Raw genomic sequence first — 48,683 nt, 5'->3', positions numbered from 1 at the left:
GCACAGCGCGGTGCGTCAGGCGAACAACGGCCGGCGGTCCCAGCGCATGGACGCACGTCCGCTCGCCCGCCACGCCCGTGCCACGACGTCGGTGTCCTCGTCGGTCACCAGGTTTCCCATCACGCGCACAGCGACATTCATCAGCGCCCGTGACCGCATCGCGACCGGTCCGGTCGTCGGGAGGAACTTCGGCACGGTGAGCAGGCCGGCCAGCCTCCGTGCGGTCGAGAACGCGGCTCCGTAATGCGCGCGCAGCAACGCGGGCCACTCGCCGGTCAGATCGTCCCGGTCGAGGATCTCTGCGAGCAGGCGCCCGCCCTCGAGTCCGTAATCGATGCCTTCACCGTTGAGGGGATTGACGCAGGCGGCCGCGTCGCCGACAAGCGCCCAGTTGACGCCGGCCACTCCGGACACCGCACCACCCATGGGAAGTAGCGCCGACGCGACCCTGGTCACCGGGCCCAGTCCCCACTCCGCGCGACGCTTGTCCGCATACAGGTCGATCAACGGCCGCAACGATCCTTGCGCGGGCCGCGCGGCCGTGGCAAGCGTGCCGACGCCGATGTTGACCTCGCCGGTTCCGAGCGGGAACACCCAGCCGTAACCCGGTTGCAGGGTTCCCGCATCGTCACGCAACTCGAGGTGCGAGGTGATCCACGGATCGTCGCTCCGCGTGGACGTCGCATAGGCGCGGGCGGCTACGCCGTACGCGGTGTCGCGGTGCCAGCGGCGTCCGAGGACCTTGCCCAGCGGCGAGCGCACTCCGTCTGCGACGACGAGCCGCCGGCACGACACGGTGCGCGGGCCGTCCTCGGTGCGGAGGAGGACGGAGGTCACCCGGTCGCTGTCACGCTCGACGTCGACGGCCTTGGCTCCTTCGACCATCCGGGCACCGGAATCGAGGGCGACCCGGCGGATACGGTCGTCCAACTCGGTGCGGGGCACGGCGCTTCCCATCGAGGGGAACGAGGACTCCGGCCACGGCAACTCGAATCGGCCACCGAACCCCTCGAGGCGCAAGCCGCGGTTGACGGTGTGGGTACGCAACCAATCGCCCAGGCCGAGGCGGTCCAGTTCCGCGACCGCGCGCGGGGTGAGCCCGTCGCCGCAGGTTTTGTCGCGCGGGAAGGTCGCGGCGTCGACCAACAGCACGTCGTGCCCGGCGCGGGCCGCCCATGCCGCAGCCGACGAACCGGCGGGACCGGCACCGACGACGAGAACATCGGTACTGTCGGGAACGCAGGACCGGGATTGCCGCGGCTCTCTTGCGGAGTTTTCGCCCACCACGCGTCCATCCTCTCAGGCACGACTTTCTCGCCTCGACGAGGTGGTGTGGTGGTGGAGCGGCTAGGTTCACTACCGTGAGGCCGAGGCGACAGAGAAGGATGGGTACGTCATCGTGAGCACTGAGGGGGCGGCTCGGACCGCCGGTCCGGCCGACGGGGTATCGAGCACCGTCGTTGCCGGTGTGGAACTCGGCGACCCGGGTCTCGCGACCAGCGTGCGCGACGGACTCGCGAGCGTCGAGGCACTGCTCGTCCAGGAGTTGTCGGACGGTGAAGACTTCCTGACGGAAGCGGCACTGCACCTCGCGAAGGCGGGCGGCAAGCGATTCCGGCCGCTGTTCACGATCCTGACCGCGCAACTCGGCCCCAACCCCGCCGATCCGTCGGTCGTGACGGCGGCGACGGTGGTCGAACTCGTCCACCTCGCGACCCTCTACCACGACGACGTGATGGACGAGGCGACGATGCGGCGGGGCGCTCCGAGCGCGAACGTGCGCTGGAACAACAGCGTCGCCATCCTCGCCGGCGACTACCTGTTCGCCCACGCGTCCCGGCTGGTGTCCACGCTCGGCCCGTCCGCGGTGCAGATCATCGCCGAGACGTTCGCCGAACTCGTGACCGGGCAGATGCGCGAAACCATCGGTGCCCGGGAGCAGCAGGACCCGGTCGAGCACTACCTGCGGGTGGTGTGGGAGAAGACCGGTTCGCTGATCGCGGCGAGCGGCCGATTCGGTGGCACCTTCTCCGGTGGTGACGAAGAGCACGTCGCACGGCTCGAGCGGCTCGGTGACGCCGTCGGTACCGCGTTCCAGATCGTCGACGACATCATCGACATCGCGTCGGTCACGTCCGAATCGGGCAAGACACCCGGAACCGATCTTCGGGAGGGCGTACACACGTTGCCGGTGCTCTACGCGCTGCGCGAGACCGGACCCGACGCGGATCGGTTGCGGGAGCTGCTCGTCGGGCCGATCGACGACGAGGCACACGTCGAGGAGGCCCTCGAACTTCTCGTCCGGTCGCCCGGCATGGAGGCGGCCAAGCAGACCCTCGACACGTATGCCCGGCGGGCGCACGCCGAACTCGAGGCACTGCCTCAGGGGCCCGCCAACGAGGCGTTGCGGCACCTCGTCGACTTCACGATCGCCCGGGTGGGCTGACCTCATCCGACCCGTCCCGGTGGAACCGGGAAGCCCCGCCGTTCGTTGACACGACGTATGGACCACCACCGTGCGAACCACAGACGCGGGGTGGGGGAGGAGCGCGACGTGCACGGGTATGCGAACCGTCTCAAGACGGTCGGGTTGCTGGTGGGAATGTCGGCGCTGATCGTCTTCGTCGGCGCCTTGTTCCAGAACTCGACGATCCTGGTGATCTCGGTGGTGCTGGCGGTCGGTGTGAACGGGTACGCGTACTTCAACAGCGACAAGCTCGCGTTGCGGTCGATGCACGCGCAGCCGATCACCGAGGTCCAGGCACCGGTGATCTACCGGATCGTGCGTGAGCTGGCGACGGCGGCACATCAACCGATGCCGCGGTTGTACGTCAGTCCCACCAACGCGCCCAACGCGTTCGCCACCGGCCGCAATCCACGTAATGCCGCGGTGTGCTGCACCAGCGGGATCCTCGAGATTCTCAACGAGCGCGAACTACGCGCGGTCCTCGGACACGAGTTGTCGCACGTCTACAACCGCGACATCCTGATCTCGTCCGTCGCCGGCGCCATGGCCGCGGTCATCTCCGGTCTCGCCAACTTCGCGTTCTTCGCGGGCGCGTTCGGTGGCAATCGGGGGGGCGGCGCCAATCCGATCGCGCTGTTGCTCGTCTCGTTGCTCGGCCCCATTGCCGCGTCGGTGGTCAAGCTGGCGGTCTCGCGCTCACGTGAGTACCAGGCAGACCAGTCCGGCGCCGAGCTGACGGGTGATCCCCTGGCGCTGGCCTCTGCGCTACGCAAGCTCGAGCGCGGCACCCAGGCCGCGCCGTTGCCGCCGGAGCCGCAACTCGCGGCACAGTCGCACCTGATGATCGCCAACCCGTTCCGGGCCGGCGACAAGATGAGCAGGCTGTTCTCCACCCATCCGCCCATGGAGGAGCGCATCGCGCGGCTGGAGCGCATGGCGGGGTTGCGGTGAGGCAACCCCCGGGTAGATCAGGGGAAGCGCTCGCAGAGGCCCCAGGAGCCCGAAGCCGCAGGAACGACACCGCCCGCGCGTGGAAGCGCGGGGCGGGTGTCGGTGCGGCCGCGTCGCTCTAGCGGTAGTTGACGAACTGAAGCGCGACGTCGAGGTCGGCGTTCTTGAGCAGCGCGATGATGGCCTGCAGATCGTCGCGCTTCTTGCTGCTCACACGCAGCTCTTCACCCTGGATCTGTGCCTTCACGCCCTTGGGGCCTTCGTCACGGATCAGCTTCGTGATCTTCTTCGCATTCTCCTGGCTGATGCCTTGGACGAGGGTGCCGGTGAGCTTGTAGACCTTGCCCGACTGGGTCGGTTCTCCGGTCTCGAGCGACTTGAGGGACAGGTCCCGCCGGATCAGCTTCTCCTTGAACACGTCGAGCGCAGCCTTGACGCGGTCCTCGGTGTCGGCGGTGATCACGATGCTCTCTTCGCCGGACCATTCGATGCTCGCGCCGGTATTGCGGAAGTCGAAGCGGTTCGCGATCTCCTTCGCCGCCTGGTTCAGGGCGTTGTCCACTTCCTGACGGTCGACCTTGCTCACCACATCGAACGACGAATCAGCCACGTCTGTCTCCACTTCGGTCGGTCTGTACGGGGTTGTCATGCCGACGCTATCCGGTCGATCGGCGCCCGTAACCACCCGGTTTGCATTTCGGGGGGGTATGCGTTGTATTCTTCCAACGCATCAGGGACACGGTCCCGAGAGCACCCGGCAGGTTGCCCGAGCGGCCAATGGGAGCGGACTGTAAATCCGTCGGCTTATGCCTACGTAGGTTCGAATCCTACACCTGCCACCACACAGCCCCGGTTCTTCGGAACCGGGGCTGTCGTGTTTTCCGGGGTGGTTTTCCGGGGGTGCCGCGGCGCACGGTCCGCCAGTGGCCGACCACGCGTTGCCGCCGACCGGAGCGTGCGGCGACCGACACGGGTGCGCGACGCTCGAGCGTCGCTTTTGATGCCACTACCTGCTGATTTTGTGCTGACGGCGAGTGTGTGTAATCTTTTGGAGGCCGCAGCGAGCAGAGATGCTCCACGTGGCCGCGCCCCCTTAGCTCAGTCGGCAGAGCGTTTCCATGGTAAGGAAAAGGTCGACGGTTCGATTCCGTCAGGGGGCTCGCTGGATTGTGTGCCTTGATTCCGCGCGGCACATGACACCGAGGCGGTGTAGCTCAGTTGGTAGAGCAAACGACTCATAATCGTTGTGTCGCCGGTTCAAGTCCGGCCATCGCTACCAGAGTTGAATGAACCACCTGATCGATCATGATCAGATTTAACCGAAAGAAGGCATCCCGTGGCCTCCTCTACAGACGTCCGGCCGAAGATCACCTTGGCCTGCGAGGTGTGCAAGCACCGCAACTACATCACCAAGAAGAACCGTCGCAACGACCCCGATCGGCTCGAACTGAAGAAGTTCTGCCCGAACTGCGGTACGCACCAGTCGCACCGCGAGTCGAAGTAGCCTATCTGATCGACGTCGACGCGTAAGGTCTCCGCAATACCGACCGCGCCTGTTGGCGTCCTGGGCGGAATTGCGGAGGTTTTTGCGTATGACAGACGCACTCGTATCCGAAGACTCTGTGGACGTGACCGAACAGGCCGGGATCCAGTTCGATGTCGCCGCGCATGCGAAGTCCATGGTCGGACACCATTACCGTGTGGACGATTTCTACGAAGTCGGTCGCGAGAAGATTCGTGAGTACGCCCGTGCGGTGCTCGACGGACATCCCGCGCACCACGACGAGGACGCAGCCAAGGGCCTCGGATACGACGGCCTGATCGCTCCGCTCACCTTCATCTCGATCGTCGGCATGATCGCGCAGCGCAAGCTGTTCGAGGAAGTCGTCACGGGTTACGACCTGAGTCAGATCATGCAGACCGATCAGCGCCTCGTGTTCCACCGGCCGATCCAGGCAGGCGATCGTCTGTTCTGTGACGTGTACCTGGAGGAATTCCGACAGGCAGCCGGCAGCGACATCATCACCACGAAGAACCTCATCACGGATCAGTTCGACAATCTCGTGCTGACCTCGTGGACCACCTTGGTGGGCCGTACCGGCGGCGAGGTCGACGCCAACATCGCGCACGCGGTCAAGGATGTGATGATGCATGAGCCTTCGTAGCTTCGAAGACGTCGTGGTCGGGGACGAGCTCCCCACCAAGACGGTGACGCTCACGCGCGGCAATCTCGTCAACTATGCCGGTGTGTCGGGTGATCCCAACCCGATTCACTGGAGCGACAAGGTCGCCGAACTTGCCGGCTTGCGCGGCGTCGTCGGTCACGGCATGCTCTCCATGGGCATCGGGGCCGGCTATGTCACGGAGTGGCTGGGAGACCCCGGTGCGGTGAAGGAATACAACGTTCGCTTCACCAGCCCGGTATATGTGGAGGCCGATGAGGCCGCCGCAATCGAGTTCAACGGCAAGATCAAGTCGTTGGACGCGGAAAGCAAGACAGCAGTGGTCGCGATCGTGGCGAAGTCGGAAGGTCGTAAGATCTTCGGGCGGGCCACGGCAACGGTTCGCTTGGCCTGACGGCCGGGCGGATTGGGTTTGTCCCGGGGCAATGCAGTACACTAAAGCTTCTGGGATCGTATAGCGCAGCGCGCTGCTCTTCGGTGCTCGTTCAAAGCCGATGGGGTAGCGCGCGTGTCATGTGATCGCAGACGGGTCGATCGACAAGGTGCTCGTTCGAGACACCGATGATCGACCAAAGGGGCGTAGCTCAATTGGCAGAGCAGCGGTCTCCAAAACCGCAGGTTGCAGGTTCAAGTCCTGTCGCCCCTGCCCCCGGACTGCCAGCGACCGAGAGGAACGATGTGAGCGAGGAGCGCGGTAAGCGCCTCAGCGACACCGGAGGGTTCACCCCCCGCGACGCTGGACCGGCAACCGGCGCAACCCCCGACGATTCCTCTGCGGTAACGAGGCCGAGCGGCAAGCGAGTCGCTCGCTCGTCCGATGGTGGACGAGTTTCCGTCGCCAAGGATTCCGATCCGGCAGGTTCGCGCCGTGCCAGGTCTGCCGTCGCGACCGGTGACATCTCCGGGGACAAGAAGCCCGAGAACATCTTCAAGCGCCTGCGTCGCTACTTCCGTGAGGTCATCGCCGAGCTCCGCAAGGTGATCTGGCCGAATCGCAAGCAGCTGACCACCTACACGATCGTCGTGGTGGTCTTTGTGGCTGTGATGACGGCGTTCATCTTCGGCTTGGATCTGGCGTTCGTGCAGGGCGTCAGCTGGTTGTTCGGCTAGCGCACGCGCGCCTGCAAATTTGATCGACGAGAGGAAAAGTGCCGGTGAGCACCCCCGAGAACGACTCCTACGAGGCTTCGGCCGAAGAGCACGTTTCGGACGAGGTTTTCGTTGACGACGCGGCGTCCGCCGAGGCCGTCGATGCCGACGCGACGCCCGAGAACGTCGATGACCTTGCCCCTGCCGGTGAGGATGCCGACGCATCCACCGAAGGTGGCGAGCCCGAGGTCGAGGTCGAGGTCGATCCTGCCGAGGCTCTGGAGAAGCAGCTTCGCCTCGAAGCCGGTGACTGGTATGTGATCCACTCGTACGCCGGTTACGAGAACAAGGTGAAGGCCAACCTCGAGACCCGCGTGCAGAACCTGGACCTGGGTGAGTACATCTTCCAGGTCGAGGTGCCCACGGAAGAGGTCACCGAGATCAAGAACGGGCAGCGCAAGCTGGTCAACCGCAAGGTTCTGCCCGGTTACATCCTGGTTCGCATGGAGCTGAACGACGAGTCGTGGGGCGCCGTGCGCAACACGCCCGGCGTGACCGGCTTCGTCGGTGCGACCTCCCGTCCGTCGCCGCTGACGATCAAGGAGGTCGTGAAGTTCCTCCTCCCGCAGCAGGCGAAGAAGAAGCCCGCGGCCGGAACGTCGGCCGCCGGCGAGCAGTCGGCCGCCGCGTCGTCGAAGCCCACCATCGAGGTGGACTTCGAGGTCGGGGAGTCCGTGACCGTGATGGACGGTCCGTTCGCTACGCTGCCCGCGTCCATCAGCGAAGTAAATGCCGAGCAGCAGAAGCTCAAGGTCCTGGTGTCGATCTTCGGTCGTGAGACCCCCGTGGAGTTGTCCTTCACGCAGGTTTCGAAGATCTGACGCACGAAAGCTTGCAGTAGCAATACGCAAGAACCACACCGAGCAAGAAACTTAGGAATAGAGATGCCCCCCAAGAAGAAGAAGATCGCCGGGCTCATCAAGCTCCAGATCCAGGCCGGCGCGGCCAATCCGGCGCCTCCGGTCGGCCCCGCGCTGGGTCAGCACGGCGTCAACATCATGGAGTTCTGCAAGGCGTACAACGCAGCGACCGAGTCGCAGCGCGGCAACGTCGTGCCGGTCGAGATCACGGTCTACGAAGACCGCTCGTTCGACTTCAAGCTGAAGACGCCTCCGGCTGCCAAGCTGCTGCTCAAGGCAGCGGGCGTGCAGAAGGGCTCCGGCGAGCCGCACAAGACCAAGGTCGCCACGGTGACCATGGATCAGGTGCGCGAGATCGCCAAGACCAAGCAGGAAGACCTGAACGCCAACGACGTCGAGGCCGCCGCGAAGATCATCGCCGGCACCGCGCGTTCGATGGGCATCACGGTCGAGGGCTGAGAATCCCTCACCGGTCGGAAGGGACGGGTTCCCCTCCGGCTGCAGCACCACCACGTGGGAGGGCCGGCCAGGTCCGCAACCACTCCCGAACCATTCACCGCAAGGTGAGAAGTTAGGAAAGAACATGGCAAAGCGCAGCAAGGCATACCTCGCCGCCGCCGAGAAGATCGACTCCGACGCTCTCTACAGCCCCCTCGCAGCCGCAAAGCTCGCGCAGGAGACGGCCTCGAAGAACACCGACAGCACGGTCGAGGTCGCAATGCGCCTCGGCGTCGACCCCCGTAAGGCCGACCAGATGGTCCGCGGCACGGTCAACCTGCCCCACGGCACGGGTAAGACCGCTCGCGTCATCGTCTTCGCCGTCGGCGAGAAGGCTGCCGAGGCAGAGGCCGCAGGCGCCGACGTCGTCGGTGCAGAGGACCTGATCGAGCGGATTCAGGGCGGCTGGCTGGACTTCGACGCCGCGATCGCGACGCCGGACCAGATGGCCAAGGTCGGTCGTATCGCACGCGTCCTCGGCCCGCGTGGCCTCATGCCGAACCCGAAGACCGGCACCGTCACGCCGGACGTCGCGAAGGCTGTCACGGATATCAAGGGCGGCAAGATCAACTTCCGCGTCGACAAGAACGCCAACCTTCACTTCGTGATCGGTAAGGCATCCTTCGGCGACACCAAGCTGGTCGAGAACTACGCGGCTGCCCTCGACGAGGTGCTCCGTGCGAAGCCCTCGAGCGCGAAGGGCCGCTACATCAAGAAGATCACGATCGCTACGACCACCGGACCGGGCATCCCGGTGGATCCGCAGCGCACGCGTAACCTTCTCGAGGTTGCAGAGTAGATCGCTCGTTCACGCGAGTACGCACTCCGAACGGCCGGCACAGGATCCCTGTGCCGGCCGTTTTGCGTTCTGCCAGCGTGGTCCGCTACAGTAGGCGGGTAGTTCGGCATTGTGTCGATCTCCACCCCGATCATGTTCTACCAAAGACCGTTGGTCACCGAGGTTGCTTGCAGCATCGGTTGAAGGTCCGGATTCATCCGGCGGCCCACGCAGGAGGACGAGGTTAGGGGAGTTGCGAAATGATCGCCTCCGTGCGGTTCTGATCCCTCTCTCACGCCCCGTGTGCCCTGCGCCGGGGCGTTTGTCGTTCCCGGCCCGACGGTTCCCGGTGGGACGTCCCATTCGGGACACCGGGAAAACGACTGTTACTGAGAGGAGGCGAAGTATGGCAAAGCCCGAGAAGGTTTCCGCAGTTGCGGAGATCACCGAGCAGTTCAAGAGCTCGACGGCCGCCGTGATCACGGAATACCGTGGTCTTTCGGTGGGAAGTCTGACTGAGCTGCGTCGCGCTCTCGGAGAGGGTGCTACCTACTCCGTCGCCAAGAACACCCTGGTCAAGCGCGCCGCCGCAGAGGCGGGCGTCGAGGGTCTCGACGATCTGTTCGTCGGTCCGACCGCCATCGCGTTCGTCAAGGGCGAGCCGGTGGACGCAGCGAAGGCCCTCAAGGCCTTCGCGAAGGACAACAAGGCACTCGTCATCAAGGGCGGGTACATGGACGGCGGCATGCTGTCTGTGGACCAGGTCAACCAGATCGCGGACCTCGAGTCCCGCGAGGTGCTGTTGGCCAAGCTCGCCGGCGCGATGAAGGGCAACTTGGCAAAGGCCGCGAGCCTGTTCAATGCTCCCGCTTCGCAGGTGGCTCGCCTTGCGGCCGCCCTGCAGGAGAAGAAGGAAGCCGAAGAGGCAGCCTGACGCTGATCCGCATCACCGCGTATCGCTGAACAAATCCACGCACGCTCCGGCGTGCACCATCCCATCCGGTCGCGGATCAGCGACATGGGACTTACAGGAAGGACCGCCATCATGGCGAAGCTCACCACCGAAGAGCTGCTCGACGCGTTCAAGGAACTGACCCTGCTCGAGCTCTCGGAGTTCGTGAAGGCATTCGAGGAGACCTTCGAGGTCACCGCTGCTGCTCCGGTCGCCGTTGCCGCTGCCGGCGCTCCGGCCGCTGCTGCCGAGGCTGCTGAAGAGCAGGACGAGTTCGACGTCATCCTCGAAGGTGCCGGCGAGAAGAAGATCCAGGTCATCAAGGTCGTTCGCGAGATCGTCTCCGGCCTGGGCCTGAAGGAAGCCAAGGACCTCGTCGAGGGTGCTCCGAAGCCGATCCTCGAGAAGGTTGCCAAGGACGCTGCCGAGGCTGCCAAGGCGAAGCTCGAGGACGCCGGCGCCAAGGTCTCCGTCAAGTAAGACGGTTTCCCCTCGCGCGGGCGGGACGGTCTCCGTCCCTCTCGTGCGGCGTTGCTCCGAAGACCGCCCCCACGGATTTGTTCCGTGGGGGCGGTCTTTTCGGTATTACGGGACTCGCGGTGTCGTCGCCCACTCGAACGGCACCCTGCGGCCCGGCGACTTCGGGTGTTGTGCGGCATCGACGCAGGTCAGAGCATAAGTCGACCTATGTTGCTCCTTGGGAATCCCTTTACTTACTTTGGAGTAGGGTCACTTGTCACGGGCACCACCTCGATGCGATAGAGTGGCGCAACCCACATCGGGAACGGGATCGAAGAGCGCGGAGGTAATCGTGGGCGTCGAGGTGTCCGTCGAGGGACTGACCAAGTCCTTCGGCTCGCAGCGGATCTGGCAGGACGTGACTCTGACCCTCCCCCCCGGCGAGGTGAGCGTGCTGCTCGGACCTTCGGGTACGGGTAAATCGGTATTCCTGAAGTCGCTGATCGGCCTGCTGCGCCCGGAGCAGGGCTCGATCATCATCGATGGCACCGACATCCTGCAGTGCTCGAGCAAAGAACTCTACGAGATCCGCAAACTGTTCGGCGTGCTGTTCCAGGACGGCGCGTTGTTCGGCTCGATGAACCTGTACGACAACGTTGCCTTCCCCCTGCGGGAGCACACCAAGAAGTCCGAGTCCGACGTTCGCAAGATCGTGATGAGCAAGCTCGAACTGGTCGGTCTGCTCGGCGCGGAAGACAAGCTGCCCGGTGAGATCTCCGGTGGTATGCGCAAGCGCGCGGGCCTGGCCCGTGCGCTGGTGCTCGACCCCGAGATCATCCTGGTCGACGAGCCGGACTCCGGCCTCGACCCGGTCCGGACCACCTATATCTCGCAGACCCTGATCGACATCAATGCCGAGATCGACGCGACTATCCTCATCGTGTCGCACAACATCAATCTCGCTCGCACGGTGCCCGACAACATCGGCATGCTGTTCCGCCGCCAGTTGGTGATGTTCGGTCCGCGTGAGGTGCTGCTGACCTCGGACGAACCGGTGGTCAAGCAGTTCCTCAACGGCACGATGATCGGTCCGATCGGCATGTCGGAGGAGAAGGACGAAGCGCAGATGGCTCACGAGCAGGCGCTCGTGGACGCCGGTCACCACGCCGGCGGCGTCGAAGATGTCGAAGGCATCGTGCCGCAGATGAAAGCCACTCCCGGTATGCCGTTCCGTCAGGCCGTCGCGCGCCGGAAGGACCGTGTGCGGCAGATCCTGCACACGCTTCCGTCCGTTGCCCAGAGTGCGATTCTCGAATCGCTCGACGAAGACGACACGCCCATGGCCGCACCGGGACAGCACGGGCAGGCATCGGGATACCACGATGATCTCGACGCCGACACGCAGGTAATTCCCGTGTACTCCCCAGAGCAGCACGGTCAGCCGCAGGGCCAGAAGTAGGAGATTAGATGGGGGCTGGTAGCTCGCTGTTGCGTCCCGCGCACGGCGCACTCACCCAAGCCGGAAATATCGTCGAGCTTTTCGTCGACGTCGTGAGAAACACGTTCCGCCGACCGTTCCAGTTTCGCGAGTTCATCGAGCAGGCGTGGTTCATCGCCAGTGTGACGATCCTGCCGACCGCGCTCGTGGCGATTCCGTTCGGTGCGGTCGTGTCGCTTCAGACCGGTTCGTTGATCAAGCAGCTCGGGGCCGAATCGTTCACCGGCGCAGCCAGTGTGCTTGCGGTCATCCAGCAGGGCAGCCCGATCGTGACAGCTCTGCTGATCGCCGGGGCAGCGGGCTCGGCGGTCACAGCCGACCTCGGGTCACGGACGATCCGCGAGGAGATCGACGCGATGGAAGTGCTGGGTATCAACCCGGTGCAACGTCTCGTCGTACCCCGCGTACTGGCCATGGTGCTCGTGGCGCTGCTGCTCAACGGACTCGTCTCCGTCGTGGGCATCGCAGGCGGGTACTTCTTCAACGTCGTCCTGCAGGGCGGTACACCCGGTGCGTATCTCGCGTCCTTCTCGGCGCTCGCCCAGCTACCCGATCTGTACGTCGCCGAACTCAAGGCAGCGATCTTCGGTCTCATCGCCGGCGTGGTCGCCTGCTACAAGGGCTTGCACCCCGGCCCCGGGCCGAAGGGCGTGGGGGAGGCAGTGAACCAGACCGTGGTCATCACGTTCCTGTTGCTCTTCTTCGCCAACCTGATCTTGACGATGGTGTATCTGCAGGTTGTACCTGCGAAGGGATCTTGACGCCATGACAATCTCGAAAGGCCGCGGAGATCTCGTTCTTCTCCGGGGTCGCAAAGTGCTGCGCGCTCCTCTCAACGTGCTCGATCGCGCCGGCGAGCAGATGTCCTTCTACGCGCGTGCCGTCGCGTGGACACCGCGCACCATCACCCACTACCGCAAGGAAGTGCTCCGGCTGCTCGCCGAGGTCACCTTCGGAAGCGGAGCGCTCGCAGTCATCGGCGGCACGATCGGCGTCATCGCCATGATGTCGGGCTTCACCGGCGTCGTCGTCGGGCTCCAGGGCTTCGCGGCGCTCGAGCAGCTCGGCTCCTCGGTGCTCACAGGCTTCCTGTCCGCGTACGTCAACACCCGCGAACTGGCACCGGTGGTTGCGGCGCTCGCGTTGTCGGCCACCGTCGGATGTGGTTTCACCGCCCAACTCGGGGCGATGCGCATCAGCGAAGAGATCGATGCGCTCGAAGTGATGGCTGTGCCGTCCGTCCCGTTTCTCGTGACGTCGCGCATGATCGCCGGTTTCGTGGCGGTCATCCCGCTCTACATCATCGGCCTGCTCGCGGCATATCTCGCGACGCGCGTGATCAGCACACTGTTCAACGGCCAGTCCAGCGGGTCGTACGACCACTATTTCTACTTGTTCCTGCCACCTGCGGACGTACTCTATTCGTTCGGAAAAGTGCTGGTCTTCGCGTTCGTGCTCATCCTGATCCACTGCTACTACGGCTTCCACGCCAGCGGTGGCCCGGCAGGTGTCGGTGTAGCGGTAGGGCGGGCGGTCCGCACCGCGATCGTCACGATCGCCGTGCTCGACTTCTTCCTGAGCCTCGCGATCTGGGGCACGACGACGACGGTGAGGATTGCCGGATGAGCGAACCCACTTCGGTGCTGCGACGGCGCGTTCTCGGCCTGGTGTTCTTCCTCGTCGTGGGCTTGTTCCTGTATTTCACCATCGCGATCTACAACAAGACGTTCACCAAGATCGTGGAAGTCGACGTGCTCACCGACAGCATCGGAAACGCGCTTCCCCAGAACGCCGACGTCAAGGTTCGAGGCGTGAACGTGGGAGAGGTCCGCGGCACGAGCGCAGAAGAAGGCCGGGTCACGGCGCATCTGGCACTGAATCCGGACATGGTGGAGAAGATTCCGTCCAATGCCACAGCCCAGTTGCTTCCCAAGACGCTTTTCGGCGAGCGGTACATCTCGCTGATCATCCCGGACGAGCCGGCCGACCCCGTGCAGCCCGGTGACGTGCTGATGCAGGACACCAGCCAGCGCACCGCTGAACTGAGCGAAGTGCTCGACGGGCTCCTTCCGTTGCTCGAGGCGATTCCCCCGCAGGATCTCGCGAACACTCTCGGTGCCCTCGCGCAGGGTCTGAGCGGACGCGGCGAAACACTCGGCCGTACGGTCGACCAGCTCGAGCAGGTGTTCCGTGAAGTCAATGTCGAACTACCCACGTTGCAGGAGGACCTGCAAGGGCTCGCCGACTTCTCCCAGACCTACGCGGACGCTGCGCCGGACCTCGTCGACGCACTGAACAACTTTCGGACCACGGGCGGCACGGTGGTCGAGCAGCAGAACCAGATCCGGACACTGCTCGCCAGTGCCACCGGCGCGTCGTCGGTCACCGCGGATTTCGTCGACACGAACGCGAACTCGATCATCAGCCTGTCGGCCGATTCGAAGGAGGCGCTGCAACTGCTCGCCCGATACTCCCCGTCCTTCCCGTGCACGTTCAAGGGCTTCGCCGATGCGCTGCCCGCGGCTGCCGGAGTGCTCGCTGCGGACGACCCGTTCCCCGGTGTGCGCGCCAATATCCAGTTCACCAATCCCAAGGGGCGGTACCTCCCCAATCAGGACGAACCCCGGCTGCTCGACGACCGTGGTCCGGCCTGCTACCTCGACGTCACCGCGCCCGGACGGAAGTTCCCCCAGTACCCGGGCGGCTCGGTCAACGACGGGTCCTACCAGGTCCCCTCGCGTAATCCCGGGCCCGCGAACATCCCGATATTCCCGGCACCCGAGGGCTCGGGTGTGCCGGACGCGGTGAGCGAGATCATCGGTACCTCGCCCGACACGACGTCGACGGTGTCCTACACCGGTTCGAACGCGGAGCAGGACACACTCGACGTGATCTACGGCCAGGCCGCCGGTATGGCACCGGAAGACGTACCCACCTGGACCACCCGGCTGGGTGCACCGGCGATGCGAGGGACGGAGGTGAGCATCGGATGAAAAGCCTTGTCGCTCCTTTGACCAAGCTCATCGTCTTCGCCCTCGTCACGATCGTCGCGACAGGTATTCTCGCGGCCACGATCGCCAGTGTCGGCGGTGGCGGTGGTACGAAGTTCCACGCGATCTTCTCCGACGTCACCTCGCTCAACGAGGGCGACGACGTGCGCATCGCAGGCGTGCGGGTCGGGCAGGTGGACAAGATCGCGATCGTCAACGACCGCGAAGCCCGCGTCACCTTCTCGCTCGAACAGCGCGACTGGATCCCCGCCGGGGCCACAGCGACGATCAGGTTCCGGAACCTGGTGGGTCAGCGCTACATCGCGCTCGCCGAGGGCGAGAGCAAACAGGGAATGAAAATGACGGCGGGAGAGACCATCCCGCTCGAACGGACCCGCCCGGCCGTCAACCTCACCACGCTCTTCGACGGGTTCAGACCGCTGTTCCAGACACTCAGCGCCGATGACGTGAACAAGTTGTCGTACCAGATCATCCAGGTCTTCCAAGGGGAGGCCGGTACCGTCAGCGACCTCGTGCGCAGCACCGCGAGCCTCACCAACACCATCGCGGACAAGGACAGGGTGATCGGTGCCGTGATCGACAATCTCAACACCGTCCTGGCGACGGTCGACGAGCGCGATCGGCAACTCGACTCGCTGCTCGTCAACACGCAGGCACTGGTCAGCGGCCTCGCCGCCGACCGCGACACGGTGGGTTCGGCGGTCCAGTCGCTCGCAGGTCTGACCGACGCGGTCTCGGACGTACTCGAACCGACACGTCCGTCGATCTCGCAGTCGATCACCGCCCTCGAACAGGTCTCCTCCACGCTCAACGCGAACCGTGACGATCTCGACAAGGTGCTCGAGACCCTCCCGGTCAAGTTGGAGAAGCTGGGCAGGGTTGCGAGCTACGGCTCGTGGTTCCAGTTCTATCTGTGCGGTATCGACATCGTGGCCGGCCCCGGATCGATTCCCTACCTGAACCTGCCGACGGGTCTCCCCACCGTGAACCAACCCATCTACACGAATGCGGCGCAGCGATGCACGCAGGAGGGGATGCAGGAGTTGCAGGGACGATGAGCAAACGCCGCAGTCCGGCCGCAGCCGGTGCCCTGGGCATCGTCGTAATTCTGCTGGCCACAGTGTCCGCCTTCTTTCTCGGTTCGCTGCCGATCATCGGAGCGGGCGTCACCTACGAAGCCGAATTCAGCGAAGCCGCCGGTCTCAAGCCCAGCAACGAAGTACGCATTGCCGGGGTCAAGGTCGGCCAGGTCACCGGTGTCGAACTCGAGGGCGACCGCGTCGTCGTCTCCTTCAAGGTTCAGGACGCGTGGGTCGGCAACGACACGTCCGCCTCGATCCAGATCAAGACGATCCTGGGCCAGAAGTATCTCGCCCTGGACCCGCGCGGCACCGAGGTCCTCCGCGCCGACACACGCATCCCGATGGAACGCACGGTCGCGCCGTACGACGTGATCGAGGCGTTCTCGTCGGCCGCCACGACTCTCGGCGAGATCGATACCGACCAGCTCGCCACGGGTTTCCAGGCACTTTCCGAGGCGTTCTCCGAAACCCCCGACGACTTCCGGGCGTCGCTCGACGGTGTGAGCCGCTTGTCGGAGACCGTGGCCAGCCGCGATCAGGAGCTGAAGAAACTGCTCGGCGCGACGAGCAACGTCTCGAAGGTGCTCGCGGACCGGAACGCCGAATTCAACCGGCTCCTGAGCGACGGCGCCTTGCTTGTCGCCGAATTGAACAACCGTCAGCAGGCGATATCCCAGCTCCTCGACGGAACCAAACGGCTCTCCACCGAACTGTCCGGTCTGGTGCAGGAGAACGAGGAATCCATCGGGCCGGCCTTGCAGCAGCTACGCGGAGTCGTGCAGATCTTGCAGGAGAACAACGACAATCTTGCCCGCGCGGTGGAGTTGTACGAGCCGTTCGTTCGCGTCTACTCCAACGTCGTCGGTAACGGTCGCTGGTTCGATCAGGTCATCGTCAACCTCACACCGCCGGGGCTGCCCGAGATTCCGGGCTATCGCGATCCCGCCCGCCAGATGGAAGGAGTGAACTGATGGCGCACTCCGAAGACCGCGACACCCCGTCGGGTCGCAACCGCATCGCGATCATCGCGCTCGTGGTGGCTGTGGTGGTCGCGGCCGGTGCGGGCGGCTGGTGGCTGTGGACCCGGGCCGGAACGACGAACATCACGGCCTATTTCGACAACAGCGTCGGCATCTACCAAGGTTCCGGTGTGCGTGTGCTGGGTGTCGAGGTCGGTACGGTGACCTCTGTCGAACCCCAGGGCGACGTCGTGAAAGTCGGTATCCGTGTCGACCGGGGCGTCGACATCCCCGCCGACGCGCAGGCCGTGCAGATCAGCCCCTCCGTGGTGGCCGACCGCTACGTCCAGCTCACGCCTGCCTACTCCGGCGGCGACAAGATGGAGAACGGTGCGGTGATCGAACGTGAGCGCACCGCCACTCCGGTGGAAGTCGATCAGCTCTATGCGAGCATCGACGACCTGTCGCGTGCTCTCGGGCCCGAAGGCGCCAACCGCGACGGGGCTCTGACCGAGTTCGTCGAGGTGGGTGCGGAAAACCTGGCGGGCAACGGTGCCGCACTCGGACAGAGCATCGATCAGCTGTCCGCGGCCGCACGGACCCTCAACGAATCGCGTGGCGATCTGTTCGGCACGATCGAGAACCTGCAGGTCTTCGTCAGCGCACTGGCCGCCAACGACCAGCAGGTCCGCCAATTCAACACCCAGCTCGCGGACCTGTCGGGGTTCCTCGCCGGCGAACGCGAGAATCTCGGACAGGCGGTGAACCAGCTGTCGGTGACGCTGGGGGAGGTCGCGACCTTCGTGCGCGACAACCAGACCGCACTTCAGGACAACGTCGACGCTCTCGTGCCGGTCACCACCACCCTCGCGGAGCGTCGGGAGTCGCTGGTGAACTCGCTCACGCTGCTCCCGCTCGCCGTGAGCAACCTCGTCAATTCGTATGATGCGGAAGCCGGCGTTCTGGCGTCGCGTCTCGTCCTGACCGACCTGCAGGACCCTGCCGGTGCGGTGTGCAATCTCATCGACGTGGGCCGACTCGTGCCGGGTGACCCACGCTTCGAACAACTCGGCAGGCAGATGCAACCGCTCATCGACCGGTGCGACGTCATCGCGGGACAGGTGACCGCGGCCCAGAAGACCCCGGACCTGATCCTCCCGTTCGGAATTCTCAGCGGCGAGAACATTCAGCGTCAGGTCGTTCCGGGCACGGTGCCGGGTGTCGAATCACCCCGGCTCGATCTCGAAGGTCAAGGGGGTACCCGGTGAGCGGCACGGTCAGGTCGGCGCGGGCCACCGTTCTCGGCGCGGGCGCATGCGTGGTCGCGCTCGCGGTCTCGGGCTGCGGTGGACTCTCCGGCGTTCCGCTCCCCGGCGGCGCGGATGTCGGTAGTTCGCCGATCCGGGTGGCGATCCAGTTCGAGGACGTCCTCGACCTCGTCCCGCAGTCGACGGTAAAGGTCGACGGCGTGCCTGTGGGCCGTGTGGAGTCGATCGGGGTGGCACCGAACGACGGCTGGACCGCGGACGTGGAGATCGTGCTCGATTCCGCGGTGGATCTCCCGCAGAACTCGTTCGCCTCCGTCGAGCAGACCAGTTTGCTCGGTGAGAAGTTCGTCCAGCTCACCAGACCCGAGGACGAGCCCCCGGTCGGCAGGCTCTCCGACGGAGATGTCATTCCGCTCGATCGCACCCGTCACGCCACCGAGATCGAACCTGTTCTGGGTGCTCTGTCGCTGTTGCTCAACGGTGGTGGTGTCGGTCAGATCGCACCGGTGGTGAAGGAACTCTCCAGCGCGTTCGACGGCAGGGAAGGCACGACGCGGAGCCTGCTCGAGCAGGCCGAAACCCTCATCACCGGACTCGACGAGCAACGCAACGACATCACGCGTGCGCTGGACGGGCTCGATGCACTCACCGTGCGGGTCGCCGAGCAGAACGACAAGATCGCCGCGGTACTCGACGAGTTGCCCGTGGCCACGGAAGTGCTCGAACAACAACGTCCCGAGCTGACCGAACTGCTCGCCCAACTGGACAGGCTGGGCGTCGCCGGTGTCGGCGTGCTCGAACAGTCGAAGGAAGACCTCATCGCGGATCTGCTGGCACTTCGCCCGACCCTGCAGCAATTGGCCGCGTCGGGAGACGACCTCGTCGAGGCTCTGCCGTTCATTCCCACGGTGCCGTTCCCGGACGGTGTGGAACGGATCGCGCTCGGTGGCTCGGTGAACCTGTTCCTGGCCGTCGATCTGCAGATCGGTGACGCACTGGCGGCGCTCGGTGTGGGTCAGGGCGAGCCGGAATACCGACAGCCCAAATTCGGCAACCCGAAGCCGGTCGTCGATCCCTCGAACCCCTACTACAACGGCAACGGCCCGGCAGTCGGCTGGCCGACCGTCTCGCTGGTCCCTGAACTTCCCCTGCCGACACTGCCCGGGCTGGCGCTGCCGGAAGGGGTGTCGCTGCCGGACGGTATCGACATCCCTGGCCTCGGCGAGGCCGCGGCCGGTACCGGGGAAGGTCCCCCCGGTGGCGAAGGGGCAGCACCCGCGCCCTCGAACCCGCTGGAGGGATTGTTGAACGGTCTCGGATTCGGGGGTGGACAGTGAGATCACGTCTCGTGCAGTTCCAGTTGGTGGCCTTCGTGGTGATCGCCGTCCTCGGCCTGCTGTACGTCGGTGCCCGCTACGTGCGGCTCGACAACCTGATGGGTTTCGGGCAGTACACCGTGAACGCACGGTTCCCCGACTCCGGCGGTGTCTTCGAGAACGCCGAGGTCACCTATCTGGGTGTGCCCGTAGGCCGGGTCGGTCCACTGACCCTCACCTCCGACGGCATCGACGTCGAGTTGCGCCTCGACAACGGCGGCCCTTCGATTCCCGCGGCGACCCGTGCCGTGGTGGCGAACCGGTCGGCGATCGGCGAGCAGTACGTGGACCTCCGGCCCACGAGTGCCGACGGCCCGTATCTCGTCGAAGGCTCGGTGGTGGAGTCCACCGCCGAGGATCTCCCGACACCGGTCGAAGATCTGCTCGTCAGCACGAGCGAACTCGTGAACTCCGTGCCGGTCGAGCCGTTGCGCACCGTGGTCACCGAACTCGGTGCCGCTCTCGACGGGCGAGGAGGCGACCTCCAGTTGCTGGTCGATTCGCTCGCGGGCCTCAGTGAGTCCGGGGTGCAGTACCTCCCGCAGACACTCGCGTTGATCCGTGACAGTCAGACGGTGCTCGACACCCAGTCCGAGCAGTCGTCGTCGATCCGGCAGTTCAGTTCCGACCTCGAACTCGTCACGGCGCAGTTGCGCGACAGCGACCCGGATATCCGGCGGTTGATCGAGACCGGAACCGACGCGAGCGACCAGCTGTCGCAGCTCATCGCCGGTTCCGGACCGGGCCTCACCGCGAATCTGACCAATCTCGCCTCGCTCGGGGAAGCCCTCGCCCCGCAGGCGATCGCCCTGCAGCCGCTGCTTGCGTTCCTGCCCGCGGTCGCGGGCAGTGCGGGCACCGTCGCGCCCGGCGACGGCACGGTCAAACAGGGAATCGTCCTGGAGACGAACAACCCGCCGTCGTGCACCATCGGGTACGAAGGAACGCAGGAGATCCTTGCCCGGATGAGAGCCGAGGATCCGAACTTCGACGACACCCAGCAGGACTTCCCGTTCAACACCGAGGCGTCGTGCGAGGTGCCGCAGGGGAGCGTCACCGGTGTGCGCAGCGCCAACCGGATCGTGTTCGCCGATCCGGCGACGATCCAGCCCTGGGACTTCACGCCGAAGAAGGACCCGGACCGTCTGAATCTGAACCCGGTGGCGACGCAGCTGGCGCCGTTGCTCGGAGTCACCCCCAAGTGAGCAGTGAGTAGGTTGTTGGAGTGAGTGCATCAGAAACCTCCGTCGTCGCGCCCGACGAGCGGACGTCTTCGGAGAAGGAGCCCAACCGGACCGGCCGCAGTTCGTCGCGCACATGGGCACTGCCCATGGTGAGTGTGCTGGCCGTGATCGCCCTCGGCGCCGCAGCGTGGTTCGGGTACGGCTGGGGCAGGGCCCTTTTCGTCGATCGGCCGGTGGCCGATGCGCGGGATGCCGCCCTCTCGGGTGCGTACCAGGCGGCGATCAACCTCAACAGTGTCGATGCGGAGAACGTCGATGCGTCGATCGAGAACATGCGGTCGTCGATCACCGGTGAGGCGCTCGAAAACGATTTGGCCGCCACCGAGCAGCAGATCCGCGATCAGGTCGCCCAGACCGGGACGAGCATGTCCGGCGAAGTGCTGTTCGGGACGCTCACCGAGCTGAACACCGACGACGATGTCGCGAAGGCGCTGGTCGTGCTCGCGGTGCGCACCACGACGCCGCAGAACTTCGTGACCAACAAGGTGTCGGTCAACGTCTCTCTCCGGGAGGACGGCGGCGTGTGGAAGGCCGAGACGATCGAGCCTCTCGGCTCTGTGCAGATGGAGGCCGGCCCCGTCCCGGGTGCGGCGCAGCCGGAAGCAGGCGACGCCGCCCCGGCCGAACCTGCCCCGGTCGAGCCCGCCCCCGAGGGGACCGAGGGACCGTGAGAGCCGGCGAGCGCTTCCGGCGCATGAGTCTGCTCGAACCGATGAAGGAGTGTGTGTAGTGCCACCGCAGCGACGGAATCCCGGACAGTTCGGACCGCCGCGTCGGCGCCCGAAGATCGCGGGATCCACTCGTGCGCGCTCGTCCGACGCCTCGAACGACCGCCCCATCGGCGAGGGTGCTGCCGCCGAGACACCTGCTGTCGAGACGCCGGGGGTCGAGACCCCTGCTGTCGAGACACCGGCCGAATCATCTGCGGGAGACACGCCGGTCCGTGAGGCGCCCGCCGTCGAGACGTCCGCGCCGGAGTCGCCTGCGGCCGAGCCCTCCGATACCGACGGGGTGTCGGTGGTCGAGTCCGGCGAGCGCGCAGAAGCGACACCCGGCGATGCTGCGCCAGACGACGTGACACCCGGCGAGGCGAAGACGGACGAGGCGAAGACGGACGGCAAGACGCCGCCTGCCCGCGCGTCCGGCATCGCGTCAGCGGCGGAACCGGCACGCAGAAACCGGAGCATGCGTCCGGTGCTGGCGATAGGCGTGGTCGCGCTCGTACTCGCCGCTGTGGCCGTCGTTGCGGCCTTCCGTCCGGGGACCAGCGTGTCGAACGAGGCGTGGGTCGACGCCGCGGCCACCCGCGAGGTCACCGACGCCGCCAAGCACGCGATCGAGGCCATGCACGGTTACAACTACGAGACCATCGACGAGGACTTCGCGGAGATCCGTGGGTTGCTGACCCCGGAGCGCCTCGAGGAATTCGATGCGACGGCCGAGGTGACCAAGCAGGCGGCGATCCAGACGCGCACCGTGACGGAGGTGAACGTCCTGCACATCGGAACATCTGTGCTCGACGAGACACAGGCCGAGGTCGCCGCTTACATCAACGTCAGCGCGACCGGCGACGGAATCGCGCAGGGGAGTGCGCAGGCGCCCGTGCTGGTGCGGATGGAGAAGACCGGCGGGCAGTGGCTGGTGTCGGAGATCCGGGACCGGTGACGGCCCACACGGTGCCGGCCCGGATTCGCACGATCTCGGTCCCACGCAAGGCTTGACGCGGAGCGCGTGAACGGTCACTCTATCGGTACGCCTGTGCGGTTCGTTCCTTCCAGCCGCTTGCCAGGTTTCTTTGAGGCACCCCTGTGGACATCTGCATTTTCTTGGTGTAGGCTCGTTCTTTGCGCTGGCTGCCTCCTGTCCACTCCTCGTTTGCCGAGTTGGATTTCACCCCGAGGGTGAGATCGTCCCGGTTCTTCGGTGGAGTTCTCGTTCGGGTTGTAACCAGCGAAAACGCCCCACATGAAGAAGCAGGTACAGCGGCGGTCGCACCGGTTGGAGCGTCCCGCGTGAGGTGCTGGAAGGACGCATCTTGGCAGTCTCTAGCCAGACCAAGGTAGTAGCCGGAATCCCCGGAGCCCCGAAGAGGGTGTCGTTCGCGAAAATTCGCGAGCCTCTCGAAGTCCCAGGACTCCTCGATATACAAACAGATTCCTTCGAATGGTTGATCGGATCCGAGCGCTGGCGCGCAAAGGCTGCCGAACGCCTCAACGGCAGTGCCGTCGGCGGTCTCGAAGAGATCCTCCACGAGCTCTCGCCCATCGAGGACTTCTCGGGCTCGATGTCTCTCTCCTTCTCCGATCCACGCTTCGACGAGGTCAAGGCCTCTGTCGAGGAGTGCAAGGACAAGGACATGACGTACGCAGCTCCGCTGTTCGTCACGGCGGAGTTCATCAACAACAACACCGGCGAAATCAAGAGCCAGACGGTCTTCATGGGTGATTTCCCGATGATGACCGACAAGGGCACGTTCGTCATCAACGGCACTGAGCGCGTCGTCGTGTCGCAGCTCGTACGTTCTCCGGGCGTGTACTTCGACAAGTCCGTCGACAAGAGCACCGAGAAGGACCTGCACAGCGTCAAGGTCATCCCGGGTCGCGGTGCATGGCTCGAATTCGACGTCGACAAGCGCGACACCGTCGGTGTGCGCATCGACCGCAAGCGTCGTCAGCCCGTCACGGTGCTGCTCAAGGCGCTCGGCTGGTCCACCGAGCAGATCGTCGAGCGTTTCGGGTTCTCCGAGATCATGATGTCCACGCTCGAGAAGGACAACACGGCCGGCACCGATGAGGCGCTGCTCGATATCTACCGCAAGCTCCGCCCGGGTGAGCCGCCGACCAAGGAGAGCGCGCAGACCCTGCTGGAAAACCTCTTCTTCAAGGACAAGCGCTACGACCTCGCTCGCGTGGGTCGCTACAAGATCAACAAGAAGCTGGGCCTGAACACCGGCCAGCCGATCGAGGCGTCCACCCTCACCGAGGAAGACATCGTCGCCACGATCGAGTACCTCGTGCGTCTGCACGCGGGTGAGACCAAGATGACCGTCCCCGGCGGCGTCGAGGTTCCCGTCGAGGTCGACGACATCGACCACTTCGGTAACCGTCGCCTGCGCACCGTCGGTGAGCTCATCCAGAACCAGATCCGCGTGGGCCTGTCCCGCATGGAGCGTGTGGTTCGCGAGCGGATGACCACTCAGGACGTCGAGGCCATCACCCCGCAGTCCCTGATCAACATCCGTCCCGTCGTGGCCGCGATCAAGGAGTTCTTCGGAACCTCCCAGCTGTCGCAGTTCATGGACCAGAACAACCCGTTGTCGGGCCTGACGCACAAGCGTCGTCTGTCCGCTCTGGGCCCCGGTGGTCTTTCGCGTGAGCGCGCCGGCCTCGAGGTCCGCGACGTCCACCCGTCGCACTACGGCCGCATGTGCCCGATCGAGACCCCTGAGGGCCCGAACATCGGCCTGATCGGTTCGCTGTCGGTGTACGCACGGGTCAACCCGTTCGGTTTCATCGAGACCCCCTACCGCAAGGTCGAGGGTGGCGTCGTCACCGATGAGGTTGCCTACCTGACCGCGGACGAAGAGGACCGTTACCTCATCGCGCAGGCGAACTCGCCGATCGCAGCGGACGGAACGTTCGCCGAAGATCGCGTGCTCGTCCGTAAGAAGGGCGCGGAGATCGAGTACGTCGCCGCCGACACCGTCGAGTACATGGACGTGTCGCCCCGGCAGATGGTCTCGGTCGCCACCGCGATGATTCCGTTCCTCGAGCACGACGATGCCAACCGTGCCCTGATGGGCGCGAACATGCAGCGTCAGGCTGTCCCGCTCGTGCGCAGCGAATCGCCGATCGTCGGTACCGGCATGGAACTCCGTGCCGCCGTCGACGCCGGCGACGTCATCGTCAACGAGAAGGGTGGTGTGGTCGAGGAGGTTTCCGCCGACTTCATCACCGTCATGGCCGACGACGGAACGCGCAAGACGTACCGTCTGCGCAAGTTCGATCGCTCCAACCAGGGCACCTGCTCCAACCAGCGTCCGATCGTGGACGAGGGTCAGCGCGTGGAGTCCGGCCAGGTCCTCGCCGACGGCCCCTGCACCCAGAACGGTGAGATGGCGCTCGGCAAGAACCTGCTCGTGGCGATCATGCCGTGGGAAGGCCATAACTACGAGGACGCGATCATCCTGTCGCAGCGCCTCGTGGAGGAGGACGTGCTCACCTCGATCCACATCGAGGAGCACGAGATCGACGCCCGCGACACCAAGCTCGGTGCCGAAGAGATCACCCGGGACATCCCGAACGTCTCCGACGAGGTCCTCGCGGACCTCGACGAGCGCGGCATCGTCCGCATCGGTGCCGAAGTTCGCGACGGCGACATCCTCGTCGGCAAGGTCACGCCGAAGGGCGAGACCGAGCTGACCCCCGAGGAGCGCCTGCTCCGCGCGATCTTCGGTGAGAAGGCGCGCGAGGTTCGCGACACGTCGCTGAAGGTTCCGCACGGCGAGACCGGCAAGGTCATCGGCGTCCGCGTGTTCTCGCGCGAGGACGACGACGATCTTCCTCCCGGCGTCAACGAACTCGTCCGCGTGTACGTGGCACAGAAGCGCAAGATCCAGGACGGCGACAAGCTCGCCGGCCGCCACGGAAACAAGGGCGTCATCGGCAAGATCCTTCCGCAGGAAGACATGCCGTTCCTGTCCGACGGCACGCCGGTCGACATCATCCTGAACACGCACGGTGTTCCGCGTCGTATGAACATCGGCCAGATCCTCGAGACGCATCTCGGCTGGATCGGCAAGGCGGGCTGGAACATCCAGGTCGCCGATGACGGCAGCCGTCCCGAGTGGGCACAGAACCTCGCCGAGGAGATGGTGTCGGCAGATCCCGACACCAATATCGCCACCCCGGTGTTCGACGGTGCCCGCGAAGAGGAACTGACCGGTCTGCTCTCGTCGACGCTGCCCAACCGTGACGGTGAAGTCATGGTCGGACCCGACGGCAAGGCAACCTTGTTCGACGGTCGTTCCGGCGAGCCGTTCCCGTACCCCGTGTCGGTCGGCTACATGTACATCATCAAGCTGCACCACTTGGTCGACGACAAGATCCACGCTCGTTCGACCGGTCCGTACTCGATGATCACCCAGCAGCCGCTCGGCGGTAAGGCCCAGTTCGGTGGCCAGCGCTTCGGTGAGATGGAGTGCTGGGCCATGCAGGCCTACGGTGCCGCGTACACGCTCCAGGAGCTTCTCACCATCAAGTCCGACGACGTCGTGGGCCGCGTGAAGGTCTACGAGGCGATCGTCAAGGGCGAGAACATCCCGGAGCCGGGTATCCCGGAGTCCTTCAAGGTGCTCCTCAAGGAACTCCAGTCGCTGTGCCTGAACGTCGAGGTGCTCTCCAGCGACGGCGCGGCCATCACGATGGCCGACGGCGACGACGAGGATCTCGAACGGGCTGCCGCCAATCTGGGCATCAACCTTTCCCGCAACGAGTCGGCCACCGTCGACGACCTCGCGAACTAGGAGCCGAGCCGATGCGGTACGCAACCGGACAACCGGACGCGTACCGCATCGGGCCCCGGCAGCGATAGCGACAACTAGCAGCAACAAAGCCCGCACAGGGGAAAGGAAGTTACGTGCTCGACGTCAACTTCTTCGATGAACTCCGGATCGGCCTGGCCACCGCCGAGGACATCCGTAACTGGTCGTACGGCGAGGTCAAAAAGCCGGAGACCATCAACTACCGCACGCTCAAGCCCGAGAAGGACGGCCTCTTCTGCGAGAAGATCTTCGGCCCCACCCGGGACTGGGAGTGCTACTGCGGTAAGTACAAGCGCGTCCGCTTCAAGGGCATCATCTGTGAGCGCTGCGGCGTCGAGGTGACTCGCGCCAAGGTGCGTCGTGAGCGGATGGGCCACATCGAACTGGCCGCACCCGTCACCCACATCTGGTACTTCAAGGGTGTGCCGAGCCGTCTCGGTTACCTGCTCGACCTCGCTCCGAAGGATCTCGAAAAGATCATCTACTTCGCTGCGTACGTCATCACCGCAGTCGACGACGACCTGCGTCACAACGAACTCTCGACCCTCGAGGCCGAGATCGAGGTCGAGAAGAAGGCTGTCGCAGATCAGCGCGACGCCGACCTCGAGGCCCGTGCGCAGAAGCTCGAAGCAGACCTGGCCGAGCTCGAAGCCGAGGGTGCCAAGTCCGACGTCCGCCGCAAGGTGAAGGACGGCGGCGAGCGCGAGATGCGTCAGCTCCGCGACCGCTCGCAGCGCGAACTCGATCGCCTGGACGAGATCTGGAGCACCTTCACGAAGCTGAAGCCGAAGGATCTCATCGTCGACGAGATGCTCTACCGCGAGCTGCAGGATCGCTACGGTGAGTACTTCACCGGTGCCATGGGTGCCGAGGCGATCCAGAAGCTCATCGAGAACTTCGACATCAATGCCGAGGCAGAGTCGCTGCGCGAGACCATCCGCAGCGGCAAGGGCCAGAAGAAGCTGCGTGCGCTCAAGCGGCTCAAGGTCGTCGCGGCGTTCCAGCAGTCCGGCAACTCGCCCATGGGCATGGTGCTCGACGCCGTTCCGGTGATCCCGCCGGAACTGCGCCCGATGGTTCAGCTCGACGGTGGCCGTTTCGCGACGTCCGACCTCAACGATCTGTACCGCCGCGTGATCAACCGCAACAACCGCCTCAAGCGACTGATCGATCTCGGTGCTCCCGAGATCATCGTCAACAACGAGAAGCGGATGCTGCAGGAGTCCGTGGACGCGCTGTTCGACAACGGTCGTCGTGGCCGGCCCGTCACGGGTCCGGGCAACCGCCCGCTCAAGTCGCTGTCCGATCTGCTCAAGGGCAAGCAGGGTCGCTTCCGTCAGAACCTGCTCGGTAAGCGCGTCGACTACTCGGGCCGTTCGGTCATCGTCGTCGGTCCTCAGCTCAAGCTGCACCAGTGTGGTCTGCCGAAGCTGATGGCGCTCGAGCTGTTCAAGCCGTTCGTCATGAAGCGTCTCGTCGACCTCAACCACGCGCAGAACATCAAGTCCGCCAAGCGCATGGTCGAGCGTCAGCGCGCTCAGGTGTGGGATGTCCTCGAAGAGGTCATCAGCGAGCATCCGGTTCTGCTGAACCGTGCTCCCACGCTGCACCGTCTGGGCATCCAGGCGTTCGAGCCGCAGCTCGTCGAGGGCAAGGCCATTCAGCTCCACCCGCTGGTGTGTGAGGCCTTCAACGCCGACTTCGACGGTGACCAGATGGCCGTGCACCTTCCGCTCTCCGCGGAGGCGCAGGCCGAGGCCCGCATCCTGATGCTGTCCTCGAACAACATCCTGTCGCCGGCGTCGGGTCGTCCGCTCGCCATGCCGCGTCTGGACATGGTGACCGGTCTGTACCACCTGACCCGTCTGCGTGAAGACGCTCCGGGTGCGTACCAGCCGGCCGCCGTCGATCAGCCGGAGCAGGGTGCGTACTCGTCCCCGGCCGAGGCTCAGATGGCTGTCGACCGTGGCGTGCTCTCGGTTCAGGCACCGATCAAGGTGCGGCTCACGCACCAGCGTCCGCCGCGTGAACTCGAGTCCGAGCTGTTCCCCGAGGGCTGGAAGTACGGGCAGGCATGGACGGCGGAGACGACCCTCGGTCGCGTGCTGTTCAACGAACTCCTGCCGGTCAACTACGGCTTCGTCAACGACATCATGCCGAAGAAGCGTCAGGCCGCGATCATCAACGATCTCGCCGAGCGCTACCCGATGATCGTCGTCGCGCAGACCGTCGACAAGCTCAAGGACACGGGCTTCTACTGGGCCACTCGTTCGGGTGTCACCATCTCGATGGCGGACGTGCTCGTTCCGCCGGAGAAGAAGGAGATCCTCGAGCGTTACGAGGGTCAGGCCGACGCGATCCAGCGGCAGTACGACCGAGGAAAGCTCTCCGAGGACGAGCGTCGCGATTCGCTCGTCAAGCTGTGGCAGGAAGCGACCGAAGAGGTCGGTCAGGCCATGGAGGCGCACTACCCGGACGACAACCCGATCCCCACGATCGTCAAGTCCGGTGCTGCGGGCAACATGACCCAGATCCGCTCCCTGGCGGGTATGAAGGGCCTGGTGACGAACCCGAAGGGCGAGTTCATTCCTCGCCCGATCAAGTCCTCCTTCCGTGAGGGCCTGACCGTCGCCGAGTACTTCATCAACACGCACGGTGCGCGTAAGGGTCTGGCCGATACCGCTCTGCGTACCGCCGACTCGGGTTACCTGACCCGTCGTCTGGTGGACGTGTCGCAGGACGTCATCGTCCGCGAGGTCGACTGTGGCACGCCGCGTGGCATCGAGATGGTCATCGCCGAGCCCGAGCGCGATGCCGAGGGCAACGAGACCGGCAAGCTGGTCCGCGATGCCCATATCGAGACGAGCACGTACGCCCGTACGCTCGCCACCGATGCGGTCGACAAGGACGGCAACGTCGTCGTCGAGCGTGGTTCCGATCTCGGCGACCCCGCGATCGAGGCACTGCTCGAGGCCGGTATCCGCAAGGTGAAGGTCCGCTCGGTCCTGACCTGCGACACCGGCACCGGCGTGTGTGCCACGTGCTACGGCCGTTCGATGGCCACCGGCAAGCTCGTCGACATCGGCGAGGCTGTCGGTATCGTCGCCGCACAGTCGATCGGTGAGCCCGGTACGCAGCTGACCATGCGTACGTTCCACCAGGGTGGCGTCGGTGAGGACATCACCGGCGGTCTGCCCCGCGTCCAGGAACTGTTCGAGGCCCGTGTCCCCAAGGGCAAGGCTCCGATCGCCGACGTGTCCGGCCGTGTCCGCCTCGAGGACGACGATCGTTTCTACAAGATCACGATCATCCCCGACGACGGTGGCGAGGAGGTCGTGTACGACAAGCTGTCCAAGCGTCAGCGTCTGCACGTCATCCGTAAGGCCAACGGCACCGAGGGTGTCCTCGCGGACGGCGACCACGTGGAAGTCGGCCAGCAGCTGCTCGAAGGTGCTGCCGATCCGCACGAGGTGCTGCGCGTGATGGGTCCCCGTCAGGTCCAGGTCCACCTGGTCCACGAGGTCCAGGAGGTGTACCGGAGCCAGGGTGTGTCGATCCACGACAAGCACATCGAGGTCATCGTGCGCCAGATGCTGCGTCGCGTGACGATCATCGACTCGGGCGCGACGGAGTTCCTGCCCGGTTCACTCGTCGAGCGCAGTGAGTTCGAGGCTGCGAACCGTCGTGTGGTCCAGGAAGGCGGCGAGCCGGCTGCCGGACGTCCGGTCCTCATGGGCATCACGAAGGCCTCGCTGGCCACCGATTCGTGGCTGTCGGCAGCATCGTTCCAGGAGACCACTCGTGTGCTCACCGACGCGGCGATCAACTGCCGCTCGGACAAGCTGATCGGTCTCAAGGAGAACGTGATCATCGGCAAGCTGATCCCGGCCGGTACAGGTATCAACAAGTACCGGAACATCCAGGTGCAGCCCACCGAGGAAGCACGTGCGGCCGCCTACGCCATCCCGGCGTACGACGACCAGTACTACTCGCCGGACGGCTTCGGCCAGAACACCGGTGCTGCGGTTCCGCTGGACGACTACGGTTACTCCAACGACTACCGGTAGCAGTCGCCTGTCCTAGGACAGGGATGCTGCAGTAGAACGACAGAGGTCCCGCCCCCTTCTCTTCGGGGGCGGGACCTCTTCGCTGTCCGGACGCTTATCGCGGGATGTGGAAATCGGTGAGTTCGGCCCGGCCGGGTTCGAGTTCGTCCCAGCGGCCCCGGACGGTCAGGACGGCGACCGACGACGTGGGGAACTTCTCCGTGACCTGCTGCGCCTCGTCGGTGCTGTGGTCGGTGACCAGATTCAGGACCGTCGTGGACAGTGTCGGCTCGTGGCCCACGACGAGCAGGGTCCGCACATCCTTCGGCACCGAGTGGATTTCCTCGAGCAACGTGGCGGGGTCGGCGAGGTAGAGACTGTCGCGGTAGTCCACGGGTGCTTCGATACCGGCTTCGGTGAGGGTCTTCCGGGTGCGGACCGCGGTCGAGCACAGCACCTTGTCGATCGGAGGCGCAGTGGCCCTGATCCACCGCCCGGCGAGCCCGGCCTCGCGGCGTCCGCGCGGGGACAGCGGACGGTCGTGATCGTCCACGTCGTCCGGGTACGCGGACTTGCCGTGGCGCAGCAAGATCAGAGTGCGGGTCATGGGCTCCACCGTAGAGCGTTCAGAGGCGAACGACCCGGGCGACCGCGCGGGCGCGATCGTCCACTGTGAACCACAGCGTCAGGCCGTGCCGGTCGTCGACGGCGCGGAGGACCAGGGTCTCGTCGGTTCCGATGGGTCGCAGATGTTCGATCACCGCTCGATACGGTGAGCTCTGCAGATCGGGACGTGACGCCAGCAGTTCCTCCACCCCGTGCCAGTACACGGCGTTGTTGACGTGCCCGAACGGGTCGAAATCGGTGACGCGGAGCGGGAATTCGCGACTGTCGGTGATCTCGCCCTCCGGTGAGGCAGGCAGCCACGCGCGCCACCTGAGCCGGGTGTCGATCGCGTATCGCGACATGTGCTCGAAGAGCCCGTCACTGATGCGGGTCGGGGCACCGGTCGTGGGACCGATGTCGATCCAGAATCCCGCCGTGTCGATGAGGGGTCCGTCCTCGTCGTCGTGCGGGTCGTCCAGTCGGACGCGTACGTTCGCCCACCGGGTGGAGAGGGCATCACACCAGCGGCGCAGCTGGAGATGCTGCGGGAACCGCGCCGGCCGGTGGACGTCGATCACGGTCCGCCGGACGATCCACAGAGGATCGGTGTGCGCGGCGTCGACGGCCTCGAGGTTGTCGATGCCGATGTCCTGGAGGTACCGGGCGACCCCGTCGAGTCGGAGACGCTGCGAGGTGTCGACATCGCCGGTACGCACGGGGCGTTCGGTGCGGAAGGGCGTCGCCTCGGCGGGGAGTGCCGCGAGAGGTCGCGCCCAGGGTGGGTCGTCGGTGGATGTCGCTATGGCCACTGCGTGTCCCCCTGTGTCGGATGCCCGATCGGCCGATTCTCGCAGCTACCGGGCACGTGCGCAGCGCGTCTTGCGAACCGGGTGTGGCGGGGACTACAGTCGCATTAACTGTTACGCACTGTTACATGAACTCGGCGGTCGTGCCGCCCCGCCCTTCCGAGGACCCCGTCATGGCCTATGTGATCACTCAGACGTGCTGCAACGACGCGAGTTGTGTCGCGGTGTGCCCCGTGAACTGCATCCATCCCTCGCCCGACGAGCCGGGGTTCGCGACCGCGGAGATGCTCCACATCGACCCGCAGGTCTGCATCGACTGCGGTGCATGCGCCGATGCCTGCCCCGTCGAGGCGATCCTTCCGGAGGACAAACTCGACCCCTCGCAGGCGCGTTTCGCCGAGATCAACGCCGAGTACTACGTCGATCACCGGACGCCCGACGGTTGGCTTCCCCTCACTCCCACTCACGCCCCGCCCCGCGGACAGGGAACCCTCCGGGTCGCCGTCGTCGGCGCGGGTCCCGCGGCGTGTTACGCCACCCAGGCGCTGCTCGAGCGTTCCGACGTCGAAGTGGAGATGTTCGACCGCCTCCCCACGCCTTTCGGGCTGGTGCGTGCCGGTGTCGCGCCGGATCACCCGGGAACGAAGAGCGTGACCGACTCTTTCGAATGGTCGTTCCGGCGTGACGCATTCGCGCTCCACCTGAACACGGAGATCGGCCGCGACCTGACCCACGCCGAACTTCTCGACCACCATCACGCCGTCGTCTACGCGGTGGGCGCCTCCGCCGACCGGCGGCTCGGTATCCCGGGCGAGGACCTTCCGGGAAGTCACGCCGCCACCGAGTTCGTCGCCTGGTACAACGGGCACCCCGACTACGCCGACCGCACGTTCGACCTCTCCGGTGAACGCGCCGTGATCGTCGGGAACGGAAACGTCGCGCTCGATGTCGCCCGCATCCTCACGATGGACGTCGACGAACTCGCCCGCACCGATATCGCCGACCACGCGCTGGCGGCGTTGCGGAACAGCAATATCCGCGAGGTCGTGTTGCTGGGCCGGCGTGGTCCCGCCCAGGCGGCGTACAGCAACCCGGAGTTCGTCGCCCTCGGCGATCTGCGCGGCGTCGACGTCGTCATCGACAACGCAGACCTCGACCTCGATCCGGTGAGCGCCCGTGCGGCCGAAGAGGATCCGGCAACGGCCCTGAAGGTTCGCCTCGCACGCGAATACGCGCAACGACCGCTCCGCCCCGGCCACCGGCGCATCGTGTTCCGATTCTTTGCCGCTCCGCACGAACTTCTCGGTGACGAGCGTGTCACGGGTGTGCGGGTCGCCCGCACCGAACTCACCGGCACCGACGGTGCGGTCACGGTTCGCCCCACGGACGACGTCGACGACGTGGCCGCACCTCTGGTGCTCCGGTCGATCGGATATCGGGGTGTCGCGGTACCGGGTATCCCGTTCGACGAGGCGCGCGGCGTCGTGCCCCACTCGGAGGGGCGCGTCGACACCGGCATATACGTGGCAGGGTGGATCAAGCGGGGTCCGAGCGGAGTCATCGGCACCAACAAGGCCTGTGCACGCGAAACAGTGAACTCGCTGCTCGCCGATTTCGACGCCGGTGTCCTGCGGGAGCCGCGGGGTGACCGACGCGCGCTGCACAAGTTGCTCGCGCGGCGGCGGCCCGAGCGCGTCGACCTCGAGGGGTGGCGCGCGATCGACGCCGCCGAACGCAAGGCGGGCATCGCCCAGGGCCGTCCACGGGTGAAGATCACCGACCATGCGACGCTCGCCGAACTCGGGCGCCGGCGCCGGCGACTGCCGCTGATCGGGGCCGTCCGCCGGTAAATCGGTTGGGGCCGGGCGAACGGGGTCGTTAAGATCATCCGGCGTTTCGCAGTCGCCATCGATGCCGACGTCCGATCTGGTGACCGGATCTTCGCGCGACGCTCGTTTCCCTACCGCGTGGGTGCTCGCCTGCGCCGACCCTGGAGTAACCGCATGACTGCGCCGCCCGACAAATCCCCAGCCCAACCGAGTGACAAGCTCGATGCCGCGGTACTGAAGATCGCCTCGGTCGTCGTGCTCGGCGCCATCATGTCGATCCTCGACGTCACGGTGGTGTCGGTGGCACTGCCGACGTTTATGTCGGACTTCCAGGCGTCCTACGCGACCGTCGCGTGGACCATGACGGCCTACACCCTCGCCCTCGCCAGCGTGATCCCGCTGACCGGCTGGGCTGCGGACCGCTTCGGCACCAAGCGGCTGTATCTGACTGCCCTCGTATTGTTCGTCGCCGGTTCCGTGCTGTGCAGCGTCGCGTGGGACGTCACCTCACTGATCGCGTTCCGCGTCGTCCAGGGCTTCGGTGGCGGCATGCTGATGCCGCTCGGCATGACGATCATGACGCGGGCGGCCGGCCCGCACCGCGTGGGTCGCATCATGGCGGTGCTCGGTATCCCGATGCTGCTCGGCCCCATCGGCGGTCCGATCCTCGGCGGCTGGCTCATCGACGTCGCGACCTGGCACTGGATCTTCCTCATCAACCTGCCGATCGGGATCGTCGCGCTGATCGTCGCTGTCGTCGTACTGCCCAAGGACGCACCGAAGGCGTCGGAGGCGTTCGACTTCAAGGGGATGCTGCTGCTCTCGCCCGGCCTCGCGTTGTTCCTGTTCGGCGTCTCGTCGCTGCCGGAAACCGGCACCGTCGCGTCGGCCCGGGTCCTGGTCAGCGGCCTCGCGGGTCTCGCGCTCATCGCAGCGTTCGTCGCGCACGCGTTGCGCACCGACCATCCGCTGATCGACCTGACCCTGTTCCGCAACCGTCAGCTCACGTTCGCCGTCCTGACGATGTCGGTGTTCGCGATCGCGTTCTTCGGTGCCGGTCTGCTGTTCCCGAGCTACTTCCTCCAGGTGCGAGGCGAGAGCACGTTGGCGGCCGGACTCCTACTCGCGCCACAGGGAATCGGTGCGATGCTCACGATGCCGATCGCCGGACAGCTGGTCGACCGAATCGGGCCGGGAAAGATCGTGCTGACCGGCCTGGCTCTCATCGCCGCCGGGATGAGCGTGTTCACGCAGGTCGGCGCGGACACCGGTTACCCGCTGCTCCTCGGTGCCCTGTTCGTGATGGGCATGGGTATGGGCTGCACGATGATGCCCACCATGACCGCCGCGCTACAGACCCTCACCGACAACAGCATCGCGCGGGGCTCGACCCTGATGAACATCGTCCAGCAGGCCGCCGGGTCCATCGGTACCGCGGCGATGTCGGTGATCCTCACCAGCCGCGTGATCGCACCGCAGGGTGCGCCCGAGGGGTCGTCCGGTCAGCCGGACGCCGAGATGCTCGCCCAGCTTCCGCCCGAGATGCAGCAGTCGGTGCTGAGTTCACTCGCCGAGGCGTTCGCGTTCACCTTCCTCATCGCGACGATCATCATGATCTTCGCGCTGATCCCGGCGGCCTTCCTTCCCCGGAAACGTGCCGAGAAGGCAGAGGTCGCCGCGGCCCCGATCGTGATGCACTAGACGGGCATCCGGACGCCGTGGTGTAAGGAACAATCCCGTGCGCGGGGGCCGTGACCCAGGTCGCGGCCCCCGTTCGCGTTCCCCGATAGGCTCGGCCGGAGCAGAAACCGCGACCCGAACGGACATGTGCATGAGCTTCGATTCTTCCGACCGGACCTCCGTACCCCGGCGCACAGTGCTCGGCGGAGCCGGAGCGGCAGCGGCCGTCGCTGCGCTCGCAGCGTGCGGTGCGTCGACCGATACGGCGGGGGATCCTCCACAGGCACAGCCCCCGACGACGACGGCGCCGCCCGGACCAGACGCACAGGTGGTCGCGGCTGTGGCGGATGTACCGGTCGGAGGCGGAGTGCTCATCGAAGGCAAGCGCCTGGTCCTCACGCAGCCCGCCGAAGGCGACTTCTGCGCATTCCTCGCCTTGTGCACGCATCAGGGCTGCAACATCACCTCGGTCGAGGGCGACACCATCGTGTGCGCATGCCACGGCAGCAAGTTCGCTCTCGACGGCTCGGTGCTGCAGGGCCCCGCCAAGCGTCCCCTCAAGTCACAACCCGTCGAGGCACGCGGCACCGATCTAGTCGTCGGCTGACCAGGCCCGCCGGACCGGCCGGCGCGATAGTGTCCCATTCGTGGATCCGTCCGGAGAGCAGCGTTGGCGCCCGAAGCCACTGCGGGTCGGCACCGACCCCGACCCGCGATTCACCCTCGCCAACGAGCGCACCTTTCTCGCGTGGATCCGGACGGCGCTGGGCCTGATCGCCGCCGCGGTGGGGCTCGAGGCTTTTGCCGGTGACGTCATCGGCTCCGCCCTTCGCACCGCGTTCGCGTGTGCGCTGCTGGTCTGTTCCGTAATTCTCGTGGTCGTGGCGGTGGCCCGCTGGCTGAGCGTCGAGCACGCCATGCGCACGCAACGTCCGCTCCCGCTGCCGTGGGCGTCCTTCCTGCTCGCCGGTCTGCTCGCGACGTCGGGCATCGGGCTCGCCGTCGCGATCGCGGTGTGACCTGCGGATGAGGCACGACGATCCCGGACTCCAGCCCGAACGTACGAGCCTCGCCTGGATGCGCACCGGGGCCGCCCTCGGTGCCGTCGTGCTGCTCTTCATGCGGTTCGTTCCGGGGCCGGGTCCGGTCGTCGCGACCGTGGGACTGCTGTGCCTCGTGCCTTCCGTGGTCGTGTTGCTCTCCGCCCGGGTCGGTCACCGTGCCCGCGTGCGCGGATTCGTCGAGGGGGACGTGGGCCGTTTCTGGTGGCGCAACATCGCCGTCGCGGCGGCCGTCGTAGTGCTCGCGACAGCGACAGCCGTGTTCCTCGCTGTCGACGGACTCGCGTGAGGTGCGCGGATCCGGCCACCGCCTCCATCAACGCTCTGTCTCCGGCTTCGGCGAGTTTCCGCGCTCAGGCGATCACGAGGACGCCGGCCAGTGCGATCGCTGCGACCCACACCGTCGCTGCGGTGGCCAGCGCCAGCGGGCGCCATCCCAGTCCGCGAATGATGTCGCGCCGTACGTCCGTTCCCAGCGCGAACATCGCGATGGTGAGCAGCGCGACCTGAACCCAGTGAGCCACATCGAGTGCCTGCGGCCCGATCACACCGGTCGCGCGCACGGCGACGAGCACCAGAAATGCGACGAGAAACGCGGGTACGAGCGGAGGAGTGTGCCCGTCGCGCCGTGCATTCCCGCTGCGCCGTGCCACGGCGCCGATGGCAGCGACCACCGGGGCCAGCAACGCGACGCGCGCGAGTTTGACGGTGACCGCGACGGCGAGCGCACCGCCGGCGCCTGCCGCCGTGGCGTCGAGGGCGGTTCCCGCCGCCACCACCTGGGCAACCTCGTGCACCGCTGCGCCCGCCCACATGCCCGCTTCGGTCGAGTCGAGTCCCAGGGCGCCGGACAGGGCGGGGACGAGCGGGATCATTGCGGTACCGAACACCACGACGAGTGCGACGGTCGTGACGAGTTCTCGTTTCCGCGTGTCGATCACACCGTCGACCGCTGCGGCTGCGGCGGCACCGCAGATCGAGAATCCGCACGCGATGAGCATGCGCTCCGTCCATCCGACGCCGAGCCACTTTCCGAACAGCAGCGCACCGCCGATGCCTGCGGTGACCACCGCCGCCGCGACTCCCATCGCGCCCCAGCCGAGTCCGACGACATCCGATATCGACAGTTGCAGTCCGAGTAGCGCGACACCGATTCGGAGGAGGTGTTTCGACGCCAGCGTCAGTCCCGGTTCGAGCACTGCCAGACGCGGTCCCACGTTGGTGACGACGACTCCGAGCACGATCGCGATCAGCAGTGGGCTGGCGCCGGGAAACAGGCCGGCGGCGGCGAGCGCGACTGCTGCGCCTGCTGCTCCCGCGAGCAAGCCGGGAAGGGCAGGACGCATGCGCCGGAGCAGTGGCTCGGGGCGGAGTGGAGACATGACGGCGACCATGTCTCCAGCCTGTCGCGCCCGGCTCTGCTCGACTAGCCGTCAATTCGGTATGTGCTCATATCGAATAGATATGTCTTGCTCGGTAGGCATATCGTATCGGTATGGCGGACTGGCCCGATCTGGCGGCGCTCGACCTGCTCGTCGGCATCGACGACCACGGCGGTCTGGGCGCAGCAGCGCGGAAGGCAGGGATCGCCCAGCCGAACGCGACCCGCATGTTGAGACGACTCGAGAAGCAACTCGGCGCGGTGCTCGTCCGCCGGGGCCGCACGGGGTCGGCGCTCACCCCGGAGGGCACCGTCGTCGCGCACTGGGCCCGGGAGGTCCTCGCCGACACCGCTCGCATGCTCGACGCCGCAGCGTCGCTGCGGGTCGACCATCCTCCCGAGCTCGTGGTCGCAGCATCCATGACGGTGGCCGAACACCTCATCCCACGGTGGCTCGGAGAGTTCCGGGCGGTCCGCAGCGACGTGCAGATCCAGTTGCAGGTACACAATTCGGTGCAGGTGTGTGACGCCGCTGCCGCGGGTGAGTGCGACGTGGGCTTCGTCGAGGGGCCGTCGGTGCCGCACGGGCTCTACAGCGTGCCGGTGGCGCGGGACCGGCTGGTAGTGGTCGTGCCGCCGGACCATCCGTGGGCGCGCATGCGCCCGCTGACCGTGGCGGAACTGGCGTCCACTCCGTTGGTAGTCCGCGAGGTGGGGTCGGGTACCCGCCGAACCCTCGACCTCGCACTGGAGGAGTACGACCGTCCCGCGCCGCTGCTCGAACTCGGGAGCAGTGCGGCGGTCCGGACGAGCGTGCTCGGCGGGGCGGGTCCTGCGGTTCTCAGTACGCTCGCGGTGGCCGAGTACCTCGAATCCGGCAAGTTGCGCGCGGTGGATGTGGAGGGACTCGACCTTTCCCGGGTTCTGCGGGCGGTATGGCGCCCGCCGCGCGCTCTTGCCGGACCTGCCGGTGAACTCGTCCGGATGATCACCCGGTCGCGTTGACGCGGAACTAGGCGACGGGCGCCCGCGGGCGGGAATTGCGCAGAGCCCCGATCCCGGCCGCGACGACGAGTGCGATACCGATGGCGGAGAGAGTGTCGACGAACTGGCCGAGCACGAGCACGCCGGCGAGGGCCGCCGCGGCGGGTTCGAGAGCGATCAAAATGGCGAAGACGTTCTTGGACAGATCACGAAGGGCGCGGATCTCGAGGCTGTACGGGATTACCGACGACAGCAACGCCACGGCGAAGCCCGCTGCGAGAAACGTGGGGGAGAGCATCTCGGTTCCGGCGGAGACGATGCCGAACGGCAGCACCGCCACGGCGGCGATCGCGGTGGCGCCCGCCAGCCCCGCGGTACCGGAGAGAGCCGAGCCCGGAAGTCTGGTCGCAACATGTGATCCCGCCACGATGTACCCCGCCCACCCCGCCGCCGCGACGAGCGCCAGTGCGACGCCCAGCGGGTCGAGGCCCGCGGTGAGGCCGTCCCCGTGGCCCGCGCCGAGGCACACGATCCCGCCGAGTGCGAGGAGGACCCACACGCCGTCCCGGGTCCGCCGTGACAACACGGCTGCCAGGGTGAGGGGCCCGAGGAACTCGATCGTGACGGTGGTGGCGAGGGGGAGTCGCGTGAGGGCGGCGTAGAAGAACGAGTTCATCAGCGCGAGGCTCGCGCCGAGTGCGAGGACTGCCTGCCACTCGATGCGCGACCACCGGTGGACCGGGGGGCGCGCGATCGCACACAACACCAGGGCGGCAAAGAGCAGTCGTACGGTCACCGTGCCCGCCGCGCCCGCCTGATCGAACAGGGTCGTCGCAAAAGCGGCTCCGAACTGCATCGACAGCACGGCCCCCAGTACCGCCACGACGGGCAGTGCAGTGCCCCCGTGATCCTTGTCGGCCATCCGTCCTCCGCTGTTGGTGTTGTCGATGCGCCCAGTCTCGCCGACCATACGGCGACCCGCGCGACGGAAAACAATCACGGCTGCTTGATTCCTGCACGCGTACGTGTGACCCTTGTCGCATGGTGGAGTTGCACAATCGCGCTGCGGATCTGCAGACCTTGCTCGACGACCTCCGGGCCGAGGGAGACGCCCTCGACGATCTCGTCGCGGCCCTGCCCGCACACCGGTGGGCCGTCTCGACGCCCGCGGAGGGCTGGACCATCGCGCACCAGATCGGCCATCTGCTGTGGACCGATCGTGCTGCGCTCACGGCCATTCGTGATCCCGAGGCGTTTCGGGCCGGGGTCCTCGAGGCATTCGCCGACCCGCTCGGCTTCGTCGACGCCGGTGCCGCGGAACTGGCGCAGTTGCCGGCGGCGGACCTGCTCGCCGACTGGCGCGCGGCACGGCAGCAACTCGCGCTCGCCCTCGCCGAGGTTCCGCAGGGTACGAAGATCATCTGGTACGGACCGCCCATGTCCGCAGCGTCCATGGCGACGGCGCGACTGATGGAGACCTGGGCACACGGCGGCGACGTCGCCGACGCTCTCGAAGTCGTGCGGGCACCCACGGCCCGGCTGCGCCACATCGCCCACCTCGGCGTGCGTACCCGCGACTTCGCGTACATCATCCGTGACGCCACGCCACCGGCCGAACCGTTCCGCGTCGCGCTCACAGCGCCCGACGGCAGCGAATGGACCTGGGGCCCCGAGGATGCGCAGCAGTCCGTCACCGGACCCGCCCTCGACTTCTGCTCGCTCGTCACCCAACGAGTCCACCGCGACGACACCGCGCTCGTCGCGACCGGTGCCGACGCCGACGAGTGGCTCGGCTTCGCGCAGGCGTTCGCCGGCCCGCCCGGGCCGGGTCGCGCTCCCGGCGAGGCGGTTCCGTGATCTCCGTGCCGGTGCGAGACGGCAACCGCGCCGTGCGCATCGGCAACTGCTCGGGTTTCTACGGTGACCGTGTCTCCGCGATGCGCGAGATGCTCGAAGGCGGCGAGCTCGACTACCTCACCGGCGACTACCTCGCCGAGCTCACCATGCTCATCCTCGGGCGCGACCGGATGAAGAACCCTGATCTCGGCTACGCGAAGACCTTCGTACGACAACTCGAGGACTGCATGGGCCTCGCGCTCGACAAAGGGGTCCGGATCGTCGCGAACGCCGGCGGTCTCAATCCGGCCGGACTCGCGACCCGGTTGCGCGGCATCGCTGAACGGCTCGGCCTGGACGTCACGGTGGCTCACGTCGAGGGCGACGATCTGCTTCCGCGGATCGGGGAGCTGGGTCTCGGCGGCACGCCCGCGCCGTTGACCGCCAACGCATATCTCGGCGCGTGGGGAATCGTGGAGTGCCTTCGTTCGGGTGCCGACATCGTCGTCACCGGACGGGTGACCGACGCGTCCGTCACCGTCGGCCCTGCCGCAGCCCACTTCGGCTGGGGACCGGACGATCTCGACGCGCTCGCGGGTGCGGTTGCCGCAGGACACGTCCTCGAATGCGGCACCCAGGCGACCGGCGGCAACTACGCATTCTTCACCGAACTCGGCAACATCGACCGGCCCGGTTTCCCGATCGCCGAGATCGAAGCCGACGGTTCGTCGACCATCACGAAGCATCCGGGGACCGGTGGCGCGGTCACCGTGGGCACCGTGACGGCGCAACTGCTCTACGAGATCGGTGGCGCCCGGTACGCCGGTCCCGATGTGACCACCCGCCTCGACACCGCGATCCTCGAAGACGGCGGGACCGACCGGGTGCGTATCTCCGGCGTACGCGGCGAGGCGCCGCCGCCCACGCTCAAGGTCTGTCTCAACGCGCTCGCCGGCTTCCGCAACACCGTGGAGTTCGTGCTCACCGGACTCGACATCGACGCGAAGGCCGCGCTCGTGCGCCGGCAGATCGAGGCGAACCTTCCGGCGCGCCCGGCCGAACTCGAATGGACTCTCGCCCGCACCGACCACCCCGACGCCGCGACCGAGGAAACCGCGAGCGCGGTGCTCCGGTGCGTCGTCCGCGATCCGGACCCAGACGTCGTCGGCCGTGGATTCACGTCCACAGCAGTAGAATTCGGTCTTGCGAGTTATCCCGGATTCCATGTGACCGCACCACCTGGATCGGGTAGCGCCTTCGGTGTCTACACCGCAGGTCTGGTCGCCGCCGCGCAGGTGCCGCACACCGCAGTACTGGCGGACGGGACCGGCGTCGACATCTCCCCGAGCACCGCCACCCGGACGCTCGAGCCCGTTCCCGAACCGGCGCTGCCCGAGCCTCTTCCGCCCGGCCCGACGCGCCGCGCCGCGCTGGGCACCGTTCTGGGCGCGCGCAGCGGAGACAAGGGCGGTGACGCCAACATAGGGGTCTGGGCACGGAGCGACGGCGCCTATCGCTGGCTCGTCCACACCCTCACCGTCGACGCGCTCACCTCCCTGCTTCCCGAGACGGCGGCGCACGATGTCACCCGACACGTGCTGCCGAATCTCCGGGCGGTGAACTTCGTCGTCGAGGGAATCCTCGGACGCGGCGTCGCCTCCCAGGCCCGATTCGATCCCCAGGCCAAAGGACTCGCCGAATGGCTGCGCTCCCGGTACCTGGACATCCCACTCACTCTTCTGGAGGACATGGCGTGAGCATCTGGACAACCGACGAGCGCACGTCGCTGCGCGACACCGTGACCGGTTTCGTGCGCCGCGAGATCCTGCCGAATCTCGACGGCTGGGAACGCGACGGCGAACTCCCGCGCGACCTCCACAAGAAGGCGGCCGACGTCGGTCTGCTCGGTATCGGCTTCCCGGAATCCGTCGGCGGGTCCGGTGGTGACGGTGCCGATGTGGTGACCGTGTGCGAAGCGTTCCACGAGGCCGGCGCATCCGGTGGCGCGTTCTCGTCCTTGTTCACGTGCGGAATCGCACTGCCGCACCTGATCGCTGCCGGAGATCCGGAGCAGATCGACCGGTGGGTGCGCCCCACCCTCGCGGGCGAGATGATCGGTTCTCTCGCGATCACCGAACCGGGAGGTGGGTCGGACGTCGGGCACCTCACCACCGCCGCGGTGCGCGACGGCGACCATTTCGTGGTCAACGGAGCGAAGACCTACATCACGTCCGGGTGCCGCGCAGACTTCGTCGTCACCGCCGTCCGCACAGGCGGTCCCGGTGCCGGCGGAGTGTCGCTCCTGGTGATCGAGAAGGGCACCCCGGGGTTCACCGTCTCCCGCAAACTCGACAAGATGGGCTGGCGCGCCTCCGACACCGCCGAACTGTCCTTCGTCGACGCCCGGGTTCCGGTGACCAACCTCGTCGGCGCCGAGAACTCCGGATTCATGCAGATCGCACAGGCTTTCGTGTCCGAACGCATCGGCCTGGCGGTGCAGGCGTACGCGAGCGCGCAGCGCTGCCTCGACCTGACCGTCGCGTGGTGCCGTGACCGGGAGACCTTCGGCCGCGCGCTCATCACGCGTCAAGCCGTGCAGCGCACCCTGGCCGAGATGACCCGCCGGATCGACGTCGCGCGGGTGTACTCGCGGCACGTCGTCGAACGGTCGGTGGCGGGCGACACCGATCTCATCGCCGAGGTGTGTTTCGCCAAGAACACCGCGGTCGAGGCGGGGGAGTGGGTCGCACACCAGGCTGTGCAACTGTTCGGCGGCCTCGGATACATGGCCGAATCGGAGGTCGAGCGCCAGTACCGCGACATGCGCATCCTCGGAATCGGGGGAGGCACCACCGAAATTCTCACCGAACTCGCCGCGAAGCGTCTGGGGTACGGCGCGTGAGCATCCTGAAGTCGACTCTCGACGTGGCGTCGTCGCAGTACGGCGCGGCGGCGGAGGCGATGCGCAACAAACTCGCCGAACTCGACGCCGAGCACACCAAGGCACTCGGCGGGGGCGGGGAGAAGTACGTGCGCCGCCACCACGAGCGCGGCAAACTGCTGCCGCGTGAGCGCATCGAACTGCTGATCGACCCCGACTCGCCCTTCCTCGAGCTCTCGCCGCTCGCTGCCTGGGGCACCGAGTTCCCCGTCGGCGCCAGTACGGTGACCGGCATCGGTGTCGTCCACGGCGTGCAGTGCGTGATCGTGGCGAACGACCCCACCGTCCGCGGCGGCACGAGCAATCCCTGGACGCTGCGGAAAACTCTGCGCGCCAACGATATCGCGCTCCAGAATCGGCTTCCCATGATCAACCTCGTCGAGTCGGGAGGTGCGGACCTGCCGACGCAGAAGGACGTGTTCATCCCCGGCGGGCGGTTGTTCCGCGACCTCACACGACTGTCCGCGGCGGGCATCCCCACCATCGCGCTGGTATTCGGCAACTCCACCGCCGGGGGCGCGTATGTGCCGGGCATGTCCGACCACGTCGTGATGATCAAGGAACGATCCAAGGTCTTCCTCGCCGGACCCCCACTGGTGAAGATGGCCACCGGCGAGGAATCCGACGACGAGACACTGGGTGGCGCCGAGATGCATGCCCGCGTCAGCGGCCTGGCCGACTACCTGGCGGTCGACGAGGAAGACGCCCTCCGACTGGGCCGGGACATCGTCCGGCGGCTCGAGTGGGTGCGACTCGGACCGGACGCGAAACCTGATGTGAGTGAACCTCGCTACGGGCCGGAGGACCTGATCGGCATCGTTCCCGACGATCTCCGGATACCGTTCGATCCCCGCGAGGTGATCGCTCGTGTGGTCGACGATTCCGACTTCGACGAGTTCAAACCGCTCTACGGATCCTCACTCGTCACGGGGTGGGCCCAGATACACGGGTATCCCGTGGGCATACTCGCCAACGCGCGGGGCGTGCTGTTCAACGAGGAATCTCAGAAGGCCGCGCAGTTCATCCAGCTCGCAAATCGATCGAACACGCCGTTGTTGTTCCTGCACAACACGACCGGATACATGGTGGGTCGCGAGTACGAGGAACGCGGCATGATCAAGCACGGCTCGATGATGATCAACGCCGTATCGAATTCTCGCGTCCCCCACATCTCTGTTCTCCTCGGTGCCTCGTACGGTGCCGGGCACTACGGGATGTGTGGCCGCGCATTCGATCCGCGCTTCTTGTTCGCCTGGCCCGGTGCGAAATCCGCGGTGATGGGCGGTGCCCAGCTCGCGGGAGTCATCTCGATCGTCGGGCGTGCTGCGGCGCAGGCGCGCGGCCAAGCGGTCGACGAGGCCGCGGACGAGGCGATGCGTGCCGCCGTGGAGAACCAGATCGAGGCCGAGTCGATGCCGATGTTCCTCTCCGGCAGGCTCTACGACGACGGCGTCATAGACCCGCGTGACACTCGCGACGTGGTCGGATTCTGCCTGTCCGCCGCCGCATCGGGACCGATCGAGGGCGCCGGTGACTTCGGCGTCTTCCGGATGTGAGGACACCGTGACCGACAGCGCCAGCACCGCCGTGACGACCGTATTGGTCGCCAACCGCGGAGAGATCGCCCGAAGAGTGTTCGCGACGTGCCGTCGTGCCGGACTCGGCACGGTGGCGGTCTATTCCGACGCCGACGCACACAGCCCCCACGTTCGCGAAGCCGACGTCGCGGTCCGGTTGCCCGGCGTGAGCCCGTCCGACACCTACCTGCGCGGTGACACGATCGTCGCCGCTGCGCTCGCCGCAGGCGCAGATGCTGTGCATCCCGGGTACGGGTTCCTTTCCGAGAACGCCGAGTTCGCGAGGCAGGTGATCGAGGCGGGTCTCACCTGGATCGGTCCGTCGCCCGACTCGATCGCCCGGATGGGTTCGAAGATCGAGGCGAAGAAGATCATGGCCGCCGCCGGCGTGCCGGTGCTTCCCGAACTCGAGCCCGACGCGGTCACCGCCGACGATCTGCCGGTGCTCGTGAAAGCCTCGTCGGGAGGCGGCGGACGGGGCATGCGTGTCGTGCGTACGCTCGACGAACTGCCCGCCCAACTCGCCGCAGCGAGTCGCGAGGCGGGCGCGGCCTTCGGTGATCCCACAGTGTTCTGCGAACGGTATCTGGAACACGGCCGGCACATCGAAGTGCAGATTCTCGCCGACCGGCACGGCACCGTATGGACGCTCGGCGAACGCGAATGCTCGGTGCAGCGACGTCATCAGAAGGTCGTCGAAGAGGCACCGTCACCGCTGGTCGAGGCGACCGAAGGCATGCGCGACGCACTGTTCGACGCAGCCCGGCGTGCGGCTACGGCGATCGGGTACGAAGGTGCCGGAACCGTCGAATTCCTTGCGTCCGGTCCCGCACAGGGATCCGCACCGGGACAGTTCTACTTCCTCGAGATGAACACTCGCCTGCAAGTCGAACATCCGGTCACCGAATGCACGACCGGTGTGGATCTGGTGGGGCTGCAGATCGATGTCGCATCCGGCGGGGAACTCGCACCCGAACCTCCTCTGCCGTCGGGTCATTCGATCGAGGTCCGTCTCTACGCGGAGGACCCCGCCCACGACTGGCAACCCCAGTCCGGCGTGCTGCACCGGTTCGCCGTGCCGGCCGCGACCGAGGAGTTCGCACCGCTGCGTACGCCGGGGATTCGGGTCGATGCGGGCGTGGTCGACGGCTCGGACATCGGAGTGCACTACGACCCGATGCTCGCGAAAGTGATCTCCTGGGCACCGACGCGGCCTGCCGCGGCGCGCATGCTCGCGCGCGCCGTGGCCGGCGCGCGGCTGCACGGTCCGAGGACCAACCGGGATCTCCTCGTGCGCGTGCTCAGGCACCCCGCATTCCTTGCCGGAGACACCGACACCGCATTCTTCGACACCCACGATCTGGCGGCACTCGCGGCGCCCCTGGCCGATGCCGGGTCGGAACGGGTCGGGGCCCTCGTCGCCGCGCTCGCCGATGCAGCGGCCAATCGCGAATCCGCGACCGTAGCAAGGACATTGCCGGGCGGATGGCGTAATCTCCCGTCGTCGTTCCAGGTGAAGACGTACGCGGGTGACCGGGACGAGCACGAGATCCGCTACCGGTTCGGCCGCGACGGACTTGTGACCGACGCCGTCGACGGGGTCCGGGTTCTCACCCACGACCCGCACCACGTGGTCCTCGACATCGACGGACTCCGTCGCGAGTTCGAGGTCGCGCGGTACGGCGACGTCGTGCACATCGATTCGTCGCTGGGTCCGGTGTGCCTGCGTGCGGTTCCGCGATTCACCGACGCTGCGGCGGTGGTGCCGACCGGATCGTTGCTGGCACCGATGCCCGGCTCGGTGATACGACTCGGCGCTGCCGTGGGCGACACCGTCACCGCAGGACAGCCGGTGCTGTGGCTCGAAGCCATGAAGATGGAACACACCGTCACCGCCCCCGTCGCGGGAACCCTCACCGTCCTGGACGTCGAAGTCGGCACCCAGGTGGCGATGGGATCCGTCCTCGCCGTCCTCGCCGTCGTCGCGACCGGCGACGCACCCGCGCGACCCTCCACAGACCCGTCCGAAATATTCACAGAACCAGCCATGTCCACAGCCCCATCCGAACACCCTCGTACCCCCGGAGAGATCTCATGAGCGTCATCGAAACCGAAGAACAGAAGGAACTGCGCGCCTCCGTCGCCGCACTCGCCGAGCGTTACAACTACGTCGACTACGTGCTGCCCAAGTCGCGCCGGCACGAGCCGCTCACCGAACTGTGGAACGAAGCAGCCAAGCTCGGGTTCCTCGGCGTCAACCTTCCCGAGGAATACGGCGGCGGCGGTGCCGGGATCTACGAATTGGCGCTCGTGCAGGAAGAGCTGTCGGCCAAGGGTGCCGGTCTGTTGCTGGTCGTGGTCTCGCCCGCGATCTGCGGCACGATCATCTCCAAGTACGGCACCGACGACCAGAAGCAGGAGTGGCTGCCGGGTCTCGCCGACGGCTCGAAGATCATGGCATTCGGTATCACCGAAGCCGATGCCGGATCGAACTCGCACAAGATCACCACGGTCGCGGCGCGCGACGGGGACGATTGGACCCTCTCGGGCAGCAAGGTCTACATCTCGGGCGTCGACCAGGCCGACGCGGTGCTGGTTGTCGCCCGCACCGAGGACGCCAAGACCGGCAAGCTGCGCCCCGCACTGTTCATCGTGCCGACCGATTCGCCGGGGTTCGTCAAGACCCCGATGGAGATGGACATCATCGAACCGGACTACCAGTTCAGTCTGTTCTTCGACCAGGTGCGGCTGCCGTCGACCGCGCTGGTCGGCGAACCGGAAGCGGCACTGATGCAGTTGTTCGCGGGCCTGAACCCCGAACGCATCATGGGTGCGGCGATGGCTGTGGGAATGGGCCGCTTCGCGATCGACTCGGCGGTGCGGTACGCGAAGGAACGCACCGTCTGGAAGGCTCCGATCGGTGCGCACCAGGGCATCGCGCATCCGTTGGCGCAGCGCAAGATCGAGATCGAACTCGCCAAACTGATGATGCAGAAGGCCGCCGTGCTCTACGACAACGGCGACGATTTCGGTGCTGCCGAAGCCGCGAACATGGCCAAGTACGCCGCTGCGGAAGCGGCGATCGGGTCGCTCGACCAGGCGATCCAGACGCACGGTGGTGCCGGCTTGACCCGCGAGTACGGACTGTCCGCCATGCTCGGGGCAGCACGCATCGCGCGGATCGCGCCCGTGAGCCGAGAGATGATCCTCAACTTCGTGTCCCAGCACTCGCTCGGGCTGCCGCGGTCGTACTAGGAGGCGAGATGCCGGACCCCGATATCGCCGGGCACGCGTCGGCCCCGGTCGTGCGGTACTCGGTGGCGGAGGGCGCAGCGACACTCACGCTCGATTCGCCGCACAACCGCAACGCGATCTCGTCCGCGATGGTGCACCAGCTACGCGCGGGCCTCGATGCGGCCGCGCGTGACACCGACGTGCGCGTGGTGGTTCTCAACCATGCGGGTGGAACCTTTTGTGCCGGTGCCGATCTCGGTGAGTCCTCCGAGAGTCCGGACGAGGCGGCCGCGCAGCGGACCCACGACATGGTGGGTCTGCTGCGCGGCATCCTCGAACTGCCCAAGCCGGTGATCGGTGTGATCGACGGCCATGTCCGTGCCGGAGGAATGGGTCTCGTTGCGGCGTGCGACATCGTCGTCGCG

General features: G+C 66.3%; 43 protein-coding genes and 4 tRNA genes (1 of these 47 only partly in view). 41 read left to right on the top strand and 6 right to left on the bottom strand.

Annotation, left to right across the window (positions count from 1 at the left end; genetic code table 11):
* Positions 1 to 15: 15 nt before the first annotated feature.
* Positions 16 to 1,287 carry a geranylgeranyl reductase family protein gene (locus ACFWU2_RS16950; protein ID WP_378608229.1) on the bottom strand — a complete coding sequence of 424 codons (1,272 nt, stop codon included), beginning with the start codon at positions 1,285 to 1,287 and terminating at the stop codon, positions 16 to 18.
* 112 nt (positions 1,288 to 1,399) lie between these two features.
* Between ACFWU2_RS16950 and ACFWU2_RS16945 the strand changes: the two genes are divergently transcribed.
* Together ACFWU2_RS16945 and htpX are read left to right on the top strand one after the other, a co-directional pair.
* Positions 1,400 to 2,446 (top strand): polyprenyl synthetase family protein, encoded by a 1,047-nt coding sequence (locus tag ACFWU2_RS16945; RefSeq protein ID WP_378608227.1) that lies wholly within the window; start codon positions 1,400 to 1,402, stop codon positions 2,444 to 2,446.
* 108 nt (positions 2,447 to 2,554) lie between these two features.
* Positions 2,555 to 3,418: a zinc metalloprotease HtpX gene (htpX, locus tag ACFWU2_RS16940; RefSeq protein ID WP_378608225.1), complete on the top strand. Its 864-nt coding sequence runs from the start codon at positions 2,555 to 2,557 to the stop codon at positions 3,416 to 3,418.
* 118 nt (positions 3,419 to 3,536) lie between these two features.
* On the opposite strand, the gene ACFWU2_RS16935 is transcribed toward htpX, so the two are convergent.
* On the bottom strand, positions 3,537 to 4,028 hold the full coding sequence (locus ACFWU2_RS16935) for a YajQ family cyclic di-GMP-binding protein (protein ID WP_169619487.1): 492 nt from the start codon (positions 4,026 to 4,028) through the stop codon (positions 3,537 to 3,539).
* 146 nt (positions 4,029 to 4,174) lie between these two features.
* Here ACFWU2_RS16935 and ACFWU2_RS16930 point away from each other — a divergent pair.
* From ACFWU2_RS16930 to ACFWU2_RS16805, 26 genes are all read left to right on the top strand, one after another.
* A tRNA-Tyr gene (locus tag ACFWU2_RS16930) sits at positions 4,175 to 4,260 on the top strand.
* 245 nt (positions 4,261 to 4,505) lie between these two features.
* Positions 4,506 to 4,578 (top strand) — tRNA-Thr (locus ACFWU2_RS16925).
* Between the two features lie 43 nt (positions 4,579 to 4,621).
* Positions 4,622 to 4,697 (top strand) — tRNA-Met (locus ACFWU2_RS16920).
* A gap of 57 nt (positions 4,698 to 4,754) precedes the next feature.
* Positions 4,755 to 4,922: a 50S ribosomal protein L33 gene (gene rpmG, locus ACFWU2_RS16915; RefSeq protein ID WP_003941903.1), complete on the top strand. Its 168-nt coding sequence runs from the start codon at positions 4,755 to 4,757 to the stop codon at positions 4,920 to 4,922.
* 88 nt (positions 4,923 to 5,010) lie between these two features.
* Positions 5,011 to 5,583 carry a (3R)-hydroxyacyl-ACP dehydratase subunit HadA gene (gene hadA / locus ACFWU2_RS16910; protein ID WP_169619488.1) on the top strand — a complete coding sequence of 191 codons (573 nt, stop codon included), beginning with the start codon at positions 5,011 to 5,013 and terminating at the stop codon, positions 5,581 to 5,583.
* On the top strand, positions 5,570 to 5,995 hold the full coding sequence (gene hadB / locus ACFWU2_RS16905) for a (3R)-hydroxyacyl-ACP dehydratase subunit HadB (protein ID WP_378608223.1): 426 nt from the start codon (positions 5,570 to 5,572) through the stop codon (positions 5,993 to 5,995). Before hadA ends, hadB begins: the two co-directional genes overlap by 14 nt.
* Before the next feature lie 179 nt (positions 5,996 to 6,174).
* Positions 6,175 to 6,247 (top strand) — tRNA-Trp (locus tag ACFWU2_RS16900).
* Positions 6,248 to 6,279: 32 nt separating this feature from the next.
* Positions 6,280 to 6,711 (top strand): preprotein translocase subunit SecE, encoded by a 432-nt coding sequence (secE, locus tag ACFWU2_RS16895; RefSeq protein WP_378608221.1) that lies wholly within the window; start codon positions 6,280 to 6,282, stop codon positions 6,709 to 6,711.
* 44 nt (positions 6,712 to 6,755) lie between these two features.
* On the top strand, positions 6,756 to 7,571 hold the full coding sequence (nusG, locus tag ACFWU2_RS16890) for a transcription termination/antitermination protein NusG (RefSeq protein WP_378608219.1): 816 nt from the start codon (positions 6,756 to 6,758) through the stop codon (positions 7,569 to 7,571).
* 63 nt (positions 7,572 to 7,634) lie between these two features.
* Positions 7,635 to 8,069, top strand: coding sequence for a 50S ribosomal protein L11 (gene rplK / locus ACFWU2_RS16885; RefSeq protein ID WP_169619492.1), 435 nt, complete (start codon positions 7,635 to 7,637; stop codon positions 8,067 to 8,069).
* A gap of 124 nt (positions 8,070 to 8,193) precedes the next feature.
* A complete protein-coding gene (gene rplA, locus ACFWU2_RS16880) occupies positions 8,194 to 8,907 on the top strand; it encodes a 50S ribosomal protein L1 (protein WP_378608217.1) in 714 nt (237 codons plus the stop codon).
* A gap of 385 nt (positions 8,908 to 9,292) precedes the next feature.
* A complete protein-coding gene (gene rplJ / locus ACFWU2_RS16875) occupies positions 9,293 to 9,820 on the top strand; it encodes a 50S ribosomal protein L10 (protein ID WP_169619494.1) in 528 nt (175 codons plus the stop codon).
* Positions 9,821 to 9,931: 111 nt separating this feature from the next.
* Complete coding sequence (gene rplL / locus ACFWU2_RS16870; RefSeq protein WP_169619495.1) at positions 9,932 to 10,318, top strand: 50S ribosomal protein L7/L12; 387 nt, start codon at positions 9,932 to 9,934, stop codon at positions 10,316 to 10,318.
* A 328-nt stretch (positions 10,319 to 10,646) separates the two neighbouring features.
* Positions 10,647 to 11,756 carry an ABC transporter ATP-binding protein gene (locus ACFWU2_RS16865; protein WP_296550975.1) on the top strand — a complete coding sequence of 370 codons (1,110 nt, stop codon included), beginning with the start codon at positions 10,647 to 10,649 and terminating at the stop codon, positions 11,754 to 11,756.
* Positions 11,757 to 11,764: 8 nt separating this feature from the next.
* Positions 11,765 to 12,556, top strand: a complete 792-nt coding sequence (locus tag ACFWU2_RS16860) for an ABC transporter permease (protein ID WP_169619496.1) — start codon at positions 11,765 to 11,767, stop codon at positions 12,554 to 12,556.
* Positions 12,557 to 12,560: 4 nt separating this feature from the next.
* A complete protein-coding gene (locus ACFWU2_RS16855; RefSeq protein WP_169619497.1) occupies positions 12,561 to 13,421 on the top strand; it encodes an ABC transporter permease in 861 nt (286 codons plus the stop codon).
* Complete coding sequence (locus tag ACFWU2_RS16850) at positions 13,418 to 14,788, top strand: MCE family protein (protein ID WP_378608215.1); 1,371 nt, start codon at positions 13,418 to 13,420, stop codon at positions 14,786 to 14,788. Before ACFWU2_RS16855 ends, ACFWU2_RS16850 begins: the two co-directional genes overlap by 4 nt.
* Positions 14,785 to 15,864 (top strand): MCE family protein, encoded by a 1,080-nt coding sequence (locus tag ACFWU2_RS16845; RefSeq protein ID WP_378608213.1) that lies wholly within the window; start codon positions 14,785 to 14,787, stop codon positions 15,862 to 15,864. The genes ACFWU2_RS16850 and ACFWU2_RS16845 overlap by 4 nt, the downstream gene beginning before the upstream one ends.
* Positions 15,861 to 16,859 (top strand): MCE family protein, encoded by a 999-nt coding sequence (locus tag ACFWU2_RS16840; protein ID WP_378608211.1) that lies wholly within the window; start codon positions 15,861 to 15,863, stop codon positions 16,857 to 16,859. Before ACFWU2_RS16845 ends, ACFWU2_RS16840 begins: the two co-directional genes overlap by 4 nt.
* A complete protein-coding gene (locus ACFWU2_RS16835; protein WP_378608209.1) occupies positions 16,859 to 18,115 on the top strand; it encodes an MCE family protein in 1,257 nt (418 codons plus the stop codon). The genes ACFWU2_RS16840 and ACFWU2_RS16835 overlap by 1 nt, the downstream gene beginning before the upstream one ends.
* Positions 18,112 to 19,452 carry an MCE family protein gene (locus ACFWU2_RS16830; RefSeq protein WP_378608207.1) on the top strand — a complete coding sequence of 447 codons (1,341 nt, stop codon included), beginning with the start codon at positions 18,112 to 18,114 and terminating at the stop codon, positions 19,450 to 19,452. Before ACFWU2_RS16835 ends, ACFWU2_RS16830 begins: the two co-directional genes overlap by 4 nt.
* On the top strand, positions 19,449 to 20,696 hold the full coding sequence (locus ACFWU2_RS16825) for an MCE family protein (protein WP_378608205.1): 1,248 nt from the start codon (positions 19,449 to 19,451) through the stop codon (positions 20,694 to 20,696). The genes ACFWU2_RS16830 and ACFWU2_RS16825 overlap by 4 nt, the downstream gene beginning before the upstream one ends.
* Before the next feature lie 125 nt (positions 20,697 to 20,821).
* Positions 20,822 to 21,406, top strand: coding sequence for a hypothetical protein (locus ACFWU2_RS16820; protein ID WP_378608717.1), 585 nt, complete (start codon positions 20,822 to 20,824; stop codon positions 21,404 to 21,406).
* A gap of 58 nt (positions 21,407 to 21,464) precedes the next feature.
* On the top strand, positions 21,465 to 22,400 hold the full coding sequence (locus ACFWU2_RS16815; RefSeq protein WP_378608203.1) for a hypothetical protein: 936 nt from the start codon (positions 21,465 to 21,467) through the stop codon (positions 22,398 to 22,400).
* Between the two features lie 352 nt (positions 22,401 to 22,752).
* The gene (locus ACFWU2_RS16810; protein ID WP_378608201.1) at positions 22,753 to 26,259 is read left to right on the top strand and encodes a DNA-directed RNA polymerase subunit beta; all 3,507 of its coding nucleotides are present in this window, start codon (positions 22,753 to 22,755) and stop codon (positions 26,257 to 26,259) included.
* A gap of 113 nt (positions 26,260 to 26,372) precedes the next feature.
* Positions 26,373 to 30,344, top strand: coding sequence for a DNA-directed RNA polymerase subunit beta' (locus ACFWU2_RS16805; RefSeq protein ID WP_378608199.1), 3,972 nt, complete (start codon positions 26,373 to 26,375; stop codon positions 30,342 to 30,344).
* Between the two features lie 94 nt (positions 30,345 to 30,438).
* Here the strand turns inward: ACFWU2_RS16805 and ACFWU2_RS16800 are convergent, their stop codons facing one another.
* Positions 30,439 to 30,930: a SixA phosphatase family protein gene (locus tag ACFWU2_RS16800; RefSeq protein ID WP_378608197.1), complete on the bottom strand. Its 492-nt coding sequence runs from the start codon at positions 30,928 to 30,930 to the stop codon at positions 30,439 to 30,441.
* Positions 30,931 to 30,949: 19 nt separating this feature from the next.
* Complete coding sequence (locus tag ACFWU2_RS16795) at positions 30,950 to 31,738, bottom strand: acyl-[acyl-carrier-protein] thioesterase (protein WP_378608195.1); 789 nt, start codon at positions 31,736 to 31,738, stop codon at positions 30,950 to 30,952.
* A gap of 170 nt (positions 31,739 to 31,908) precedes the next feature.
* Between ACFWU2_RS16795 and ACFWU2_RS16790 the strand changes: the two genes are divergently transcribed.
* The 5 genes from ACFWU2_RS16790 to ACFWU2_RS16770 all read left to right on the top strand — a co-directional run bounded on the left by ACFWU2_RS16790 (position 31,909) and on the right by ACFWU2_RS16770 (position 36,594).
* The gene (locus tag ACFWU2_RS16790) at positions 31,909 to 33,585 is read left to right on the top strand and encodes an FAD-dependent oxidoreductase (protein WP_378608714.1); all 1,677 of its coding nucleotides are present in this window, start codon (positions 31,909 to 31,911) and stop codon (positions 33,583 to 33,585) included.
* 153 nt (positions 33,586 to 33,738) lie between these two features.
* Positions 33,739 to 35,265 (top strand): DHA2 family efflux MFS transporter permease subunit, encoded by a 1,527-nt coding sequence (locus ACFWU2_RS16785; protein ID WP_378608193.1) that lies wholly within the window; start codon positions 33,739 to 33,741, stop codon positions 35,263 to 35,265.
* 130 nt (positions 35,266 to 35,395) lie between these two features.
* Positions 35,396 to 35,851: a Rieske (2Fe-2S) protein gene (locus ACFWU2_RS16780; protein ID WP_378608191.1), complete on the top strand. Its 456-nt coding sequence runs from the start codon at positions 35,396 to 35,398 to the stop codon at positions 35,849 to 35,851.
* A gap of 40 nt (positions 35,852 to 35,891) precedes the next feature.
* Complete coding sequence (locus ACFWU2_RS16775; protein WP_378608189.1) at positions 35,892 to 36,263, top strand: YidH family protein; 372 nt, start codon at positions 35,892 to 35,894, stop codon at positions 36,261 to 36,263.
* A gap of 7 nt (positions 36,264 to 36,270) precedes the next feature.
* On the top strand, positions 36,271 to 36,594 hold the full coding sequence (locus ACFWU2_RS16770) for a DUF202 domain-containing protein (protein ID WP_378608187.1): 324 nt from the start codon (positions 36,271 to 36,273) through the stop codon (positions 36,592 to 36,594).
* Positions 36,595 to 36,658: 64 nt separating this feature from the next.
* Here the strand turns inward: ACFWU2_RS16770 and ACFWU2_RS16765 are convergent, their stop codons facing one another.
* Entirely contained in the window at positions 36,659 to 37,687 is a 1,029-nt protein-coding gene (locus tag ACFWU2_RS16765; RefSeq protein ID WP_378608185.1) for a YeiH family protein, read from the bottom strand.
* A gap of 113 nt (positions 37,688 to 37,800) precedes the next feature.
* Between ACFWU2_RS16765 and ACFWU2_RS16760 the strand changes: the two genes are divergently transcribed.
* Positions 37,801 to 38,691 (top strand): LysR family transcriptional regulator, encoded by an 891-nt coding sequence (locus tag ACFWU2_RS16760; RefSeq protein WP_378608183.1) that lies wholly within the window; start codon positions 37,801 to 37,803, stop codon positions 38,689 to 38,691.
* A gap of 7 nt (positions 38,692 to 38,698) precedes the next feature.
* Here the strand turns inward: ACFWU2_RS16760 and ACFWU2_RS16755 are convergent, their stop codons facing one another.
* A complete protein-coding gene (locus ACFWU2_RS16755; RefSeq protein WP_378608711.1) occupies positions 38,699 to 39,592 on the bottom strand; it encodes a DMT family transporter in 894 nt (297 codons plus the stop codon).
* A gap of 119 nt (positions 39,593 to 39,711) precedes the next feature.
* On the opposite strand from ACFWU2_RS16755, the gene ACFWU2_RS16750 reads away from it, so the two are divergent.
* The 7 genes in view from ACFWU2_RS16750 to ACFWU2_RS16720 are tightly spaced (at most 8 nt apart) and all read left to right on the top strand, a layout consistent with a single transcriptional unit that may run on beyond the window.
* Positions 39,712 to 40,527: a TIGR03084 family metal-binding protein gene (locus ACFWU2_RS16750; protein ID WP_378608181.1), complete on the top strand. Its 816-nt coding sequence runs from the start codon at positions 39,712 to 39,714 to the stop codon at positions 40,525 to 40,527.
* A gap of 5 nt (positions 40,528 to 40,532) precedes the next feature.
* Entirely contained in the window at positions 40,533 to 42,263 is a 1,731-nt protein-coding gene (locus ACFWU2_RS16745; RefSeq protein ID WP_378608708.1) for an acyclic terpene utilization AtuA family protein, read from the top strand.
* The gene (locus ACFWU2_RS16740) at positions 42,260 to 43,408 is read left to right on the top strand and encodes an acyl-CoA dehydrogenase family protein (protein ID WP_378608179.1); all 1,149 of its coding nucleotides are present in this window, start codon (positions 42,260 to 42,262) and stop codon (positions 43,406 to 43,408) included. Before ACFWU2_RS16745 ends, ACFWU2_RS16740 begins: the two co-directional genes overlap by 4 nt.
* A complete protein-coding gene (locus ACFWU2_RS16735; RefSeq protein WP_378608177.1) occupies positions 43,405 to 45,003 on the top strand; it encodes an acyl-CoA carboxylase subunit beta in 1,599 nt (532 codons plus the stop codon). Before ACFWU2_RS16740 ends, ACFWU2_RS16735 begins: the two co-directional genes overlap by 4 nt.
* Before the next feature lie 7 nt (positions 45,004 to 45,010).
* Positions 45,011 to 47,122: an acetyl/propionyl/methylcrotonyl-CoA carboxylase subunit alpha gene (locus tag ACFWU2_RS16730; protein WP_378608174.1), complete on the top strand. Its 2,112-nt coding sequence runs from the start codon at positions 45,011 to 45,013 to the stop codon at positions 47,120 to 47,122.
* A complete protein-coding gene (locus ACFWU2_RS16725; RefSeq protein ID WP_378608172.1) occupies positions 47,119 to 48,279 on the top strand; it encodes an acyl-CoA dehydrogenase family protein in 1,161 nt (386 codons plus the stop codon). The genes ACFWU2_RS16730 and ACFWU2_RS16725 overlap by 4 nt, the downstream gene beginning before the upstream one ends.
* A gap of 8 nt (positions 48,280 to 48,287) precedes the next feature.
* Positions 48,288 to 48,683: the 5' end (the start) of an enoyl-CoA hydratase family protein gene (locus tag ACFWU2_RS16720; protein ID WP_378608170.1), read on the top strand. Its footprint extends 405 nt past the window's final position; the window shows 396 of its 801 coding nt (coding positions 1–396); its start codon is at positions 48,288 to 48,290; its stop codon lies off the right edge, out of view.

It is taken from the genome of Rhodococcus sp. NPDC058639, from assembly GCF_042717545.1.
In the GTDB taxonomy this organism is placed as follows: domain Bacteria; phylum Actinomycetota; class Actinomycetes; order Mycobacteriales; family Mycobacteriaceae; genus Rhodococcus.
The sequence above is the reverse complement of the archived record's forward strand: the minus strand, read 5'-3'. Positions and strand labels throughout refer to the sequence as shown.

What these genes read in the sequence shown, in the direction of transcription:
- ACFWU2_RS16770 (WP_378608187.1), top strand. Translation starts at nt 36,271, where the DNA reads ATGAGGCACGACGATCCCGGACTCCAGCCCGAACGTACGAGCCTCGCC.
- hadB (WP_378608223.1), top strand. Translation starts at nt 5,570, where the DNA reads ATGAGCCTTCGTAGCTTCGAAGACGTCGTGGTCGGGGACGAGCTCCCC.
- rplK (WP_169619492.1), top strand. Translation starts at nt 7,635, where the DNA reads ATGCCCCCCAAGAAGAAGAAGATCGCCGGGCTCATCAAGCTCCAGATC.
- ACFWU2_RS16750 (WP_378608181.1), top strand. Translation starts at nt 39,712, where the DNA reads ATGGTGGAGTTGCACAATCGCGCTGCGGATCTGCAGACCTTGCTCGAC.
- rplJ (WP_169619494.1), top strand. Translation starts at nt 9,293, where the DNA reads ATGGCAAAGCCCGAGAAGGTTTCCGCAGTTGCGGAGATCACCGAGCAG.
- ACFWU2_RS16760 (WP_378608183.1), top strand. Translation starts at nt 37,801, where the DNA reads ATGGCGGACTGGCCCGATCTGGCGGCGCTCGACCTGCTCGTCGGCATC.
- ACFWU2_RS16850 (WP_378608215.1), top strand. Translation starts at nt 13,418, where the DNA reads ATGAGCGAACCCACTTCGGTGCTGCGACGGCGCGTTCTCGGCCTGGTG.
- ACFWU2_RS16785 (WP_378608193.1), top strand. Translation starts at nt 33,739, where the DNA reads ATGACTGCGCCGCCCGACAAATCCCCAGCCCAACCGAGTGACAAGCTC.
- rplA (WP_378608217.1), top strand. Translation starts at nt 8,194, where the DNA reads ATGGCAAAGCGCAGCAAGGCATACCTCGCCGCCGCCGAGAAGATCGAC.
- rplL (WP_169619495.1), top strand. Translation starts at nt 9,932, where the DNA reads ATGGCGAAGCTCACCACCGAAGAGCTGCTCGACGCGTTCAAGGAACTG.
- ACFWU2_RS16800 (WP_378608197.1), bottom strand. Translation starts at nt 30,930, where the DNA reads ATGACCCGCACTCTGATCTTGCTGCGCCACGGCAAGTCCGCGTACCCG.
- hadA (WP_169619488.1), top strand. Translation starts at nt 5,011, where the DNA reads ATGACAGACGCACTCGTATCCGAAGACTCTGTGGACGTGACCGAACAG.
- ACFWU2_RS16780 (WP_378608191.1), top strand. Translation starts at nt 35,396, where the DNA reads ATGAGCTTCGATTCTTCCGACCGGACCTCCGTACCCCGGCGCACAGTG.
- ACFWU2_RS16855 (WP_169619497.1), top strand. Translation starts at nt 12,561, where the DNA reads ATGACAATCTCGAAAGGCCGCGGAGATCTCGTTCTTCTCCGGGGTCGC.
- ACFWU2_RS16835 (WP_378608209.1), top strand. Translation starts at nt 16,859, where the DNA reads ATGGCGCACTCCGAAGACCGCGACACCCCGTCGGGTCGCAACCGCATC.
- ACFWU2_RS16860 (WP_169619496.1), top strand. Translation starts at nt 11,765, where the DNA reads ATGGGGGCTGGTAGCTCGCTGTTGCGTCCCGCGCACGGCGCACTCACC.
- ACFWU2_RS16840 (WP_378608211.1), top strand. Translation starts at nt 15,861, where the DNA reads ATGAGCAAACGCCGCAGTCCGGCCGCAGCCGGTGCCCTGGGCATCGTC.
- ACFWU2_RS16790 (WP_378608714.1), top strand. Translation starts at nt 31,909, where the DNA reads ATGGCCTATGTGATCACTCAGACGTGCTGCAACGACGCGAGTTGTGTC.
- ACFWU2_RS16765 (WP_378608185.1), bottom strand. Translation starts at nt 37,687, where the DNA reads ATGTCTCCACTCCGCCCCGAGCCACTGCTCCGGCGCATGCGTCCTGCC.
- ACFWU2_RS16725 (WP_378608172.1), top strand. Translation starts at nt 47,119, where the DNA reads ATGAGCGTCATCGAAACCGAAGAACAGAAGGAACTGCGCGCCTCCGTC.
- ACFWU2_RS16845 (WP_378608213.1), top strand. Translation starts at nt 14,785, where the DNA reads ATGAAAAGCCTTGTCGCTCCTTTGACCAAGCTCATCGTCTTCGCCCTC.
- ACFWU2_RS16755 (WP_378608711.1), bottom strand. Translation starts at nt 39,592, where the DNA reads ATGGCCGACAAGGATCACGGGGGCACTGCACTGCCCGTCGTGGCGGTA.
- ACFWU2_RS16820 (WP_378608717.1), top strand. Translation starts at nt 20,822, where the DNA reads ATGGTGAGTGTGCTGGCCGTGATCGCCCTCGGCGCCGCAGCGTGGTTC.